At 69.7% G+C, this 55952-nt stretch carries 49 protein-coding genes, 1 tRNA gene and 2 pseudogenes (1 of these 52 running past the window's edge); 23 read left to right on the top strand and 29 right to left on the bottom strand.

Features of this window, described 5'->3' with window-relative positions; translation table 11 throughout:
- Positions 1-692, top strand: the 3' portion of a protein-coding gene (locus tag QMO56_RS20320; protein WP_283528798.1) for an ABC transporter substrate-binding protein. The gene continues 961 nt to the left of window position 1, outside the view; the window shows 692 of its 1653 coding nt (coding positions 962-1653); its start codon lies off the left edge, out of view; the stop codon is at positions 690-692.
- A gap of 79 nt (positions 693-771) precedes the next feature.
- Here QMO56_RS20320 and QMO56_RS20315 read toward each other — a convergent pair whose 3' ends face one another.
- The gene (locus QMO56_RS20315; RefSeq protein WP_283528796.1) at positions 772-1776 is read right to left on the bottom strand and encodes an asparaginase; all 1005 of its coding nucleotides are present in this window, start codon (positions 1774-1776) and stop codon (positions 772-774) included.
- A 510-nt stretch (positions 1777-2286) separates the two neighbouring features.
- Here QMO56_RS20315 and QMO56_RS20310 point away from each other — a divergent pair.
- On the top strand, positions 2287-2817 hold the full coding sequence (locus QMO56_RS20310) for a gamma carbonic anhydrase family protein (protein ID WP_283528795.1): 531 nt from the start codon (positions 2287-2289) through the stop codon (positions 2815-2817).
- A gap of 106 nt (positions 2818-2923) precedes the next feature.
- On the opposite strand, the gene QMO56_RS20305 is transcribed toward QMO56_RS20310, so the two are convergent.
- The 3 genes from QMO56_RS20305 to hmgA form a co-directional block, all read right to left on the bottom strand.
- The gene (locus tag QMO56_RS20305) at positions 2924-3910 is read right to left on the bottom strand and encodes a tripartite tricarboxylate transporter substrate binding protein (protein WP_283528793.1); all 987 of its coding nucleotides are present in this window, start codon (positions 3908-3910) and stop codon (positions 2924-2926) included.
- 71 nt (positions 3911-3981) lie between these two features.
- Positions 3982-5301: a fumarylacetoacetase gene (fahA, locus tag QMO56_RS20300; protein WP_283528791.1), complete on the bottom strand. Its 1320-nt coding sequence runs from the start codon at positions 5299-5301 to the stop codon at positions 3982-3984.
- On the bottom strand, positions 5298-6656 hold the full coding sequence (gene hmgA / locus QMO56_RS20295; RefSeq protein WP_283528789.1) for a homogentisate 1,2-dioxygenase: 1359 nt from the start codon (positions 6654-6656) through the stop codon (positions 5298-5300). Before hmgA ends, fahA begins: the two co-directional genes overlap by 4 nt.
- A 104-nt stretch (positions 6657-6760) precedes the next feature.
- On the opposite strand from hmgA, the gene QMO56_RS20290 reads away from it, so the two are divergent.
- Positions 6761-7252, top strand: coding sequence for a MarR family winged helix-turn-helix transcriptional regulator (locus QMO56_RS20290; protein WP_283528787.1), 492 nt, complete (start codon positions 6761-6763; stop codon positions 7250-7252).
- Positions 7253-7273: 21 nt separating this feature from the next.
- Here the strand turns inward: QMO56_RS20290 and hppD are convergent, their stop codons facing one another.
- Positions 7274-8413, bottom strand: a complete 1140-nt coding sequence (gene hppD / locus QMO56_RS20285) for a 4-hydroxyphenylpyruvate dioxygenase (protein ID WP_283528785.1) — start codon at positions 8411-8413, stop codon at positions 7274-7276.
- A 117-nt stretch (positions 8414-8530) separates the two neighbouring features.
- Between hppD and QMO56_RS20280 the strand changes: the two genes are divergently transcribed.
- The gene (locus QMO56_RS20280; protein WP_283528783.1) at positions 8531-9019 is read left to right on the top strand and encodes an Lrp/AsnC family transcriptional regulator; all 489 of its coding nucleotides are present in this window, start codon (positions 8531-8533) and stop codon (positions 9017-9019) included.
- A gap of 152 nt (positions 9020-9171) precedes the next feature.
- On the opposite strand, the gene QMO56_RS20275 is transcribed toward QMO56_RS20280, so the two are convergent.
- The 13 genes from QMO56_RS20275 to QMO56_RS20215 form a co-directional block, all read right to left on the bottom strand.
- A complete protein-coding gene (locus QMO56_RS20275; protein WP_283528781.1) occupies positions 9172-9501 on the bottom strand; it encodes an antibiotic biosynthesis monooxygenase in 330 nt (109 codons plus the stop codon).
- Positions 9502-9656: 155 nt separating this feature from the next.
- Positions 9657-10907: a gephyrin-like molybdotransferase Glp gene (gene glp / locus QMO56_RS20270; protein WP_283528780.1), complete on the bottom strand. Its 1251-nt coding sequence runs from the start codon at positions 10905-10907 to the stop codon at positions 9657-9659.
- Complete coding sequence (gene mobB / locus QMO56_RS20265) at positions 10895-11395, bottom strand: molybdopterin-guanine dinucleotide biosynthesis protein B (RefSeq protein ID WP_283528778.1); 501 nt, start codon at positions 11393-11395, stop codon at positions 10895-10897. The genes glp and mobB overlap by 13 nt, the downstream gene beginning before the upstream one ends.
- A gap of 123 nt (positions 11396-11518) precedes the next feature.
- The gene (locus tag QMO56_RS20260) at positions 11519-12865 is read right to left on the bottom strand and encodes a formate dehydrogenase subunit gamma (RefSeq protein WP_283528776.1); all 1347 of its coding nucleotides are present in this window, start codon (positions 12863-12865) and stop codon (positions 11519-11521) included.
- Positions 12865-13461, bottom strand: a complete 597-nt coding sequence (gene fdh3B / locus QMO56_RS20255) for a formate dehydrogenase FDH3 subunit beta (protein WP_283528775.1) — start codon at positions 13459-13461, stop codon at positions 12865-12867. The genes QMO56_RS20260 and fdh3B overlap by 1 nt, the downstream gene beginning before the upstream one ends.
- Before the next feature lie 16 nt (positions 13462-13477).
- Complete coding sequence (locus QMO56_RS20250) at positions 13478-16372, bottom strand: formate dehydrogenase subunit alpha (RefSeq protein ID WP_283528773.1); 2895 nt, start codon at positions 16370-16372, stop codon at positions 13478-13480.
- 24 nt (positions 16373-16396) lie between these two features.
- Positions 16397-16609: a twin-arginine translocation signal domain-containing protein gene (locus QMO56_RS20245; protein WP_283528771.1), complete on the bottom strand. Its 213-nt coding sequence runs from the start codon at positions 16607-16609 to the stop codon at positions 16397-16399.
- Between the two features lie 20 nt (positions 16610-16629).
- Complete coding sequence (locus QMO56_RS20240; RefSeq protein WP_283528769.1) at positions 16630-17256, bottom strand: molecular chaperone; 627 nt, start codon at positions 17254-17256, stop codon at positions 16630-16632.
- A gap of 143 nt (positions 17257-17399) precedes the next feature.
- Complete coding sequence (locus QMO56_RS20235; protein ID WP_283528768.1) at positions 17400-17996, bottom strand: DUF3306 domain-containing protein; 597 nt, start codon at positions 17994-17996, stop codon at positions 17400-17402.
- On the bottom strand, positions 17993-18508 hold the full coding sequence (locus QMO56_RS20230; RefSeq protein WP_283528766.1) for a DUF3305 domain-containing protein: 516 nt from the start codon (positions 18506-18508) through the stop codon (positions 17993-17995). Before QMO56_RS20230 ends, QMO56_RS20235 begins: the two co-directional genes overlap by 4 nt.
- A gap of 82 nt (positions 18509-18590) precedes the next feature.
- On the bottom strand, positions 18591-19649 hold the full coding sequence (locus QMO56_RS20225) for a DUF6352 family protein (protein ID WP_283528765.1): 1059 nt from the start codon (positions 19647-19649) through the stop codon (positions 18591-18593).
- A gap of 406 nt (positions 19650-20055) precedes the next feature.
- Complete coding sequence (locus QMO56_RS20220; protein WP_283528763.1) at positions 20056-20547, bottom strand: DUF6505 family protein; 492 nt, start codon at positions 20545-20547, stop codon at positions 20056-20058.
- On the bottom strand, positions 20544-21227 hold the full coding sequence (locus QMO56_RS20215) for a biotin/lipoate--protein ligase family protein (RefSeq protein ID WP_283528761.1): 684 nt from the start codon (positions 21225-21227) through the stop codon (positions 20544-20546). The genes QMO56_RS20220 and QMO56_RS20215 overlap by 4 nt, the downstream gene beginning before the upstream one ends.
- Before the next feature lie 104 nt (positions 21228-21331).
- On the opposite strand from QMO56_RS20215, the gene QMO56_RS20210 reads away from it, so the two are divergent.
- A complete protein-coding gene (locus tag QMO56_RS20210; protein ID WP_283528759.1) occupies positions 21332-23353 on the top strand; it encodes a 4Fe-4S dicluster domain-containing protein in 2022 nt (673 codons plus the stop codon).
- Positions 23354-23435: 82 nt separating this feature from the next.
- Here QMO56_RS20210 and QMO56_RS20205 read toward each other — a convergent pair whose 3' ends face one another.
- Positions 23436-24191, bottom strand: coding sequence for a DUF305 domain-containing protein (locus tag QMO56_RS20205; RefSeq protein ID WP_283528758.1), 756 nt, complete (start codon positions 24189-24191; stop codon positions 23436-23438).
- 71 nt (positions 24192-24262) lie between these two features.
- Here QMO56_RS20205 and QMO56_RS20200 point away from each other — a divergent pair, with 71 nt between their 5' ends.
- Positions 24263-25261 carry an NADP-dependent oxidoreductase gene (locus QMO56_RS20200; protein ID WP_283528756.1) on the top strand — a complete coding sequence of 333 codons (999 nt, stop codon included), beginning with the start codon at positions 24263-24265 and terminating at the stop codon, positions 25259-25261.
- A gap of 152 nt (positions 25262-25413) precedes the next feature.
- Here QMO56_RS20200 and QMO56_RS20195 read toward each other — a convergent pair whose 3' ends face one another.
- Positions 25414-25671, bottom strand: a complete 258-nt coding sequence (locus QMO56_RS20195) for a GlsB/YeaQ/YmgE family stress response membrane protein (protein ID WP_283528754.1) — start codon at positions 25669-25671, stop codon at positions 25414-25416.
- A gap of 164 nt (positions 25672-25835) precedes the next feature.
- Entirely contained in the window at positions 25836-27158 is a 1323-nt protein-coding gene (gene guaD / locus QMO56_RS20190) for a guanine deaminase (RefSeq protein ID WP_283528752.1), read from the bottom strand.
- Between the two features lie 149 nt (positions 27159-27307).
- Here guaD and QMO56_RS20185 point away from each other — a divergent pair, with 149 nt between their 5' ends.
- From QMO56_RS20185 to QMO56_RS20175, 3 genes are all read left to right on the top strand, one after another.
- The gene (locus tag QMO56_RS20185) at positions 27308-29863 is read left to right on the top strand and encodes a cation:proton antiporter (protein ID WP_283528750.1); all 2556 of its coding nucleotides are present in this window, start codon (positions 27308-27310) and stop codon (positions 29861-29863) included.
- Between the two features lie 211 nt (positions 29864-30074).
- The gene (locus QMO56_RS20180) at positions 30075-30926 is read left to right on the top strand and encodes an SDR family NAD(P)-dependent oxidoreductase (RefSeq protein ID WP_283528748.1); all 852 of its coding nucleotides are present in this window, start codon (positions 30075-30077) and stop codon (positions 30924-30926) included.
- A gap of 99 nt (positions 30927-31025) precedes the next feature.
- Positions 31026-32138, top strand: coding sequence for an alkene reductase (locus QMO56_RS20175; protein ID WP_283528746.1), 1113 nt, complete (start codon positions 31026-31028; stop codon positions 32136-32138).
- Positions 32139-32186: 48 nt separating this feature from the next.
- On the opposite strand, the gene pncA is transcribed toward QMO56_RS20175, so the two are convergent.
- The 3 genes and pseudogenes from pncA to QMO56_RS20160 all read right to left on the bottom strand — a co-directional run.
- A complete protein-coding gene (gene pncA / locus QMO56_RS20170; RefSeq protein ID WP_283528744.1) occupies positions 32187-32831 on the bottom strand; it encodes a bifunctional nicotinamidase/pyrazinamidase in 645 nt (214 codons plus the stop codon).
- Between the two features lie 122 nt (positions 32832-32953).
- On the bottom strand, positions 32954-33976 hold the full coding sequence (locus tag QMO56_RS20165; protein WP_283528742.1) for an amino acid ABC transporter substrate-binding protein: 1023 nt from the start codon (positions 33974-33976) through the stop codon (positions 32954-32956).
- Positions 33977-34191: 215 nt separating this feature from the next.
- Positions 34192-34689 (bottom strand): annotated as a pseudogene (locus QMO56_RS20160) (pirin family protein); the annotation flags it as partial.
- A 202-nt stretch (positions 34690-34891) separates the two neighbouring features.
- On the opposite strand from QMO56_RS20160, the gene QMO56_RS20155 reads away from it, so the two are divergent.
- The 7 genes from QMO56_RS20155 to hpf all read left to right on the top strand — a co-directional run bounded on the left by QMO56_RS20155 (position 34892) and on the right by hpf (position 40532).
- Positions 34892-34975 (top strand) — tRNA-Leu (locus tag QMO56_RS20155).
- Between the two features lie 68 nt (positions 34976-35043).
- Positions 35044-35697: a ribonuclease D gene (locus tag QMO56_RS20150; protein WP_283528740.1), complete on the top strand. Its 654-nt coding sequence runs from the start codon at positions 35044-35046 to the stop codon at positions 35695-35697.
- Positions 35698-35904: 207 nt separating this feature from the next.
- On the top strand, positions 35905-36609 hold the full coding sequence (gene lptC / locus QMO56_RS20145; RefSeq protein ID WP_283528738.1) for an LPS export ABC transporter periplasmic protein LptC: 705 nt from the start codon (positions 35905-35907) through the stop codon (positions 36607-36609).
- Entirely contained in the window at positions 36606-37529 is a 924-nt protein-coding gene (locus QMO56_RS20140) for an LptA/OstA family protein (protein ID WP_283528736.1), read from the top strand. Before lptC ends, QMO56_RS20140 begins: the two co-directional genes overlap by 4 nt.
- Positions 37526-38278 (top strand): LPS export ABC transporter ATP-binding protein, encoded by a 753-nt coding sequence (lptB, locus tag QMO56_RS20135; protein ID WP_283528734.1) that lies wholly within the window; start codon positions 37526-37528, stop codon positions 38276-38278. Before QMO56_RS20140 ends, lptB begins: the two co-directional genes overlap by 4 nt.
- Positions 38279-38323: 45 nt before the next feature.
- The gene (gene rpoN / locus QMO56_RS20130; protein WP_283528732.1) at positions 38324-39799 is read left to right on the top strand and encodes an RNA polymerase factor sigma-54; all 1476 of its coding nucleotides are present in this window, start codon (positions 38324-38326) and stop codon (positions 39797-39799) included.
- 79 nt (positions 39800-39878) lie between these two features.
- Entirely contained in the window at positions 39879-40532 is a 654-nt protein-coding gene (gene hpf / locus QMO56_RS20125; RefSeq protein ID WP_283528730.1) for a ribosome hibernation-promoting factor, HPF/YfiA family, read from the top strand.
- 174 nt (positions 40533-40706) lie between these two features.
- Here hpf and QMO56_RS20120 read toward each other — a convergent pair whose 3' ends face one another.
- The 3 genes from QMO56_RS20120 to QMO56_RS20110 all read right to left on the bottom strand — a co-directional run bounded on the left by QMO56_RS20120 (position 40707) and on the right by QMO56_RS20110 (position 45187).
- Complete coding sequence (locus QMO56_RS20120; RefSeq protein WP_283528727.1) at positions 40707-41912, bottom strand: DUF1501 domain-containing protein; 1206 nt, start codon at positions 41910-41912, stop codon at positions 40707-40709.
- Positions 41909-43228 (bottom strand): DUF1800 family protein, encoded by a 1320-nt coding sequence (locus tag QMO56_RS20115; protein ID WP_283528726.1) that lies wholly within the window; start codon positions 43226-43228, stop codon positions 41909-41911. The genes QMO56_RS20120 and QMO56_RS20115 overlap by 4 nt, the downstream gene beginning before the upstream one ends.
- 189 nt (positions 43229-43417) lie before the next feature.
- Positions 43418-45187 carry an ATP-binding protein gene (locus tag QMO56_RS20110; protein ID WP_283528725.1) on the bottom strand — a complete coding sequence of 590 codons (1770 nt, stop codon included), beginning with the start codon at positions 45185-45187 and terminating at the stop codon, positions 43418-43420.
- A gap of 393 nt (positions 45188-45580) precedes the next feature.
- Between QMO56_RS20110 and QMO56_RS20105 the strand changes: the two genes are divergently transcribed.
- The 6 genes from QMO56_RS20105 (at position 45581) to QMO56_RS20080 (ending at position 53641) form a co-directional block, all read left to right on the top strand.
- Positions 45581-46705 carry an SGNH/GDSL hydrolase family protein gene (locus QMO56_RS20105; protein WP_283528724.1) on the top strand — a complete coding sequence of 375 codons (1125 nt, stop codon included), beginning with the start codon at positions 45581-45583 and terminating at the stop codon, positions 46703-46705.
- A gap of 341 nt (positions 46706-47046) precedes the next feature.
- Positions 47047-47685, top strand: coding sequence for a hypothetical protein (locus QMO56_RS20100; protein ID WP_283528723.1), 639 nt, complete (start codon positions 47047-47049; stop codon positions 47683-47685).
- A gap of 34 nt (positions 47686-47719) precedes the next feature.
- Positions 47720-48661, top strand: a complete 942-nt coding sequence (locus tag QMO56_RS20095) for a glycosyltransferase family 2 protein (RefSeq protein WP_283528721.1) — start codon at positions 47720-47722, stop codon at positions 48659-48661.
- Positions 48654-50960 (top strand): glycosyltransferase, encoded by a 2307-nt coding sequence (locus tag QMO56_RS20090; RefSeq protein WP_283528719.1) that lies wholly within the window; start codon positions 48654-48656, stop codon positions 50958-50960. The genes QMO56_RS20095 and QMO56_RS20090 overlap by 8 nt, the downstream gene beginning before the upstream one ends.
- Before the next feature lie 123 nt (positions 50961-51083).
- Positions 51084-51926: a 3-deoxy-8-phosphooctulonate synthase gene (gene kdsA, locus QMO56_RS20085; protein ID WP_283528718.1), complete on the top strand. Its 843-nt coding sequence runs from the start codon at positions 51084-51086 to the stop codon at positions 51924-51926.
- A gap of 248 nt (positions 51927-52174) precedes the next feature.
- Positions 52175-53641 carry a hypothetical protein gene (locus tag QMO56_RS20080; protein WP_283528716.1) on the top strand — a complete coding sequence of 489 codons (1467 nt, stop codon included), beginning with the start codon at positions 52175-52177 and terminating at the stop codon, positions 53639-53641.
- Positions 53642-53683: 42 nt separating this feature from the next.
- On the opposite strand, the gene QMO56_RS20075 is transcribed toward QMO56_RS20080, so the two are convergent.
- The gene (locus QMO56_RS20075) at positions 53684-54757 is read right to left on the bottom strand and encodes a tetratricopeptide repeat protein (protein ID WP_283528714.1); all 1074 of its coding nucleotides are present in this window, start codon (positions 54755-54757) and stop codon (positions 53684-53686) included.
- 322 nt (positions 54758-55079) lie between these two features.
- Between QMO56_RS20075 and QMO56_RS20070 the strand changes: the two genes are divergently transcribed.
- A complete protein-coding gene (locus tag QMO56_RS20070; RefSeq protein ID WP_283528712.1) occupies positions 55080-55838 on the top strand; it encodes a CatB-related O-acetyltransferase in 759 nt (252 codons plus the stop codon).
- A gap of 15 nt (positions 55839-55853) precedes the next feature.
- Here QMO56_RS20070 and QMO56_RS20065 read toward each other — a convergent pair.
- Positions 55854-55952, bottom strand: a pseudogene (locus QMO56_RS20065) (IS5/IS1182 family transposase); the annotation flags it as partial.

Raw genomic sequence — 55952 nt, 5'->3', positions numbered from 1 at the left:
AGGCAGCGAACTACGCCATCGACCGTGAAGGCATGTGCACCATGCTGAACGAAACCGGCAAGCCGGCGGTCGGTCTCTATCCGCCGGGGCATCCGGTCTTCGGCACGCCGGAAAACCACTACCGCTACGATCCCGAGAAGGCCAAGGCGCTGCTCAAGGAGGCGGGCTACGGGCCGGGCAAGCCGCTGAAGGCGAAGATCATGATCTCCACCTCGGGCTCCGGGCAGATGATGCCGATCCCGATGAACGAGCTCATGCAGCAGAACTTCGCTGCGGTCGGCATGGAAATTGACTTCGACGTCGTCGAATGGGGCACCATGCTGGTCGCCGTCCGGAATCCGCCGGGCACGGCGCCGTCGCATGGGGTGGATGCGATCAACATCAGCCTCAGCTACACCGATCCCTCCAGCATGTTCCGCTACTACGCCTCGGAAAGCGCCTCGCCGGTCAACTACAACTGGGGCCATTTCAAGAACGACAAGCTCGACGCACTGCTGCGGAAGGCACAGTCGGTCTTCGACGCCGACGAGCAGACGGCCTTGCTGGCGCAGGCGCATGCCATCGTGGTCGACGAGGCGCCCTGGCTGTTCATCGTCCACGATCAGAATCCCCGGGCGATGTCGAAGAAGGTGAAGGACTTCCGACCGGCGCAGAGCTGGTATCAGGACTTCACACAGATCACCATCGCCTGAGGCGAGCCGGTGCCGGCGGATGACCGCCGGCACCCCCCCGCAGGGAAGGCGGACCCGGGTCGCCACCCTTGCGGCGCATTCAGTACTCGTCGAAGATCCTCTGGATCTCCTGCGGATCGCTGCTTCGCGTCAGCGCGAGGGACAGCAGCAGGGCCGCCTTCTGCGGGATGAGGTTGTCGGCGGCGATGAATCCCTCCTCGTGGCCGTTCCCCGTCCCCAGCACGCGCCCCTCGCCGACACGTGCGCTGCGCACGATCCTGATCCCCTCGGCGGAGAGTGCTACCAGTTCGTCCCGGAATGGCCCTGGCGAGCCGGCGCCCGAGCCTGCCACCACAAGGCCCTTGGCGCCCAGCTGCACTGCCGCGCGAGCCATGCCTGCGTTGGCTCCTGCGTGGACATAGAGAATTTCCACCGGGGGCATCTGCTCGACCTGCGTCAGGTCGAACTCGCTGTGCAGCGTATGGCGCCGGAGCGGCGCACGGTAAAAGACGATGCGGTCGGCGTCCACATAGCCGAGCACGCCAAGGTCGCGGCTCCTGAAAGTCTGCACCTGGTAAGTGAAGGACTTCGTCACGTCGCGCGCCGCGTTGATTTCGCTGTTGGTGACGGCCAGGACGCCCTTCCCGCGCGCCTGCGGGCTGGCGGCGACACGAATGGCGTTGATCAGGTTGAGATGCGCATCGGTGCTGATCGCGGTGAAGGGGCGCTGCGCCCCGACGGCGGTCAATGGCTTGTCCGACCGCACCACGAGGTTGAGGAAGAAGGCGGTCTCCTCAAGGCTGTTCGTGCCCTGGACCCAGGTCACGCCGTCCACGTCCGGGCGCCGCATAAGGGCGTCAACATACAGGCCTAGCCTGCGGAGATCCTCAAGCCGGTTCATCTCATGCGGATTCTGATTGTCCACCACCACCTCAGCCAGTTCTCTGACTTCCGGCAGCGCCGCCAGCATCTCCTGGCCCGTGAGCCTCGGCTTTCCGCTGAGCTTCTCCGAGTAGTGCGTCAGATCCATGCGGTCCCTACCCTGGCTGGTCAGCGTCGCGGGACCGATGAGCATGTGAATGCGCGGCAAGGCGCGGCTCTGCATAGGCAGATCCCCTTTCAAAACCATTTCTGCGGATCATGCATCCGCCGGTCTCGATGGTCGGCACGGAGAGCGTGGATCATGGCCGCACCGCTCAGCACGGGCAAGGGACCAAACGGCCGCACTGGCCGGGCGGCATGACAGACGCATGCCATCAGTGGAGCAGAGGTCATCGGACAAGGACGCGACGAAGGCGAGCAGGGCGCAGCAACAGCCAAGATCACCCTGCTTTTTCCTGAAGGGATTCGAATTGTTGAAGCACGTGCATTCTCCGCGGTACGGTTCTCCGGCGCCGAAGATCGGGTGCTCCCCACCGAACCTGCCGGTGGAGTTGCGGGCGCGATCATGCGGCCAGGATCCGGCGCAGGTACCGGCGCCCGCATGCTTCCCCCTCTCCTTTCGCCTCCGCCGCGCGAGTTGGGCAGAGATCGCGCGAAAGGGTAGTATCCTGCCGGCTGAACCGGAGGTTGGCGCCGAACGGGGCGTCCCTCCCCAAGACGAGGAAGGTCCCGCATGCCGATCTACGCCCTGGACGACATCCTGCCCACCCTGCCGGAGGAGGGCCGCTACTGGGTGGCGCCGGATGCGCATGTCATCGGCGACGTCACCCTGGCCGAGGATGTCGGCTTCTGGTTCGGTGCCGTGGCGCGCGGCGACAACACGCCGATCCGCATCGGCGCCCGCACCAATGTACAGGAAGGCGCCATGCTGCACGCCGACCCGGGCGCGCCATTGACCATCGGCGCCGACGTCACGGTCGGCCATCACGCCATCCTGCATGGCTGCACAGTGGGCGACGGCTCGCTGATCGGCATGGGCGCCACGGTGCTGAACAATGCCCGGATCGGCCGGCATTGCATCGTCGGCGCCAATGCGCTGGTGACGGAGGGCAAGGAGTTCCCGGACTTCTCGCTGATCATCGGCGCGCCGGCCAAGGTGGCGCGCACACTGGAACCGGCCACCGCCGAGAAGCTGCGTGCCTCCGCCGCGAACTATGTCAGGAACTGGCGCCGCTTCGCTGGCGGCCTGCGCCGCATCGGCTGATCCAGCCAAATGGATCGCGGAGTTCTGGGAGGCAAGGCCTCCCAGGACGGACCGGAACAGGAAAGCGGTTCGCCGGGACGGCCTTGCCGCCGGCCTTCCTGCTTCTTCAGTCCAGCTTGATACCGAGGTCGCGGATCAGCGGCACCCAGACGGCGCGATCGGCCGCCAGCATGGCCTGCACCTGCCCCGGCGAGGCCGGCAGCGGTTCCACCCCGATCTCGCGGAACTTGCGCTGCACGCTCTCCTGCCCGAGGGCGTTCCGCAGCTCGTTTGTCAGGCGCGCGGCCACCGCATCCGGCGTTGCCTTGGCCGTGACAAGGCTCTGCCAGGCATAGGCCTCGAAGGACTGCAGGCTGAGCGCCTCGGCGAGCGTCGGCAGGTCGGGAAAGCCCGGCTGGCGGCTGCCGGAGAAGACGGCGAGGGGCCGCGCCATGCCACTGCGCAGCGCCTCGCCCCCGGCCGCCGTATCGAGGACGGCGGCCTCCACCACCCCGGCCAGCAGGTCGTTCAGCGCCGGCGCAGCGCCGCGATAGGGGACATGATTGAAGCGAGTGCCGGTGCTGCGCGCCAGCCGCTCCATGGCCAGATGGTGCGGCGAGCCGATGCCGGGCGAGCCGTAATCGATGCTGCCGGGCTTTTCCTTCGCGGCGGCCATGAAGGCGCGGACATCGGCGAAGGAAGAGCCTTTCTTCACCGCCAGAACCAGATGGAAGCGGGCGATTCCCCCGAGCGGGCGGAAATCCTGCTCCGGATCATAGGGCAGATGTCTGAACAGCGCGGGGTTGAAGACCATGGTGCCGTTGTCGGCGCTCATCACCGTATAGCCGTCCGGCGCGGCGCGGGCTGCTGCCTCGGCGCCGATATTGGTGGCCGCGCCCGGGCGGTTGTCGATCACCACCGGCCTGCCCAGCGCCTCCGCCATCGGCACGGCGAGCAGCCGCGCCAGCGTGTCGGTGCCGCCGCCCGCCGCATAGGCGACGATCCACTTGATCGGCGCCTCGGGATAGGCGGCGCGGGCAGCGAAGGGGAGCAGGCCGGCGGCCAGGCTGCCCAAGGCGATCCGGCGGCGGGACAGGGTGACGCTGCGTGTCATGGACGTTGTTCTTTCTGGTGGCTGGCCTGCCCGCCTCGGGGTGCGGGCAGGCCCTTTCCTGGACGATGAACTCAGGCAGCGGGCAGGATGCGGGCGCGGCACTCCCCGAAGCCGATGCCAGCCACACCCTCACCTGCGGCGCGGGCGCGCAGGATGACCTCGTCACCGTCCTCGATGAAGCGGCGGCTCTCGCCGGAGGGCAGAATAACCGGCTCACGGCCGCCGCGGGTCAGTTCCAGCAGGCTGCCGAGGCCGCTTGGCTCGGGGGCCGAGAGCGTGCCGGAGCCCAGCAGGTCGCCCGGATGCAGGTCGCAGCCATTGCTGGTGTGATGGGCCAGCATCTGCGCCACCGTCCAGTACATGTGCCGCGCGTTGGAAAGGGCGAGGCGATGCGGCGGGATGCCCTTCTCCCGCATCGCCGGCGTCAGCAGCAGAACTTCCAGCGCGAGGTCGAAGGCGCCGTGCCGCTGGTCGGCAGCGTCGAGCAGATGGGGCAGCGGCGCCGGGTCGCCCTGCGGGCGGGGCGGCTGCGGAATGCGGAAGGGTGCCAGCGCCTCCGGCGTCACCACCCAGGGGGAGATGGTGCTGCCGAAATTCTTCGCCAGGAAGGGGCCAAGCGGCTGGTATTCCCAGGCCTGAATGTCACGCGCGGACCAGTCGTTCAGCAGGCAATAGCCGGCGACATGCGCCGCCGCCTCGCCCACCGGGATGGGTTCGCCCAGCGCATTGCCGGGGCCGACCCAGATGCCGAGCTCCAGCTCATAGTCCAGCCGCTCGCAAGGCGCGAAGCGCGGCGCCTCCGCTTCAGGCGCTTTGAGCTGCCCCTTGGGACGCCGCACGTCCGCGCCCGAGACGCGCACCGAGGAGGCGCGGCCGTGATACCCGATGGGGACGTATTTGTAGTTCGGCAGCAGCGGATTGTCGGGGCGGAACACCTTGCCGACATTGGTGGCGTGATGGATGCCGACATAGAAGTCGGTGTAGTCGCCGATGCGGGCCGGCAGATGCAGGATGCAACGGTCGGCGGGGTGCAGGCAGGCGGCCGCCCTGCGCTGCTCCGCGCTGCCGGCTGTGAGAAGGGCCGAAAGCCGCTGGCGCAGCGCCCGGCGCGGTGCGGCGCCAAGCCCCATGAAGCCGTTCAGCGTCTCCGCCGCCGCGGCCTCGGCGGCTTCACCGGCTGCGCCGGTGAAGAGCCCCGCCGCCAGCGCGGCGCGCAGGTCGAGGATGCTGTCGCCGATCGCCACGCCGCCGCGCGGGCCGTCGCCGCCGGGCGGGGTGAAGATGCCGAAGGGCAGGTTCTGGACGGGGAAGTCGGCATGGCCGTCCGCCCCGGGAACCCAGGAGCGACGCGCGGGGTCATGGGTGGCGTCCAGGGCGATGGCCTCGCTCATGGGCGCGACGGGTCGAAATGCTTGCGCAGGGCTTGGCCATAACCGGGATAGTCCCGCTGAAGCTGCGGGGCCTCGGCGGCGAAGCGGGTGACGCGCTGCGGGAAGCGGGTCTCCAGCATGAAGGCCAGCGTGCCCTCCAGCTTCTGTGGCTTCAGCTCGGCCTTGCTGGCACCCTCGAAGGAGGCCATGTCCGGCCCGTGCGGCAGCATGCAGTTGTGCAGGCTGAAGCCGCCAGGGACGAAGCCGCCGCCCGTCTTGGCATCATAGACGCCGTAGATCAGGCCCATGAACTCGCTCATGATGTTCATGTGGTACCAGGGCGGACGGAAGGTGTCCTCCGCCACCAGCCAGCGCTCGGGAAAGATGACGAAGTCGATATTCGCGGTGCCCGGCGTCTCGGAAGGCGAGGTCAGCACGGTGAAGATCGAGGGATCGGCGTGGTCGAAGAGGATCGGCCCCACCGGGGAATAGCGGCGCAGGTCGTATTTGTAGGGCGCGTAGTTGCCGTGCCAGGCCACCACGTCCAGCGGCGAATGCGCGAGCTGCGCGCGCCAGAGATTGCCGCCCCATTTCACGGTCAGGCTGGAGGGCGCCTCGCGATCCTCATAGGCGGCGACGGGCGTCAGGAAGTCGCGCGGATTGGCCAGGCAGTTGGCCCCGATCGGGCCGCGCTCCGGCAGGGTGAAGGCACCGCCGTAGTTCTCGCAGAGATAGCCGCGCGCCGGCGCCTCGCCCTGCAGCTCCACGCGCAGCTTCACGCCGCGCGGAATGACGGCGATCTCGCCCGGCGCGATGTCGATGATGCCGAACTCGGTCCAAAGGCGGAGACTGCCCTGCTGCGGCACGAAGAGCATCTCGGCATCGGCATTGTAGAAGTATTCGTCCCGCATGGAGCGGGTGGCGAGATAGATGTGCGAGCCCATGCCGGATTGCGCGGCGGCGTCGCCCGCGGTGGTGACGGTGCGGATGCCCTCGATGAAAGAGAGCGCCTGCCCTTCGGGCATCGGCAGCGGGTCCCAGCGCAGCGGCGCCAGCGGCATGTCCACCTCGGCGCAGGGCGCGGTGCGCCAGAGCCCGGCCACGACCTTCTCGAACTTCCCCCAATGCGCCACGGTGGGACGGATGCGGTAGAGCCAGCTCCGCTCGTTGCTCGCGCGCGGCGCGGTGAAGGGCGAGCCGCTGAGCTGCTCGGCATAGAGGCCATAGGCGCATTTCTGCGGCGAGTTGCGGCCGATGGGCAGCGCGCCCGGCAGTGCCTCCGTCTCGAAACCGTTGCCGAAGCCGGAGAGATAGGCGGAGTTGCCCGGCGCCGTGGCCTGCGCGGCGGCCGTGCCGGGCCTGACGGACTGGTTCATGCACCCTCCTCCCTTCTGTGCCGCAGCCGGGCCGCAGCCTGCAGCCATCGACCGGAGCGGGCATCCTCTCTATATCCTCTCATATGAGATGAAAACCCGGAAGCATGGCCGAACAGAAGCGTGATGCCGCCGCAGCGGAGCAGGACGCGCCGCTGATCCTGCAGGACTTCCTGCCCTACCGCCTCTCCATCGTCACCGAGGCGGTGAGCGGGCTTTTCGCCACGCACTACCAGGAACGCTTCGGCCTCAGCATTCCGGAATGGCGGGTGGTCGCCGTGGTCGGGCAGCACGGCACGGCCTCGACGCAGGAGGTGATCGAGCGCACCGGCATGGACCGCGTGCGGGTCAGCCGCGCCGTCATCCGCCTGGCCGACAAGGGCCTGCTGCAGCGCCAGCCGCACCCGCGTGACCAGCGGGCGCAGATCCTGCGGCTCGGCCGCAAGGGCCGCGCGGTCTATGCCGGGATCGTGCCGCTGGCGCGAGCGCTGCAGGCTTCGCTGGCCAGCGCGCTGACCGAGGCGGAACAGCAGCAGCTCCTCGCCATCCTCGACAAGATCGCCACACGCACGCGGGATCTGGCGGGCGCGGGGACATGACGCCGCCGCGCCTGCCCTTCCCTACTTCACCGGCGCCGGCTCGGCGCGCTTCGCCGCCGCGCCGAGCACGCCGCGGCGGATCTGGTCCTCCTCGATGCTCTCGAAGAGTGCGCGGAAGTTGCCCTCGCCGAAGCCGTCATCGCCCTTGCGCTCGATGAACTCGAAGAAAACCGGGCCGATGACGTTGGCGGAGAAGATCTGCAGCAGCAGCCGCGCCTTCCTGTGCTCCACCACGCCCTCGCCATCCACCAGGATGCCATTCTGCTTCAGCCGCGCGATGTCCTCGCCATGGCCGGGCAGGCGCGCGTCGACGCGCTCGTAATAGGTATCGGGCGGCGCGGGCATGAAGGCCAGGCCGGCGGCACGCAGCCCCTCGATGGTGCCGTAGATGTCGTTGCAGCCGCAGGCGATGTGCTGGATGCCCTCGCCCTTGTATTCGCGCAGGTATTCCTCGATCTGGCTTTCGTCGTCGGCGCTCTCGTTCAGCGGGATGCGGATGCGGCCATCCGGGCTGGTCAGCGCGCGGGAGAAGAGGCCGGTATACTCGCCCTTGATGTCGAAGTAGCGGATCTGCCGGAAGTTGAAGAGCTTGGCGTAGAACTCGTACCAGACGTCCATCCGGCCGCGATGGACGTTGTGCGTCAGATGGTCGATGTAGAACAGGCCGGCGCCCGTCGGCGAAGGCTCGCGCTCGCCCAGCCACGCGAAGTCGGCGTCATAGACGGAGCCGGTCTCGCCGTACTGGTCCACGAAATAGATCAGACTGCCGCCGATGCCCTTGATGGCCGGCACGCCGAGGGTGAGCTCGCCATCCGCCGGATCGGCCGGCTCGGCGCCCAGTTCGAGCGCACGGCGGTAGGCGTGCCGTGCATCCACCACGCGGAAGCCCATGGAGGGCACGCTCGGGCCATGCGCCTCGGCGAAGCGCATGGCGTGGCTGCCGGGTGCCTCGTTCAGCAGGTAGTTGATATCGCCCTGGCGATAGAGGGTGATGGCGCGGTCGCGGTGCTTCGCCACGGCGGCGAAGCCCATCTGCCGGAACAGCGCGTGCAGCCGCTCCGGCTCGGGATGAGCGAATTCGACGAAGGCGAAGCCGTCGGTCCCCATCGGGTTATGGCCGTCGATGACCGGCCGCGGCGCGTCATGCGGAAACGGGCCCATGGGATTCGCTCCTCCTGCTTGGTCCCCCAAGGATAGGAGGGGCGGGGCGCAACAGGTGTGCAAAGCGGGCAGCAACAGCTAGGATGGCGCACGGAACATGCGCGAAACCGCTCCATCATGCACAACCCAACCACGCTGGACGCGCTCGACCTCCGCCTGCTGGCGGCCCTGCAGGAGGACGGCCGCCTGACCAATCAGCAGCTCGGCGAGCGCATCGGCCTTTCCGCCTCGCAATGCTCACGGCGGCGCTCGGCGCTGGAGGCGGCCGGGCTGATCTGCGGCTATCATGCCGAGCTGGCGGCGGAGGCGCTCGGCCTGCGCGTGCTCGCCTTCATCCAGGTCACGCTCACCGCCCACAGCGGCGACAATTCCCGTCGCTTCCGCGACCTGCTGGCACGCGCCGAAGCCATCCAGGAAGCCTATGCCACGACCGGGGATACGGATTACCTGCTGAAGGCCGTCGTGCCCGACCTGAAGGGCCTCTCCCGGCTGGTGAACGAGACGCTGCTGGCACATGACAGCGTGGCCCGCGTCCGTTCCTCCATCGTGTTGGAGCGGCTGAAGGAATCCGGCCGGCTTCCCCTGGCGGCCCTGCCGCAGGGCTGAGTGCGCCCCGGGCGGGCTGCCCCTTTCGCTCTCAACATTTCGCCCTGGGATGCCCGCCCTGGCCCAGGGCTTCGCGGAGCAAAGCGGCGGCGGTCCTGCTGGCCGGCTTCGTCACCGACGCGGCCGAGCGCCTGCTGGAGGGCCGAGCGGCTTCAGCCGCCCGCCTCCGGGTGCCCCACCGTCTGGATGACCTCGAAGCCCTCGAACTGCGGGGGGCCAAGGTAGAGCGGCTTGCTCTGCCCCGCGCCGCGATGCGCCTGGCGGAAGGCGTCGGAGCGTGTCCAGGCCTCGAAATCCGCCTTGTCGCGCCAAATCGTGTGCGAGGCGTAGAGGACATGGTCCTCCCGCACCGGGCCGCGCAGCAGGTGGAACTCGACGAAGCCCGGCACCTTGTGGAGATGCGATTCGCGGCTGGTCCAGACGGCCTCGAAATCGGCTTCCGCGCCCAGGGCCACCTGGAAGCGGTTCATGGCGATGAACATCGGGCATTCCTCCTGCGGATGAAGCAAACAGCCTGGGGGAAGGACTTCCCCCAGACCCCCATCCTCTTTCTGCCAGTCCGGCGCCGCGCTGCGCGGCAGCACAGGAAGCCGCAGAAAAAAGATGGGGGTTCGGGGGAATTCATTCCCCGACCTTTTCAGAAAATGGCGGCGAAAGGCAGCACGGTCACCCTTTCGCCGGGCACGACAACGGTGCAGGCCTCCGGCAACTCGGCAAAGGCATTGCTGCCCGTCAGCGAGGAGAGCAGCCCCGCCCCTTCCCGCGGGTCCTTCCGCGCCACGGGCAGGCCGGGCCCGGGCGCCAGCGTCACGCGCACATATTCCCGCCGCCCGGGTTTTTTGCGATGGCTGAAGGCCGCTTCCGCCACGAAGCGCGGCAGCGGCTCCGGCATGGCGCCGCAGAGCCGCAGCGCCAGCGGCCGCGCCAGATGCAGGAAGGTGACAATGGCAGCCACCGGATTGCCCGGCAGCCCCAGCACCGGCGTGCCCCGGACGATGCCCATTGCCGCCGGCCGCCCGGGCTTCAGCGCCAGCCGCCAGAACACCAGCCGCCCCTGCCCCTCGATGGCGCCCCGCACATGGTCCTCCTCGCCGGCACTGACGCCGCCGGAGGTGAGCAGCATGTCATGCGTGGCGGCCGCCTGGTGCAGTGCCGCCGCGGTGGCCTCGGCACGGTCGGGCAGGATGCCGAGATCCACCGGCTCCACCGGCAGCCCTGCCAGCAGGGCGAGCAGCGAGAAGCGGTTGCTGTCGAAGGTCTGCGCCGGGCCGAGCCTGCCGCCGGGCGTTGCCAGTTCATCGCCGGTGCTGAACACCCCGATGCGCGGGCGGCGGTGCACCGCCAGCGCCGGCTGCCCGAGCGCCGCCGCCAGCCCGACATGCGCGGGGTTCAGCCGCGTGCCGGCGGCCAGGGCCAGGGCACCCTGCGGCACATCCTCGCCCGCGGGGCGGCAGTTGGCGCCGCGCTTCAGCCCGCTGGGCAGGTGCAGCACACCGCCTTCCAGCCGGACATCCTCCTGCATCATCACTGTGTCTGCGCCGGGCGGCATGGGCGCGCCGGTCAGGATGCGGCAGGCGGTGCCCGCGACGAGCGGCGCCCCCGCGGCCTGCCCCGCCGCCAGCCGGCCGGCCAGCCTGAGCCGTATCTCCCCTTCGGCCGGAAGGTCGGCATGGCGGAAGGCATAGCCGTCCACCGCGCTGTTGAAAAAAGGCGGCAGCGGGTGCGGCGCGCGCAGGTCCTCGGCCAGCACGCGGCCCCGCGCTGCGGCGAGTGGCACCAGCTCCCACCCGGCCAGCGGCGGCACGCGCTCGGCGATCAGCGCCGCCGCCGCCTCGACCGAGAGCAGCGCGCCGCCGAAGGCGAAGCAGTCGTCGCTCAGCTGTGCCATGGCACGGCATAGCGCAGCGCGAGGTCAGCCACGGCCTCGATATCGTCGAGCGCCGCCTGCGGCAGGTCGCGCGGGGGCGGCACATCGCTGGCGATGGCGCGGATGGCGGGGTCCTCCGGGTGCAGCCAGGGCTTGTCGTTGGCCGCGCGGAACACCTCGATCTTTGGATGGGTGTCGCGCTTGAAGCCTTCCACCAGCACCAGGTCCACCGGCGAGAGATGGGTCAGCAGCTCCTCCAGCGGAGGCTCGGGCGCGCTGCGCAGCTCGGTGATCAGGGCCCAGCGCAGGGAGGAGGCGACCAGCACCTGCTCCGCCCCCGCCTCGCGGTGGACGTGGCTGTCCTTGCCCGGCTGATCCACATCGAAGCGGTGATGGGCGTGCTTGATGGTGGAGACACGGATGCCGCGCCCCGTGAGGCAGGGAATCAGCTTGGCGAGGAGAGTGGTCTTGCCGGCGCCACTCCAGCCGGCCAATCCGATCAGGCGCATGCGGAGGGCTTAGGGCGGCACACGCCTCGCCGGCAAGGACAATCCTCGTGCGCGCCGGTTGTCGTTCCGCCCGCAGGGGGGGCCGCCCTGGGAGGCGGCCGCCGCCTCCCCCGGCCTCCGCGCTCAGTCCGCCCCGGCCGGGCGGGCAGTGGCCTGGGGCTGTACCGCCTCATGCGCGCGCTTCAGCTCGTCATCCACCCACATCCCGTGGTGCTCGCGCGCCCAGTTGTAGTCCACGCGGCCGCTCCCCATGGCGCTGAAGCCGCCTTCCATGCCCAAGGTGCCGATATAGATATGCGCCAGCATGACGGCGATCAGCAGCATGGAAAGGATGCCATGCACCATATGCCCCCATTGCTGCCCGGCGATGTCGAGCAGGAAGAAGGGGAACATCAGCAGGAAGCCGGAGATCGCCACCACCCCCCCGCCGAGCACGGTGATCCAGTAGATGCCCTTCTGCCCGGCATTGAACCGCCCGGCCTGCGGGTGCGCGTTGCCGATGAAGCCGCCGCCGTTCTTCAGCCAGACCCAGTCCAGCCTGTTAGGCAGGTTGTCCCCCGCCCACATCAGCAGCATCACCAGCACGCCGGCAGTGAAGGGGAAGGCCAGGAAGTTGTGCGCGATCTTGCCCCAGTCCGCGAGGGCGGTGAACGCCTCGGGACCGATCAGCGGCCGGATCAGCGTGCGCCCGAAGGTCAGGTTGAGGCCGGAGAGCGCCAGCACAATGAAGCTGCCGGCGGTCATCCAGTGATTCATGCGCTCGAAGAAGTTGAAGCGCACCATCGTGCGGCCGGACCAGCCGCTGCGAATCCGGATGCGGCCACGGATCAGGTAGAACAGCGCCAGCAGGGCCAGCATGCCCAGCACGGCGATGGCTCCCGTCCAGATCAGCGTGCCGTTGCGGAAGGCGCGCCAGTCCCGCCCCTCGGGCTGCACCAGGGTGGCCGCCTTCTCGTCCGGAATGGAGACGCGGCCGGTGATGCGGCCGCCCTTCAGCGCATTCTGCAGTTCCAGTTCAGCGGCGGGCAGCGTGCCCCGGTCTCCCATCGGCAGCGGCGCCGGGACGGGCTGCACGGGCTGCGGCGGCCGCTCGGTGATCGCCGGCGCGGGCGTGCCGGTGGGCTGGGCCGGCGCCGTGGTGGTCGGCGCCTGCTTCTGCTCGTTGGTGCCGGCAGCGGTGCCTTCGGGCACGCGGCCCTGAACCTCCGGCGCGCCGGGCGGCGGGCCGGCATTGTCGTCACGCTTCTGCTCCTGCTGCGTGACGGAGGCCGGCGGCAGCGCCTGCTTGACCTGCGGATCGGTGGTGGCGCGCTCGGCGGCGCCCGCCTGCGGCTCGGCCGAGGGGGCCTGCGCCGAGGGCGGCTGCGCCTGCCCGCCGGTCGCGGGCGCCTGGGCGGCGGCAAGGCCGGGGGCGCCGAACAGCGGCGCCGCCGCCGCCAGCGCCATGAGGCTGTTGCGAAGGGCCGACATCAGACCTCCACCGTCTCGCGATAGGCGGTGCGCCAGCCCCAGGCACCGGAGCCGTAGCCGCGCCGCTGCACCCGCTCCTTGTAGATGGAGGCGATGATCTCGCCATCGCCGGCGAGCAGCGCCTTGGTCGAGCACATCTCGGCGCAGAGCGGCAGCTTGCCCTCGGCGATCCGGTTGGCGCCGTACTGCGCGTATTCCGCCATCGTGTTGTCGGCCTGCGGGCCGCCGGCGCAGTAGGTGCACTTGTCCATCTTGCCGCGCCCGCCGAAATTGCCGACGCGCGGATATTGCGGCGCGCCGAAGGGGCAGGCGTAGAAGCAGTAGCCGCAGCCGATGCACAGGTCCTTGTCGTGCAGCACGATGGCGTCCGCCGTCGTGTAGAAGCAGGAGGTCGGGCAGACCGCGGCGCAGGGCGCGTCGGTGCAGTGCATGCAGGCCATCGAGATCGAGCGCTCGCCGGGCTTGCCGTCGTTCAGCGTGACGACGCGACGGCGATTGATGCCCCAGGGCACCTCGTGCTCGTTCTTGCAGGCGGTGACGCAGGCATTGCACTCGATGCAACGGTCGCTGTCACAGAGGAACTTCATCCGGGCCATGTACGTGTCCCTCCCCTCAGGCCGCCTGGATCTGGCAGAGCGTGACCTTGGTTTCCTGCATCGCCGTCACCGGGTCGTAGCCATAGGTCGTCACGGTGTTGGCGCTCTCGCCGAGCACGATCGGGTCGGTGCCCGGCGGGTAGTACTTCCGCCGGTCCTCGCCCATGTACCAGCCGCTGAAGTGGAAGGGCATGAAGGCGACGCCGCGGCCGACGCGGTCGGTCACCAGCGCCTTCACCCGCACGCGGGCATTGTTCTCCGGCCCGGAGACCCAGACCCACTGCGCGTCACGGATGCCGCGGTCGGCGGCGTCCTGCGTGTTGACCTCGACGAACATGTCCTGCTGCAGCTCGGCCAGCCAGGGGTTGGAGCGCGTCTCCTCGCCGCCACCCTCGTACTCGACCAGGCGGCCGGAGGTCAGGATGATCGGGAAGTCGCGCGCCACGGTATAGGAGCGCGCCTGCACGGATTTGCCGAGATGCGGCAGCCGGAAGGTGCGGCGGTCATCGAGCGTCGGGTACTCGGCGATCAGGTCGGTGCGCGGGGTGTAGATCGGCTCGCGGTGCTGCGGGATGGCGTCCGGCAGGTTCCAGGCATTGGCACGCGCCTTGCCGTTGCCGTAGGGCAGGCAGCCATGCTCCATCGCCACGCGGATGATGCCGCAGGAGAGGTCGATGGACCAGGAGACCTTGTCCACGTTCTCCCCGCCGATGCGCGCGATGGTCGCCTTCTCCGCCTCGGTCAGCTCGTCATACCAGCCGAGCCGCTTCAGCACCGCGACGGTGAATTCCGGGTAGCCGTCGGTCAGCTCGGAGCCCTGGGAATAGGAGCCCTCGGCCAGCAACGTCTGCCCGTTGCGCTCCACGCCCCAGCGGGCGCGGAAGGTGCCGCCGCCCTGCTTCACGTGCAGGTTGGTGTTGTAGAGGATGTGCGTGCCGGGGTGCTTCATCTCCGGCGTGCCCCAGCAGGGCCAGGGCAGGCCGTAGAACTCGCCGGCCACCGGCGTGCCCTCGCGGCCGCGCAGGGTGACGAGGTCGAAATCGGCCTGACGCTCCATGTGCAGCTTCAGCCGCTCCGGCGACTGGCCGGAATAGCCGGTGGCCAGGGAGCCGCGGTTGATCTCGCGCAGGATGCCCTCGGCGGTGGGCTGGGTGCCCTTCACCTCCAGCGTCTTGAACATCGGCTCGGCGAAGCCGAGCTTGCGCGCCAGCAGGTAGAGCAGCTCGAAGTCGCTCTTGCTCTCGAAGATCGGCTCGACGACCTTGGCGCCCCACTGCATCGAGCGGTTGGAGACGGTGCGGCTGCCATCCACCTCGAACTGCGTGCAGATCGGCAGCAGGTAGGTGCCATTCTTGCGGTTGGACAGCGAGGCGAAGGTGGTGGGGTGCGGATCGGCCACGACCAGCAGGTCGAGCGCCTCCATTCCCTTCACCGCCTCGGGCATGCGGGTGACGGTGTTGCCGCCATGCCCGACCACCACCATGGCCTTGATGTTGTCCTGCTGCGCCACCTGCTCCTTCGGCAGCAGCACGGCATCGAACCAGCGCGTGGTCGGGATGCCCGGCGTCTGCATCATGTCCTTGCTGGCGAAGCGCGCCTGCATGTCCTCGTAGGGCACGTCCCAGACGCGGCACCAGTGGCGCCAGGCGGTCTCGTCCAGCCCGTAATAGGAGGGCAGCGTGGTGACATCGAGGCCGAAATCGGTCGCGCCCTGCACGTTGCAGTGGCCGCGGAAGATGTTGGCGCCGGTGCCGGGCTTGCCGACATTGCCCGTGGCCAGCAGCAGGATCGAGTAGGCGCGCACATTGGCGGTGCCGACCGTCTTCTGCGTCGCGCCCATGCACCAGATCAGCGTGGAGGGCTTCTGGGTGGCGAAGATCTGCGCCACCTTCTTCAGCTGCTCGCCCGGCACGCCGGAGACCCGCTCCACCTCCTGCGGGTTCCACTTGGCGACCTCCTTGCGGATGTCCTCCATGCCATAGACGCGCTGGGCGATGAACTCCCTGTCCTCCCAGCCATTCTCGAAGATGTGCCAGAGCATCCCGTAGATCACCGGGATGTCGGTGCCCGGGCGCAGCCGCACGTATTCGGTGGCATGGGCGGCGGTGCGGGTGAAGCGCGGGTCGATGACGATCAGGTTGGCGCGGTTCAGCTCCTTGCCCGAGAGGATGTGCTGCACCGAGATCGGGTGCGCCTCCGTCGGGTTGCCGCCCATGATGATCATGGTCCGCGCGTTGCGGATGTCGTTGTAGCTGTTGGTCATCGCCCCATACCCCCAGGTATTGGCGACGCCGGCGACGGTGGTGGAGTGGCAGATGCGCGCCTGGTGGTCCACCGTGTTCGTGCCCCAGAAGGCCGCGAACTTGCGCATCAGGTAGGCGCCCTCATTGCTGAACTTGGCGCTGCCCAGCCAGAACACCGCATCGGGCCCGGACTTCTGGCGCACCTCCATCAGCTTGTCGCCGATCTCGTCGATCGCCTGCTCCCAGGAGAGGCGCTTCCATTCGCCGTCCACCAGCTTCAGCGGGTATTTCAGGCGGCGGTCGCCATGCACCAGCTCGCGCACCGAGGCGCCCTTGGCGCAATGCGTGCCGCGGTTGATCGGGCTTTCCCAGGCCGGCTCCTGCCCGACCCAGACGCCGTTCTGCACCTCGGCGATGACGGTGCAGCCGACCGAACAATGGGTGCAGACATTCTTGATGCGCTGGATCGGCTTTCCGAAATCGGTCGGGCCGGCCTCGGCCTTGCGCGCCGTGGTCAGGCCGAGCCCGCCGAGAGCCGCCAGCCCCGCGCTGCCGAGCCCGGCCTGGCGCAGGAAGCCGCGCCGGTCCAGCCCCCCGCCGGAAAGCCCCTGGTAGGCGGAGGCGAGCCGCTGCCGGGCGGCTTTCCCCTCGCTGCGCTTGATCAGCATGGGCGTCCCTTCCCTGTCGCGTGCTCAGTAGCGGTTGGTGCGGTAGTAGGCCTTGACGTGCTCGGTCTCGCGATAGCGCGCGGCGACCTTCTCCACCTCGGATTCCTTGCGCTGCTCGGGCGCGCGCTCCTGGATGGCCAGCGCCGGCTTGGCTGCCACCGCGGCGCCACCGGCCAGGCCCAGTGTCTTCAGGAAGCCGCGCCGCTCCGCCACCTTCGCATCCTTACGGTCGCTCATCGCTGCGTCCCTCTGTTCCGTCATGCCCGCCGCGGCAGGTCCGCGGCGGCGATCTCGATCTCCAGCGCGGCGCGGCCCAACGCGCCGACGGCCCGGTAGAACCGGGCGGATTCCGCCGCTTCCAGGTCGGCGAAGCAGCGCATCGCCCAGGGCTGCAGGTGCCGGGCAAAGAACTCGGCAGCCGCCTCGGGCGTTGCCGGAAAGACCCCGGCGACCAGTCCGGCCATGGTCTCGCAGAGGAAGCCGAGATGATCCTCCGGCTCGCTCACCCCCGGCGCGCGCTCAACGCCGAGGCGGCCCAGGCTCTCCCGCAGCTCGGCCAGCGGCCGCTCGTTGAGGAAGCCGGTAAGATAGTAGGAGGCGAAGGGCAGCAGTTCGCCACGCCCGATGCCGATGAACAGCGCGTGAAACTCCCGCTCCACCTGCTCGGGCGAGGTCTGCCGCGCCGCCTCGGCGAGGCGCTCATAGGCGGCGCCAAGCACAGTGCCGGCCTCGCCGCGCAGCGTGCGCAGGCTGGCCAGCAGCGCGCCATCCGGCGGTGCCACCAGCAGCCGTCCCAACAGCGCGAACAGCCGGGCGCATTCGAGCTCCAGCAGGTCGAGGGCCTGCGGGTCGTCGGATGCGGCCGGCGGGACCGGGGAGCTCATGCGCGGTTATGCCTGTCTCTGGCGTTCTCGGGATCCGGTCACTCTCGCAGGCAAGGATGACCAATACTTTATGATGCCGTACTTGCCCCCTTCCCGGCAAGTCGAGCCCCACCGACGCAAGGAATTGCGAAGTATTCTCAATTTCAGACCGGCATCGCGCCGCCATGCCGCCGGTGCGTGGGCGGCGCGGGTGGCGCTTCGGCTTCAGCCTCCGGCAAGGGCGCCGGTTCGGCCGCGCTGAGCCGTAGCGGCGAATCCGGCAGAAGCGGCGCCGCCGGCCCTTCCGGCTCCGCCTGCTCGGCCAGCAGCGGGGCGGCTTCGGGCGCCTCACCCGGCTCGCCGACCGCTTCCTCCTCGGGGGCGGGCAGACCGCCAAGTGCCTGCGCCAGCTTCCGCCCGAGTTCCTCGCTCAACTCCGCCGCAAATCCGGGCACCCCGTCCGGGGCGTTGAAGTCCCAGGCATAGTCCGCCGGCCCGGTGAAGTCGCGGATGGCGGGGTCGAGCGACCACATCCGCCGCAGCGCCGCCTGCCGCAGGAAAGCCGGCACCTGCGGGCGCAGGAAGGCGGAGAAGTCGCTCTCCAGCCCGAGGCTCTCCAGCGACGGCAGGCTGGCCGGATCGAATTCCGGCTCGGGGGGCACCGCCTGGGCCTCCGGAGCCGGCGCAGCCGCTTCCGGCCCCTCCGCCTCCAGCCCGCGCTTGCGGCGCGACCAGCGCGACAGGAATCCCTCGCCGCTCATCGCTCCTCCTCCGGCCGGCGGCGCGCCATCGCCTCCGGGTCGGCGCGGTCGCGGCGCCGCTTGTAGAAGCCGCGCTCCCGGTGGTGCCGGGCCACGAAGCTCTCCAGCGGGGCGCGCAGGAAGTCCGGCATCGGCAGGCTCTCCAGCACGTCGTTGCCGACATCGGCATAGAGATGCGCCTCCCCCGGGTCCAGCGTCACCAGATGCAGCGCCATGCCCGGCTCCCCCGGCGCGGCACGCAGCACAACCCAGAGGCGCGGCTCGGCGGCGGCCAGGTTCTGGCGATGGTTGTCGGTATCCGTCGGGTGCAGCGCGATCTCGGCATGGCCGGCCAGGTAGAGCGCGCGGCCAGCCTCCTGCCGCAGCAGCGTCCAGGGCGGCGCCTCGGGCGCCTCGGCCAGCACCTCGACCACCCGCCAGGACCACTCCGCCCAGGGGCTCGACGAAGGCCGGCGCTCGGCGATGACGGCAACCGGAATGCGCTCCGTCTGCGGCGTGTCGGCCGGCTTCATGGCGCCCGCCGCGGGGGCGCCGCCCCCGCACCCCCGCCGGGGAGGCAACCGCTTCCCCGGATTCCGGGATTCCCCGGGGCCCTCACAGGGCCGCCTCGGCGGCGATCAGCGGCAGGCCCGTCGCAAGGTTCTGCGGCTTCATCCGCACCCGCTGGGCGGCGTCCATCGCCAGGGCCAGATAGACCGGGCGCCCCGCCACGCGCGGCAGCACCCGCGTCATGTCCGCGAACTCCAGCACGCCAAGCCAGAGAATGCGCGCCAGCCGCGCCTGCTCCACCGCGGTGCCGTGCCAGAGCTCGTTGGCGATCGCCGTCGCCTCGCTGTCCAGCCCGACATGCCAGCTCCAGGCGGCATCCTCGATCACCGGCACCGGCCGGATCGTCACCGCCTCGCCCAGCACATGGCCGATGAAATGCTCCAGCGCACGGGCAAGGCCGTGCTGGCCGGGGCGCCCCTCGGCGATGTCCAGCGCGAAGTCATGCGCGTCCGAGCGCTCCGCATAGGGCGCGGGATCCGCCGCGCCCAGCACGTCCAGCTCCACCTCGCGCGCCGGCGCGCCGGCCTCGGAGAGCAGCCGGCCCAGCGGACCCAGATCGGCCGCCTCGGCGCGGGCGGCGACCACCTCCTCATCCGCCAGCAGCAGCGCGCCCTGGTGGATGGCGGCGCGCTGCGGGCGGAACAGGCATTCCGCGGCGCGCAGGGTGAAGGCGTCCTCCACCCCCTCCAGCGCGGCACGGGCGACGAGCTGGGTCAACATCTGCAGGAACAGCGGCGGCACCCCGCCGACGCCGCCGCGATAGAGCGCAAGCCAGGCGGCCTCCAGCGTCGGCTGCGCCGTCACGCGGTCGCGGAAGGCCAGGAAAACCTGCCAGTTCTCCCCCGCATCCGGGTCCGCGAGCGCCGCCAACGCCTCCGGCGCCACCGGCTGCAGAGGCTCATCCAGCAGGCGGCGGTGCAGCGCGCGCTCGGCGTCGCAGGCCTCCTCGGGCGGCACCAGCTCGGGGCGCGCGAGGAAGGCGCGCCAGAGGTCGGGCGTGGCCAGCAGGCGACCCTCGGCATTTCGTTCGCAGAGCTGGTGGCCGGAGGCCACCCAGAAGTCCTGCTGTGTCGCCGCAGGCTGCGCGTGATCTTGCCGCTCCATCCTGCCCCTGTCCGGCCGGGCCGGATCTTTCATCGGCTCGATGTTTGGGGGTTGCCTGGCGCGGATGCAAGGCCGGCGGCGCGACGCCGGCCGGCCACCGCACCCTCCGCCTCCTGAGCCAGAGTCTTGCCGTGAAGTTGACGCCCATCCGGGCCGGGCATGAACGGCTGATCCTGCAGATCGGTCAGGAGCCGAACGGACTGCCCGGGATGCCGCCCTATACCCACTACCTGACCCTGCAGGAAAGCCTCGGCACCCAGCACTTCCACGCTGGAACTCATCGGCGAGCGGATCCTGCTGGCCGACCTGGCCTCCGGTGCCGCCGCCATTGACGTCACCCTTTCGGTCGCCACCGAGAACTTCTACAGCTCGGCGCTGACCTTCGCCTGACCGCGGGAGGAGCCGGTCAGCCGTCCGGCTCCTCCTCGTCCTCCACCACCCAGCCGAAGACCGGCGCGCTCTCCCGCCGGTGCAGGGTGCGGAAGCGCTCGCGCACCGCCCCTGCCTCGACGCTGCGGGCCAGCGCCAGCACCGTGCCCGGCGGATGGTCGCAAAGCGATTCCGCGAAGCCGATCTCCTCCTCCGCGGCGGCGCGGGCGGCGGCTTCGTCGGGTGCGCCGTAGCGGGCGCGGATATGCGCCGCCAGCGCCGCCACCGCCGCCGCGCGCTCCTCGGCGCTCGCCTCCGTCACCTCCACCAGCGTGGCGAAGCCGAAGCTGCCAAGGCCGAGGAAGCCGGCGCGGAACTCCTGCCGCCGCTGGCCGGTGAGCGCCGCCGGGTCCTCGTCCCAGAAGGCAAAGCCGCCGGGCACGGCCCACTCACCCGGCTCTGCGGCGCGCACGAAGATCACGGTGTCGGAAGGATCGAGGCGCAGGGTGCGCGGCAGGCGGTGGATCATGCGCCCGCCTCCGCCAGCGCCTGCGCGAGGGAATGCCGGGTCTCCCCACCGTCCCGGCGCAGGATCAGGTCGCCGCTGGCCGGGTCGAGGCCGCGCCGGGCACCCCGCATCCAGTCCTCCACCTCCAGCCGCGCCAGCACCCGCTCGGCCATTGCGGGAAAGCCGCGCGCCTGCCACTCGGCGAAGCTCACCATCAGGTGCCGTGCCCAGCCGGCGACCAGTTCCTCCGGCGGCACCTCCAGAAAACCTTCTTCGGCCAGCGCGGTACGCCCGGGGTCGAGGCCGGGCTGATAGCCGGGCGGATGGCGCCAGCGCGCGCGGAAGCCGACCACCAGCCAGTCCGGCACCGCTTCCTCAGCGAAGCCAGGCGGCTCGCCGAGCGTGGCATCGCCCACCACGGCGCTGTTCAGCACGATGCCTGCGGGCCAGCGCAGCGTCACCGGGATCTCGGGCGGGCCGAGCACCACCAGCGCATCGGCGAAGGCGTTGGCGGCGGCCAGCACGGCGGCGCGGGCGGCGGCCAGCGGTTCCTCGGGTTCCAGCACCAGCGCGGCCTCCACGCGTTCGGGCGCGGCGAGCCAGGTGAGCGTACCGCCGCCCCGCTCCGACGCCAGCGCCATGGCGCGCGCGCGCGCATCCTCGCCCGCCCCGAGCGGCACCGGGTCGAACAGGCTGGGCAAGGGGGGCAATCCTCCGCGCATCCGGGCGGCATTCCTTTGGAAATGGAGCTGGCGTGACGATATATGCGCTTCGGCCCGCGCCAGCACAGCGGGCAGGAGAATGCATGACCGATTCCGCGAACCAGCCCGCGCGTACCGTCTTCGCCTGCAGTTGCGAGGACAGCATGGTGCTGGACGGCAAGGCGCTGGCACGCGGCTGCGGCGGCCGCCTGCGCAGCGCCGAGCAGCTTTGCCGCAGCCAGCTCGACCGCTTCCTGGCGGCGCTGGGCCAAGGCGACATCACTGTCGGCTGCACGCAGGAGGCGCCGCTGTTCCGCCAGGAAGCGGAGGCCGCCGGCCATGCCGGCGCCCTGGACTTCGTCAATATCCGCGAGCAGGCCGGCTGGTCCGAGGAGGGCGCGCAGGCGGGCCCGAAGATGGCCGCCCTGCTGGCCGCCACCGCCGTGCCGATGCCGCCTACTCCGCTGGTGCCGCTGGAAAGCCAGGGCATCGCCCTGATCCTCGGCCGGGACGCGGCGGCGCTCGACCTCGCCGAGCAGCTGAAGGAGAAACTCGACCTCACCGTGCTGCTCACCGGCGAGGCGGAGGTCGCCCCGCGCCCGCAGGCCGAGTACCCCGTGCTGCGCGGCCGGGCGCGCAACGCCACCGGCTGGCTCGGCAGCTTCGCCGTTACCATCGACGGCTTCGCCGCCGCCTCGCCCTCCTCCCGCGCCGCCTATCGCTGGGGCTCGGCGCGTGACGGTGCCACCAGCCAGTGCGACCTGATCCTCGACCTCACCGGCGGGTCGCCGCTCTTCCCCGCCCATGAGGTGCGGCAAGGCTATCTGCGCGCGGCGCCGGAGGATGCGGCGGCGATCGCCCGCCTCGCCGCCCAGGCGGCGGAGCTGGTCGGCGGCTTCGAAAAGCCGCGCTTCATCCGCTTCGAGGCCGGGCTTTGCGCCCATGCCCGCAACAAGCGCACCGGCTGCACCCGCTGCCTCGACCTCTGCCCGACCGGCGCCATCACCCCCGGCGCCGAGGGCCATTGGGAAAGCGTGGCGATCAGCGCGGAAATCTGCGCCGGCTGCGGTGCCTGCGCCGCCGTCTGCCCGACGGGTGCCGCGCAATACGCCCTTCCGCCCACCGACGCCCTGCTGCGCCGCATCCGCACCCTGCTGCTGGCCTATCGCGCGGCCGGCGGGCAAGCCCCCACCCTGCTGCTGCATGGCGGCGGCGGCGAGGCCATGCTCGACGCGCTCTCCCGCCACGGCCCCGGCCTGCCGGCGCATGTGCTGCCGGTGCGGGTGAACGAGCCGACCGCCGCCGACCTCGCCTTGCTGGTGGCGCCCTTCGCCTGGGGCGCCAGCGACCTGCGGGTGCTGCTGCCGGCGCATCGCCCGCATGGCGCCGAGGGCGTGCTGCGCAACCTGGACTACGCCGCGGCCCTGCTCGCCGGGCTCGGCCTGCCGCATGCGCCGGGCGCCATCGAGACGGACGACCCCTTCACCCTGCGCGAGGCGCTGGAGGCGGCGCCCCGCCCCGCCCCCGCCGCCGGCGCCGAGTTCCTGCCGATGGGCGCGCCGCGCGAAATCCTGAAGGCGGCGCTCGGCGCGCTGCGCGAGGCCGCCGAAAGCCCGGCCATCGCCATTCCGCTGCCCGCCGCCGCGCCCTTCGGCGAGGCCCGTGTGGCGGTGGAGGGCTGCACCCTCTGCCTGGCCTGCACCATGGTCTGCCCGACCGGCGCCTTCGCCGCCAATCCCGAGCGGCCGGAGCTCTCCTTCCTGGAGGATGCCTGCGTGCAGTGCGGCCTCTGCGCCAGCACCTGCCCGGAGAAGGTCATCACCCTGTCGCCGCGCCTCAACCTGGCGCCCGAGGCCGCGATCCGCCAGGTGGTGAAGCAGGAGGAACCGGCGATCTGCCCGGGCTGCGCCAAGGCCTTCGGCACCCGCGCCTCGATCGACCGGGTGAAGGCCCGGCTGCGCGCCAAGGGGCACTGGATGTTCCAGGACCCGGCCCGCCTGGGACTGCTCGACCTCTGCGAGGACTGCCGCGTCGGCGTCGCCACCAGCGGGCAGCTCGACCCCTATGCCGGCCCGGCCCGGCCCCGGCCGAAGACCAGCGAGGACTACCTGCGCGAGCGGGAGTGAAGAAAAAGGCCGGGGGAAGGAATTCCCCCGGACCCCCATCTTTCTTTTGCGAGTCTGTCGCCGGCCGGGAAGGTCCAGGCGCTCACTTTCCGCCCATCATGTGCTCCATGCCGGGAATGCTGGCCGGATCCACCGTGATCGCCGCGGCCCGCCTGGGATGCGCCGCCAGCACGCGGTCCATGATGGCGATCTCCTGCGTCTGGTCGGTGACGATGTTCACATTCATCAGCCGGAGAAAGTTGTTCCGCGCCTCCGCCCCGGCATTGTAGTTCCGTGCCATGCGCACTGCGGCGGCATGGTGGACGCGCATCTCCTTGGCGAAGCGCAGATCGGTCTCGGTGGTCGGCGCGCCGCCGTTCAGCAGGGCCAGCGGGCCGGGACCCGGGGTGTGCAGAATGCGCCGGCTCTGGCCCAGCCCCTCCACCGCCACCGGGCGCAGCACAAGGCCCCCGAACAGCGGCACCGGCGGCTGCCGCACCTGCTCGCCGACCGTATCCAGCAGCAGGATCTCGAAGGCCTGGTTCCGCAGGATGGAGCCGGCCAGGCGGCGCAGCACCGGGTTCCGCGCCTCGGGGTCGGCCAGATAGCCCTTCGCCAGCGTCAGGGCCCCGGCATGATGCGGGCGCATGCCCTCGATATAGTGCCGGTCAGCGGCAATGGCGGCATCCGCCTCCTCGCGCGGCAGCACGTCCCACCAGGTGGTGGTGATCGGCGCCGTGTCATCTTCCCGGCCGGCATCGTAGTAGCGGCCCACATCGCCATGCTCCGCCCGCGTCGGGGCGGCATTCAGGGCCACCGCCAGCACCGCCGCGAAGCCCATGCTTGCCATCCGCTTCATTCCGCTGCTGTCTCTCCTGTCGCCGCCTTACCGGCAGGCCAATCGATCGATTGCGGGAGGAGTTCCATCACATGGCTGAAAACAATCTGCGCGTCCTTCTGCGGGCGCGGCCAAAGGGCCGGCCGGGCCCGGAGCACTTCGAACTCTCGGAGGGTCCCCGCCCCAGCCCGGTGAAGGGCGAGGTGCTGGTGCGCCACCGCTATCTCTCGCTCGACCCTTATATGCGCGGGCGGATGGATGATGCGGCCTCCTATGCGAAGCCGGTCCCGCTGGGCGGGGTGATGGAAGGCGAGTGCGTCGGCGAGGTGGTGGAGAGCCAGCACCCCGCCTTCGCGCCCGGCGACTGGGTCGGCGGCGCGCGCGGCTGGCAGCGCTACTCGGTGGCTTCTGGCGGATCGCTGCTGAAGCTGCCGAAGGAGGGGGGCGTGCCGCCCACCGCCTGGCTGGGCGTGCTGGGCATGCCGGGCGTCACCGCCTGGGTCGGCGTCACCGAGATCGGCCAGCCGCGGCCAGGGGAGACCTTCGTCGTCTCCGCCGCCTCGGGGGCGGTGGGGAGCGTCGCCGGGCAGGTGGCGAAGCAGATGGGGGCGCGCGTCATCGGCATCGCCGGCGGCCCCGAGAAGTGCCGCTACGTCACGGAGACGTTGGGCTTCGACGCCTGCCTGGACCATCGCGACGACCTGGAGGCGGCGCTGGACGCGGCCTGCCCCGAAGGCATCGACGTCTATTTCGAGAATGTCGGCGGCGCGGTGCAGGCGGCGGTCTTCCCGCGCATGCGCGAGTTCGGCCGCATGGCCTTCTGCGGCACGGTGGCCACCTACAACGTCCGCCCGCTGCCGCCCGGCCCGAACCTCTCCAGCATCAACCGCAAGCGGCTGCGGCTGGAAGGCTTCATCATCTCCGACCACCCGCGCGCCTGGCCGGTCTGGCGCCAGCGCGGCGCCGCCTGGATCCGCGAGGGCAGGCTGAAGTGGAAGGAAGACGTGGTGCAGGGGCTGGAGAAGGCGCCGGAGGCCTTCATCGGACTGCTGGAGGGGCGCAACTTCGGCAAGCTGGTGGTGGCGCTCTAAGAAGTGGAGAAGAGAAGATCGGGGAAAGGAATTCCCCCGAACCCCCATCTTCTTTTTGTCGGTTAAGAGCTGCGCTTGCCACCCCTGCGGGAAACATGCGGAAAACAGAAGGGGGCCTGGGGGAATTCCTTCCCCCAGCCTTGCTGCCGGCGTCAGCTGTGCGCCGAGCGTCCGCGGACCAGGCGGTAGATCGCCAGCAGGATGACGGCTCCGACGATTGCCCCGATGAATCCTGCTCCTTCATCGGCGCGGTACCAGCCAATGGCCTGGCCCAGATAGGTCGCCACGATCGCGCCCACGATGCCGAGCAGGATGGTGATGATGAAGCCCCCCGGGTCACGGCCCGGCATCAGCATCTTGGCGATGAGACCGGCGACGAGGCCGATAATGATGGTCCAGATGATCGACATGCGAGAGTCTCCGCCAGGAGCGACCGCAGGATGGCGGCTGCCTGGTTCCGGTTAGAGGGACGCGGGACGGGCGAGCGCCCGCCGCCGCAGCCAAGGCCGCCCTTCCGGCCGGCTTCGGAGCAACGTGCATTCCTCAGGCAGGTTTCGGCGTGTAACGGCGGAAATCAGCCCCCACGCCCGGCGACCGGCACGCCGGCCACATATGTGGCGCGAATGACACGCTCGTCGCCCAGCGTCATCAGCACGAAGAGCCGCTCGGCGAGGTCGCGGCAAAAGCCCAGGCGGAAGTCGAGCAGCGGGGTGGCCTTGAGGTCCAGCACCACGAGGTCGGCCTCGTAGCCCGGCGCGATGCGGCCGATGCGGTCGTCGAGGTAGAGCGCCTCGGCGCCGCCCAGCGTTGCCAGGTAGAAGGCGTGCAGGGCGGAGAGGCGCGTGTCGTTGAGTTGCGCCACCTTGTAGGCCTCGCCCATGGTCCGCAGGGGCGAGAAGCTGGTGCCGGCGCCGAGATCGCTTCCCAGCCCGAGGCGGACGGGACGGTCCGCCCGCTTGGCCTCGAAGGCGCGGAACAGGCCACTGCCGAGAAACAGGTTGGAGGTCGGGCAATGCGCCAGCGCCGAGCCGGTGCGGTGGCACTGGCAGAATTCCCCCTCCGAGAGGTGGATGCCGTGGCCGAACACGGCGCGCGGCCCGGTCAGCCCGGCGCGGCGATAGACGTCCAGGTAATTCTCGGCCGCAGGGAAGAGCGCGCGCACCCAGGCGATCTCGGCCGGGCTCTCCGAGAGGTGGGTCTGCAGATAGGTGCCGGGATGCTCGCGCCAGAGCTGCCCGGCGGCCTCCAGCTGCGCCGGGCTGGAAGTGGGGGCGAAGCGCGGCGTGATGGCGTAGAGCTGCCGCCCCTTCCCGTGCCAGCGCTCGATCAGGGCGCGGGATTCGGCGATGCCGCCGCCCGGCGGGTCGAGCAGGCCCTCAGGCGCGTGGCGGTCCATCAGCACCTTGCCGGCGATCATGCGGGTGTTCAGCCGGGCCGATTCGGTGAAGAAGGCCTCCACCGAGGCGGCATGGCTGGTGCAGTAGACCGCCGCCGTGGTGGTGCCCGCCGCCAGCAGCTCGCGCAGGAAGACCCGCGCCACCCGGGCGGCGTGCTCCGGGTCGGCGAAGGCCAGTTCGGCAGGGAAGGTGTAGCGCTCCAGCCATTCCAGCAGGTGCTCGCCATAGGCGCCGATCATCGGCGTCTGCGGGTAATGCACATGGGTGTCGATGAAGCCGGGGCAGAGCAGCGCGTCGGGGTAGTGCGTCACCGGCAGGCCGGCCGCCGCCTCGGCGGACCAGGGGCCGATTGCGGCGATGCGCCCCGCCTCGATTACCACCAGCGCATCCGGCCAGTGCTCCAGGGCCGCTTCAGGCGCGGTGAGGAAAGGGTCCGCCCGGAAGCTGATCGCCGCGCCGCGCAGCGCATGCCGGGGGGAGACGTGCCTGTTCTGTTCCATCCCGGCGATCATGCCCCGGCGGCGGCGCCGACGCGATATGTCACAATGCGATCGGAGCCCTCCGCCCTATATCCGCCGCAGAGCCGGGCCAGAACGGCCTCATTGCCCAGCCGCCGCCAGCTTCGGCACGGCGCGAGACGAGTGGACCGATGCTGACGACCCTGCCCAACACCCTCCTCGTCATTGCCCTCCTGCTGATCGTCGTCAGCACCATTCAACCTCTCGCGCGACGGTTGATGCTTTCCAGCACGGTGCTGCTCGCGGTGGTGGGCGTGCTGCTCGGCGGCGGCGCCACGCTGCTGCTGAGCACACCACGGCCCACCCCGCTCGACGAGGCCGCCAGCACCCTGTTGCGCTTCCCGGTGAACGCCGAGGCCTTCCTGTTCATCTTCCTGCCGCTGCTGGTGTTCCACGGCTCGCTCTCGATCGACGTGCGCCGCCTGGCGCGGGACTGGGCGCCCGTGCTGGTGATGGCCGTGGTGGCTGTCGTGGTGACCACGGCGGCGATCGGCTTCGCGCTCGCCCCCCTGGCCGGGGTCTCGCTCACCGCCTGCCTGATGCTGGGGGCCATCGTGGCCACCACCGATCCCTCGGCGGTGGTCAGCATCTTCCGCGAGATCGGCGCCAACAGCCGCCTGACCCGGCTCGTCGAGGGCGAGAGCCTGTTGAACGACGCCGCCGCCATTTCGATCTTCACCATCTTCCTCGGCCAGCTCACCGGGCAGCACACCGCCTCGCTGCCGACCATCGTGCTGACCTTCGTCACCGCCTTCGTCGGCGGGCTGGCGGTGGGCTTCGTCCTGGCGCGGCTGATGGTGCTGGTGCTGCCCTGGCTCGGCGGCAACCGCACCGCCGAGGTCACGCTGACCCTCGCCCTGCCCTATCTCAGCTACATCCTCTGTGACGAGGTGCTGGGCTTCTCCGGCGTGGTGGCCGCGGCGGCGGCCGGGCTGACGGTCAGCGCCGTCGGCCCCTCCACCTTCCGCCCCCGCTCCTGGCAGTTCCTGCAGGACATCTGGGATCAGCTCTCCTTCTGGGCCAGCTCGATGGTCTTCGTGATGGCCTCGATGCTGGTGCCGCGGCTGCTGCTCGGCATGGAGCAGCAGGACCTCATCCTGATCGGCGTGGTGATCGCGGCGGCCATGGCGGCGCGCGCCGCGGTGCTGTTCGGCGTGATGCCGCTGCTGCGGGTGGCGCGGCTGTCGCAGCGGGTGCCGATCCCCTTCAAGGTGACGATGCTCTGGGGTGGCATGCGCGGCGCCATCACCCTGGCGCTGGCGCTGGCCGTCACCGAGAACCACGCGGTGCCGCAGCAGGTGCAGCAGTTCGTCGCCATCGTCGCCACCGGCTACGTGCTCTCCACCCTGCTGGTGAACGGCACCACGCTGCGCTTCCTGGTCCGCGCCCTGAAGCTCGACCACCTCTCCCCCGCCGACCAGGCGCTGCGCACCCAGATCGTGGCCATCGGCCTCGGCGAGGTGCGGGACAAGCTGCGCCGCACCGCCGCCGAGTTCGGCTTCTCCGCCCCCGCCGCCGCCCATGTGGTGGACATGTATGAGCGCCGGGTGAAGGTGGAGACCGCCGCCAACACCTTCGACACCGCGATCAGCGACCGCGAGCGCGTCACCCTCGGCCTGATCACCTTCGCCTCGCAGGAGCGCTCCCTGCTGCTGGAGATGTTCCAGGACCAGGGCCTCTCGCGGCGGGTGATGGAGAACCTGCTCTGGACGGCCGAGAGCATGATCGACGGTGCCCGCAGCGAGGGGCGGCTCGGCTACATCCGGGCGGCGCGGCGGCGGCTGCAGCCAGGGCTGCGCTTCCATCTCGCCCAGTGGCTGCACCGCAAGTTCCGCATCGACAAGCCGCTGATGCACTGCATGGCCGAGCGCTTCGAGATGCTGCTGCTGGCGCATCTCGTCGCCCTCTCCATGCAGCGCTTCATGCGCCGCCGCATGGAGCCGGTGCTCGGCACCCGCGTCACGGAAGTGGTTTCCGACATCGTCGGGCGCCGCGAGGACCTGCTGTCGGACGCGATGGAGACATTGCGGCTGCAGTATCCCGGCTATGCCGAGGCACTGGAGACGCGGATGCTGCGCCAGATCGGCCTCCGGCTGGAGCTGGAGGAATATGCTCTGCTGAAGCAGGAGTCGCTGGTCGGCGAGGAACTCTACGAGGAGCTGATGCGCGGGCTGGAGGCGCTGCGCCGGCAGGTGGCGCGGCCGCTGCAGTTCAACATCCAGTCCGGGCTGGACAAGCGGATCGAGGAGTTCCCCATCTTCTCCGGGCTGCAGGACGCGCTGCTGCACGACCTGGCGATGAGCGTCACCATCCGCTTCGCCGTGCCGGGCGAGTGGATCTACCGCCGCCGCCAGCGCGCCCGCTCGGTGTTCTTCATCAGCCGCGGCGACGTCTCGCTGCAGGCCGCCACTGGCGAGGTGCTGCTGACGCATGGCGATTTCTTCGGCGAGGCGGAGCTGATGACCCCCTCCCGCCGCCTCAGCCGGGCACGGGCCACCAGCTTCTGCCACCTGCTGGAACTGGATGCGGCGGATTTCCGCCGCCTGCTGACCGAGGCGCCGGCGCTGGCGCGGCGGATGGAGCGCATCGCCGAGGAGCGCACGCCCCCGCCCGAGCAGAAGCCGATGCCCAAGCCCGAGCCGGTGACCCTCCTCCACGAGCTGGAGAAGGCCGGGACGCCCTCCTAGAGCAGATCCCGTTCCGATGGCATCATCGGGACGGGTGAAGATGCTCGTCAAAACAAGCGGCTAGAGCATTTTCCGTGAGCCAGAGCGAACGGAAAATGCTCTAGGGCGCCGGGGCGGCCACCGGCGGGGCGCCGTCTCGGCCCCGCCGGTGCAACGCTGGACGCGAGGGGGCATTCTTGCAGGGCCGCCGCCCTCTGCTGGAGAAGTCGCCATGCCCCACCCTGCCCTGATCCCTGGCTCCGTGGCCGTCGTTACTGGCGGCGCCGCCGGCATTGGCCTTGCCGCGGCGACGCGCTTCGCGCAGCGCGGCCTGCGGGTCTGCATCGCCGATATCGCGGAGGAAAGCCTTGCCCGGGCGGCGGAGACGCTCGCCGCGGCAGCGCGCGGCGGAGCCTCGGACGTCATGACGATGCGGGTCGATGTCAGCCGCGCCGGCGAGGTCGCGCAACTCGAGGCCGCAGTGCGCGAGCGCTTCGGCGGCACCGACGTGTTGATGAACAATGCCGGCGTGCAGCCGGGCAGCACCATCTTCGGCCCGCCTGGCCAATGGGAGCGCATCCTGGGCGTCAATCTCTGGGGCATCATCCATGGCGCCCAGGCCTTCGTGCCCGGCATGATCGCGCGCGGGCGACCGGGGCTGGTGATCAACACCGGCTCCAAGCAGGGCATCACCACCCCGCCCGGAGACCCCGCCTACAACCTCTCCAAGGCGGGGGTGAAGGCCTTCACCGAGGCACTGCAGCACGAGCTGCGCAACACGCCGGGCTGCCGGCTGAGCGCGCATCTGCTGATCCCCGGCTTCGTCTTCACCGGCCTCACCGCCAATGGCCGCACCGAGAAGCCGGCCGGTGCCTGGACGCCGGAGCAGACCGCCGACTTCATGCTGGAGCGGCTGGAGGCTGGCGACTTCTACATCCTCTGCCCCGACAACGATGTGCCGCGCGCGCTCGACGAGCGGCGCATCCTCTGGGCGGCGGGCGACATCGTCGAGAACCGCCCGCCCCTTTCGCGCTGGCATCCCGATTACGCCGACGCCTTCGCCGATTTCGTCAGGCGCGGCTGAGGGCGCCGGGCGGCGGGCTGCAACCCCGCGCGCCCTTCCGCCCTTTATCCGGGCGAGCGGAGGGCCCTGGCGCCTTCCTGACTTTTCCTGGAAAATATCATGCCCGACACGCCGAAGCTCCTGTTCCAGCCCTTCACGCTGGGCGCCCTCCCGCTGCGCAACCGCATCGTGATGGCGCCGCTCACCCGCAGCCGCTCCAGCGAGGACGGCGTCGTGCCCGACTACGCCGCCGACTACTACGCGCAGCGCGCGGGCGCCGGGCTCGTCATCTCCGAGGCCACCAACATCTCCGCCCAGGCGCGCGGCTACGCGATGACGCCGGGCATATGGACGCCGGCGCAGGTCGAGGCCTGGCAGCGCGTCACGCGCGCGGTGCACGCGCAGGGCGGCAGGATGGTGCTGCAGCTCTGGCACACCGGCCGCATCTCCCACCCCGACCTGCATGGCGGCGCCCTGCCGGTGGCGCCCTCGGCCATCAAGCCGGCCGGTCAGGCCTTCACCCAGGCGGGCCTGCAGGACCATGTCACCCCGCGCGCGCTGGAGACGGACGAGATCCCGGCCATCGTCGAGGACTACCGCCACGCCGCGCGCTGCGCGAAGGAGGCGGGCTTCGACGGTGTCGAGATCCACTCGGCCAACAACTACCTGCTGGAGCAGTTCATCCGCGACAGCACCAATCGGCGCACCGACCGCTATGGCGGCTCGCTGGAGAACCGGCTGCGCTTCCCGCTGGAGGTGGTGCGCGCGGTGACGGAGGTCTGGGGCGGCGGCGAACGCGTCGGCATCCGCATCTCGCCCGGCACGACGCAGCCCGGCGAAACGCCGCTCGACAGCGACCCGATGGCGACCTACGGCACCTATCTCGACGCCCTCTCCGGCTTCGGGCTGATGTACGTGCACGACATCGAGGGCGTCACGCAGATGAGCCGCGACGCCAACGGCATCGACTACCCGGCGCTGCGCCGGCGCTTCTCCGGCGCCTATATCGCCAACAACAACTACACGGCCGAACTGGCGGAGAAGACGCTGCAGGAGGGCAATGCCGACCTGATCAGCTTCGGCCGGCCCTTCATCGCCAATCCCGACCTCGTCGAGCGGCTGCGGACGGGCGCACCCCTGGCCGAGGCGCCTAAGCAGTACTGGTACGGCGGTGACAGCACCGGCTATTCCGACTGGCCGGGCATGCAGGGACCGATTCGGCTGGCGAGCTGAAGCGCTTCACCGGGGCGCAGGCGGGGCGGCCGCGAAAGCGCCGCCCGCTCACCCGGCCAGCAAAGCCTCGCTCGGCAGGAACCGCACCCCACGCTCAAGCAGGCGGCGCGTGCCGGCCTCCGTGGCCTCCGGCGTGATGCCGCGGCAGGCATCCTCGACCAGCACCACCTCGTAGCCCAGCTCGGCGGCGTCCTCGGCGGTGTAGTCGGTGCAGTAGCCGCGCGCGAGGCCGGCGATGAAGAGCCGCCGGAAACCGCGCGCGCGCAGGTAGCCATGCAGGCCGGTGGACGTCCGGCGGTCGTTCTCGCGGAAGGCGGAGTAGCTGTCGATGGCTGCCCGGAAACCCTTGCGCAGCACCAGTTCGAATTGCCGCGCGTCCAGGTCGGGGTGCAGCTCGGCACCCCGCGTGCCCTGGACACAGTGGTCCGGCCAAAGGATCTGCTCGCCATAGGCCAGGGTGACGCTCCCGAAGGGCTGCTGGCCGGGATGCTGGCTGGCGAAGGAGGCGTGGTCCGCCGGGTGCCAGTCCTGCGTCGCCACGGCATGGGCGAAGCGGCCGAGCAGGCGGTTGATCACCGGCACCACCGCATCCCCCTCCGGCACCGGCAGGGCGCCGCCGGGCATGAAGTCGGGCTGGACATCGACCGCCAGCAGCAGGTCGGTTTCGGGCCGGATCGGCATCGCCTCGGACATGGTGGGCTCCTGTCGCGGCGCCTCCCCGCCGGCCGGGCGAGAAAGGCAAAGGGCTGCGGGGGTCCCTCCCCCGCAGCCCTCCATACCGCGCGCGCGAGGCGCCGTGAACCGCCGCGCTGCGCTCAGCGGAAGGGCGGCGACCACATCAGGCCGCCATCGCGCACCAGCGCGTTGCGGCCGCGATCGACGCCGACCGGGATCATGTTGCGTTCCCACATTTCGCCGTAATTGCCGGCGGCGGTGATGGCGCGCAGCGCCCAGGCGTTGTCGAGCCCGAGGCGCTGGCCGAAGTCGCCCGTGGTGCCGAGCAGGCGCTGTACCTCGGGGTTGGCATCCTGCCGGCGGCTTTCCGCATTGGCGGCGGTGACGCCATACTCCTCCGCGGCAATCAGCGCGTTTCGCACCCATTTCACGATGTCCGCCCAGCGGGCGTCGTCCTTGCGGACGAAGGGGCCAAGCGGCTCGCTGCTGATCGTCTCGGGCAGGATGACGAACTGGTCGGCATTGCCCCCCTGCGTCGCGCGGATGGCGGCGAGGCCGGTGCGGTCGGTGGTGTAGACGTCGCAGCGGCCGGCGAGGAAGGCGCTGGTGGCCTCCTGGAAGCTCTCGATCAGCACGGGCTGGAAGCTCACCGCGTTGGTGCGCGCCCAGTCCGTGAGGTTCAGCTCGGTGGTGGTGCCTGGCTGAAGGCAGACGCTGGCCCCATCCAGTTCCTTGCCCGACTTCACCCCGAGATCGCGTTTTACCAGGAAGCCCTGGCCGTCATGCACCAGCACGTCGGTGAAGCTGAGGCCGATGCCGGTGTCGCGGGTGAAGCTGTAGGTGGTGCCGCGCGAGAGCAGGTCGATCTCGCCCGACTGCAGGGCGGTGAAGCGGTTCTGCGGCGTGGTGGGCACGAAGCGCAGCTTGCTGGCATCGCCGAACACGGCGGCGGCGACGGCGCGGCAGAAATCCGCATCGATGCCGCGCCACTCGCCACGCGAATCCGCCTGCGAAAGGCCGGCGACACCGGTGGAGACGCCGCAGGCCAGGGTGCCGCGGCCCTTCACGGCCGCCAGCGTATCCGCCGCCGGCTGCTGCGCCAGGGCGGGGGCGGCGAGCAGGCCGGCCAGGACCAGTCCGGCCAGGTTGAAGCTGAGGCGCATGCGGCGGAACTCCCAAGTCAGGTCATTGCGGGCGGAACCGGCGGCCTCGCCCCGGGTTGCCCCGCCGGGAAGAAGATCGGGGGAATGAATTCCTCCGAACCCCCTTCTTTCTTCTGTCAGTTGGCGTGGCGCTTCCGTCCGCGCAGGAAACTCGAAGAAAGAAGATGGGGGTCTGGGGGAATTCCTTCCCCCAGACCTTTTCCTTACTCCGCTGCCGTCTTCACCAGCACCGCGGCATCGGCATTAAGCGGCAGGGCGCCGCTGCCCTCATCCGCGGGCCAGTACGGTGAAGTCCTCACCACCTGCCCGCAGGAAGCGCCGGGTGCCCCAGGCGGGGGTGGCGCCGGGGCGGTCCGGGTGGATGCAGATCTGGAACAGCGCCGTGGTGGCGGGCTCCAGATTGGCCTCGGCAGGGGTGATGCCGGTGCCTGCCGACATCACCTGCACGTCGCCCGCCTCGGTGCGGCCCTCGTTGCCCAGATCATCCCGATGCGTGATGGCGTCCTGCCGTACGAAGGCGATGATCTCCATCTCCCGGCGCGGGTTCGGGCCGAAGCCGGTGCCGGGGGCGATCTCGTCGTCGTTCCAGACGCGCAGGCGGCCCCAGCCTCTCCAGGCCGGTCGCGGTAATGGCCGAAAGCGAAGTGATGCCTGGCCTTCAGCCAGCCGAACGCGGCACCGCCGAGACTCTCGAAAGGGCGGATCTCGGTCATGGCAAAGCCCTCCTGCTGCTTGCCCGGCCTCCCAGGCGGGGCACCGGACGGGCCGGCGCGATGCGGCCAGGAGCATCGCCGTTATTGGCAGCGGTGATGAAGAACGGCCGGCGCGAGCGCTGCAAATTCTGCAAAACCCCTGTTGACGGGGCTTTGCGGACCCCATAAAAGCCGCCCACGCCGTTCGGCGGTTCGCCCCCTTGCCCAGGTGGTGGAATTGGTAGACGCGCTGGCTTCAGGTGCCAGTGACCGCAAGGTCGTGAAGGTTCGAGTCCTTTCCTGGGCATTTCCCCTCTCCCTCGCCGGTGACACCGGCCAGCGGAAGCGGTGACGAGAAGGCAGGGGTTGGCGAAGATGGGAAGCACCCTGTTCGCGCCGAACGTGATGATCAAGCTCCACAAGCATGACTTGCCCGCAGGGCTGGACCTCGGCCCGGTTGTCGCCATCGATACCGAGACCATGGGCCTCGACCCGCGGCGCGACCGGCTTTGCCTGGTGCAGCTCTCCGCCGGCGACGGCAATGCCCATTGCGTGCAGATCATCCCGCCCCATCTCGGCGGGCGTGGCGCCGACTGCCCCAACCTCAAAGCCCTGCTGACCGACCCCGACGTGGTCAAGCTGTTCCACTTCGCGCGCTTCGATGTCGCCATCCTGCGCGCGGCGCTGGGTGTGGAATGCGCTCCCGTGCGCTGCACCAAGGTGGCCTCCAAGCTGGTCCGCACCTTCACCGACCGGCATGGGCTGAAGGAGCTCTGCCGCGAGGTGCTCGGGGTGGACATCTCCAAGCAGCAGCAGTCCTCCGACTGGGGCGCGGCCGAGCTGACGCCGGAGCAACTCGCCTATGCCGCGTCCGACGTGCTGCACCTGCACGCCCTCTGGGCCAGGCTGGAAGCCATGCTGCGGCGCGAAGGGCGGCTTGAGCTGGCCGAGGCCTGCTTCCGCTTTCTTCCCACCCGTGGCGCGCTCGACCTGCTGGGCTATGACGATCCCGATATTTTCGCGCATTGACGTCCCGCGCAGAGAGAATTCGGCAAAACTTTGGCACGATTTTTGGTAGGCAAGCGCGCGCTCCCGCGTTGACCCCGCCGGGCGCCAGCCCCATACAAGCCGGGTGAGGCCATTCCTGTTCCAGCCCTGCTCCGCTTCCTCTCCGCCGCTTCCGCCCCTGCCTGGGGGAGGCCGCGGGGGAATGGCGCGGGCCAACAAAGCCACCGCATGACCTTGCCCCTGCCGCCGCGCGACATCCCGGCCGCCCCGCGTGCCGACCGTTCCTCCGCCCCTGGCCGCAGCCGCGTTCTGCTGCCCTCGCGTGCGCGGATGACGGTCAGCGCCGGCGCGCTGGCCCGGCGGCGCCTGCTGGTGCAAGTGGCCAAGTGGCTGCTGCCGGTGGGAGCGCTCGCCCTGCTGGCTTTGATCGCGCTCTGGCCGGAATTCGACCGCGCCGAGGACCGTGGCCGCCTTGCCTTCCGCCGCATCACCCAGGCCAGCACCGAGGCGATGCGGATCTCCAGCGCCCGCTACCAGGGCGTGGACGAGCAGAACCGTCCCTTCACCATCACCGCCAACTCAGCCGTGCAGCAGGAGCAGCGCAACCTCGTGGACCTCGACCATCCGCGCGCCGACATGGTGATGAGCAACGGCGCCTGGGTGCTGCTGGAGGCCGACCAGGGACAGTATGCGCGCGACCAGAGCATGCTCGACCTCAGCGGCGACGTGACCCTCTGGCACGACAACGGCAGCACGCTGCGCACCGAGGCGGCGAAGATCGACCTTGTCGCCGGCGGCGCCACGGGTGACCGGCCGGTGGCGGCGCAGGGTCCTTTCGGCACCATCGTCAGCGAGGGTTTCAAGCTGGAGAATCGCGGCCAGGTGGTGGTGTTCACCGGCCATGCCAAGGCCGTGCTGGAGGGCGGCCGGTGAGCGCCCGCCACGCCACCCTGGTGCTGCTGGCCGTGCTCGCCCTGCCGGCCACAGCCGCCGCCCAGGCCCTGGACCTGACCGAGGGCGGCCCGATCGAGGTGACCGCCAGCAACGGCATCGAGTGGCGCCAGCAGGAGCAGGTGGTGATCGCCCGCGGCAATGCCCGCGCCGTGCGCGAGGGCGTGACCCTGACCGCCGACCGGCTGATCGCCCGCTACCGTCCGCGCGCCGGCCAGCCCGCCGCCACCCCCGCCCCCGCCGAGGCGCCCATGTCCGGCGGCGAGATCTGGCGGCTGGAGGCCGAGGGCAACGTGAAGATCGACAGCGCCACCGAGCATGCCGAGGGCGACCGCGCCATCTATGACATGGACCAGGCGGTGCTGGTGATGACCGGCCGGGCGCTGAAGCTGACCACGCCGCAGGATGTGCTGACGGCACGCGACAGCCTGGAATACTGGCCGCAGAAGCACATGGCCGTGGCGCGCGGCGCCGCCCATGTGGTGACCGAGGACCAGCGCCAGATCTTCGCCGACACGCTGGTCGGCTACTTCCAGGACCGCGACGCGGCACCGCAGGCCGCCCGCGCCGACAGCAAGGAGGGCAGCCAGCTCGAGCGGGTGGAAGCTTTCGGCAATGTCGAGATCCGCACGCCCACCGAAGTGGTCCGCGGCGACCGTGGCGTCTATTCGGAACTGACCGGCATGGCCCGGCTGCTCGGTGGCGTCCGCATCACCCGGGGCGACAACCAGTTGAACGGCCAGGAGGCCATCGTGAACATGCGCAGCGGCGTGGCCCGGCTGGTCTCGACGCCGGGCCAGCGGGTGCAGGGCCTGATCATCCCGCAGCAGGGGCAGCAGGCGCTGCAGCCCCAGTCCGAACAGAAGCCCGAACAGAAGTCCGGGCAGGGTCGCCCGCGGTGAGTGCGCCGCTGAAGGTTATCGCCGGCGAGGGCGGGCTGATCGCGCAGGGGCTCGGCAAGCGCTACAAGAAGCGCCCCGTGGTGCGCAACGTCTCGCTCCGGGTGCAGCGCGGCGAGGCGGTCGGGCTGTTCGGGCCGAACGGTGCCGGCAAGACCACCACCTTCTACATGATGACCGGCCTGGTCCGCCCGGACCAGGGGCGGGTCTTCATGGACGGGCAGGATGTCACCACCCTGCCGATGTACCGCCGCGCCCGCATGGGCCTGGGCTACCTGCCACAGGAGGCTTCGATCTTCCGTGGCCTCAGCCTGGAGGACAACATCCGCGCCGCGCTGGAGGTGGTCGAGCCGGACCGCAGCCGGCGGGAGCAGATGCTGGACGGGCTGCTGGCCGAGTTCGGCCTGACGCATCTGCGCCGCTCCCCCTCCCTCGCGCTCTCCGGCGGCGAGCGGCGACGCTGCGAGATCGCCCGGGCGCTCGCCACCCACCCCGCCTATATCCTGCTCGACGAGCCGCTGGCCGGCATCGACCCCATTGCGGTGGGCGAGATCCGCGAGCTGGTGCGGCACCTGAAGAACCGCGGCATCGGCGTGCTGATCACCGACCACAATGTCCGCGAGACGCTGGAGATCATCGACCGCGCCTATATCCTGCATGACGGCCAGGTCCTGATGGAGGGCACGCCGGCCGACATCGTGGCGCATGAGGGCGTGCGGCGGGTCTATCTCGGTGAGAGCTTCAGCCTGTAGCATGCGCGCGCCAGGGCGGCAGCAGTTGGCGGGAGCAGGCTAGCCATGGCCATCGGCCCCCGGCTCGACCTGCGTTTCACCCAGTCCCTGGTGATGACGCCGCAGCTGCGACAGGCCATCAAGCTCCTGCAGTCCTCCAACCTGGAGGTCAGCGCCTTCGTCGAGGAGGAGCTGGAGCGCAATCCGCTGCTGGAACGCGACGAGCGGCCGGAGGGGATGGAGGCCGAGCCGCAGGCCACCAGCGAGCCGCCGCCCGCCGCCATGCCCGACAGCTTCGAGGGCGCCAATGCCGCCAGCCTGCCGGCCGAGGCCGATGCGCCGCTCGACATCGGCGACTGGTCGAACGTCTATGACGGCGACACCGCCGGACGCGGCGGCCGGGCCGATTTCGACGAGCTGCGCGGCATCGAGGAGACGGTGGCCGGGCGGCCGCGCAGCCTGCGCGAGGAGCTGGCCGAGCAGGTCCGCCTCACCTTTCCCGACCCTTCCGACCGGCTGATCGCGGCGCAGCTCATCGCCTTGCTCGATCCTTCCGGGCGGCTGCTGGTGGAGGATGCGGCGATCGCTGCCGCGCTGGGCTGCGCCGAGGCCCGGGTCCTGGCCATTCGCCTCCGCATGCAGCGCTTCGAACCGGCCGGCATGTTCTGCCGCTCGCTGCGCGAATGCCTGGCCGTGCAGCTTGCCGAGCGCAACCGGCTGGACCCGGCCATGGCGGCGCTGCTGGACCATCTCGATCTGCTGGCGCGGCGCGACCTGCGCGGGCTGATGCGGATCTGCGGGGTGGATGCGGAGGATCTCGCGGACATGGCCGCCGAGCTGCGGCGGCTCGACCCCAAGCCGGGCGCCGGCCAGGACAGCGGCCCCGCCCCCTGGCTGGTGCCGGACGTGCTGATGCGCCGCGCCCCCGCCGGGGCGCCGGAGGGCGAGTGGCTCCTGGAGCTGAACCCGGACACCCTGCCGCGCGTGCTGGTGAACCGCGGCTTCCATGCCCGTGTCCAGCGCCGCGCCACGCGGGAGGAGCGCGCCTTCCTTTCCGAGAAGTACCAGGCGGCCAACTGGCTGGTGAAGAGCCTGGAGCAGCGGGCCAACACCATCCTGCGGGTGGCCGGGGAGATCGTGCGGCGGCAGGAAGGCTTCTTCCGCCACGGCGTCACCCATCTGCGACCGCTGATTCTGCGCGACGTGGCCGAGGCGGTGGAGATGCACGAATCGACGGTCAGCCGCGTCACCGCCAACAAGTCGATCGCCACGCCCCGCGGTAACTTCGAATTGAAGTACTTCTTCACCACCGCCATTGGGGGTACCTCCGGCGAGACGTTCAGCGCCGAGGCCATCCGCCACCGGATCCGCAGCATGGTGGCCGCCGAGACCCCCGAGAACATCCTGAGCGACGACGCGATTGTTGCAGCCTTGAGGCACGAAGGGGTGGACATCGCCCGGCGGACGGTGGCCAAATACAGGGAAGCGCTGCGCATTCCATCATCCGTGCAGCGCAAACGGGAGAAGGCCGTCCCGGCCTGACCCGGAGCGGGCACGACCCGCCCGCCCCGCCGTCCCCCCGGGACGGCCCCTCCCAGCACAAAGGAGGGGTTAGCCCGCCATGCACATCGTCGTCTCAGGGAAGCAGGTCGAAACCGGCGAGGCCCTCAAGGTCCATGTGGCCGAGGGGCTGAACGCCGTCACCAAGAAGTACTTCGACCACGCCCTGGAAGCGTATGTCACGTTCTTCCGGAACCGCGCTTTCTTTGCCTGCACGATCGACATTCATGCGGGGCGCGGACTCAGCCTGCGGGGCGAGGGTGAAGGCCCGGAGGCGCAGCGCGCCTTCGACGAGGCCGCCTCCCACATCGCCAAGCGGCTGCGCCGCTACCGCCGGCGGATGAACGAGCATTCCCGCAACCAGGCCGAGACGCGGCTGCCGAGCACCGCCGAGACGGCGCGCGAGGTGGTGCTGGCGCGGCCGGTCGAGGAGCCGGACGAGCCGATCGACCGCGAGATCCTGCTGGACGGGCTGACCGACGAGGCCCTGGGGGCGGAGGAGGTCATGCCCGACGGGCATGACGGGGAGCATCACGGCGCCATCGTCGCCGAGACGCCGACCGAGATCGCCCGGCTGACGGTGAGCGAGGCGGTGATGCGGCTGGATCTCAGCCAGGCGCCGGTGATGATGTTCCGCAACCAGGCGAGCGGCCAGCTCAACGTCGTCTATCGCCGCCCGGACGGGCATGTCGGCTGGATCGACCCGACCGCCTGAGACCTCGCGGGCGGGATGCCCGGTTCCGCCCTGAGTCGCCGGGGGGCTGGCCCAGGCTGGCGCCCCGGATTTTTATCCGCGGCAGCCCCGCGCCTCGTTGCACGCAAGGGAAGCCCAGAACCTCGGCTCCCTGGCGGGGACCCTGGAGGCAGCGCCTCGCGGAAGCCCGGCACGTCAGGCGCGGAACAGCCCCGCCTCGGGCGCGACTGCGCCGCTGCCCGGGAAGGCGGCCGCGACGGCGCCGGCAGGCAGCCGCAGATGGTCGCGCAGCAATGCCTTGGCGACGGCGCGCAGGTCGCGCGTTGGCTGCAGGTCGCGCTTCTCGAAGAGCTGACCCTCGGCCAGGCCGGGCCAGTCGGCCAGCACCCGCCCCCCCGCGACGGCACCCCCGAGCAGGAAGGCAACCCCACCGGTACCGTGATCCGTCCCGCCCGCGCCATTCACCCGCACGGTGCGGCCGAACTCGGTCATCACCAGCACGGCGGTCTTGCTCCAGGCACCGCGGAGCTGGGCCTGCAGGGCACTCATGCCGGCATCGAGCTGCCCGAGCACCGGACCAAGGCGGCGGGACTGGTCGGCATGGGTGTCCCAGCCGCCGAGTTCCATTGCCGCCACGCGGGGGCCCTCAGGCGTTGCGAGCAGCTTGCCGGCTATCCCTGCCAGCGCCACGAAGCCGCCGCGCAGATCACGCTTCTGGCCCAGTACCGCAGTGGCGTAGCCGCGCGCCCGCATGCCGTCGGCCACGGCGGGGCCCAGCGCCGGGTCGGCGTGCAGCAGCTCGGCCATCCGGGCGTAGAGATCGGGCGGGGGACGAACCGGGCGTGGCGGCGCCCACATGCCCACACGCTGCGGGCCACGCATCAGCAGCGGCAGGTCGAGCCCCAGCGCGAGGCCGGTCTCCGGCTTGCCGGGCGGCGCCTCCGGCAGGCCGACGAGCGCCCGATTCAGCCAGCCGGAGCTGAGGCGCTCCGAAGCACCGCTCTCCAGCAGGTCCTGCGCCTCGAAATGGCTGCGGTTCCGGTAGGGGCCGGCGACGGCATGCACCGGCAGCAGCGTTCCCTCGCGGAAGAAGCGGTGCAGGGTGGCCAGCTGCGGGTTCAGCCCGAAGAAGCCGCCACAGTCCAGCAATCCCTGCTCCTGCCCCGGCTCGGGCAGGGCGATGCCTCCCCGCAGCTCGCGGTAGGCAGGATCGCCATAGGGAGCCAGAGCGGCCATCCCGTCCATGGCACCGCGCAGGATGATCACGACCAGCCGGCTTTCCCCGGCGGTGGCGGTGGCGGGGGTCGTCTCGGCGAAGGCGAGCCGCGCCCGCGCGGTGGCGGCCATCGCGGTAAGGCCGAGCAGCAGGCCGCGCCGGCCGATCTTTGGGAGATGGCTCATCGGCGCTGGAACTCCGGGCTGGCGAAAAGCAGGGCGAGCGCCTCGCGCGTGGAGCCCGCGCCGCGCACGGCCTGCAAGGTGTCGCGCGGCGCCAGCGGCCCCAGGCTGGTTTCCAGCACCTGCATGGGGTCCAGCCGGCCGAAGCGGCCGGCCGCGTCATAGAGCCAGTCGAGCCGCTGCATCGCGGCCTCCGGGCCGAGCCAGTCGGCGGCCTGGTCGGGCCAGCCGTTCGGCTGCGGCGCGGACCAGAAGGGCTGGTTCAGCAAGGCGCAGGCACTGAGGGCGGCCTGCCCGGTGCTGGCACCCGCGGCACCGCCGGCACGGAACACGGCGGTGATCAGGTCGGCCGGGCTGCGCAGCTTGCTGAAGGGCGGGTCCCAGGCGGCCGGGAGGCGCGGCAATGCCGCCGCCACCGCGCGCAGGTCGCCCCCAGTATCGCGCAGCAGGCCGGCGATGCGGGACACTGCCTGAGGTGGCGGATCATCGGCCACGAAGTGACGCACCAGCTTGGCCGCCAGGTGCCGCTGAGTGGCCGGGTGATCGGCCAGGAAGCGGAGCAGGGCCTCGGTGGCCTCGGGCCCTTCCTCGAAGCGCCGGCCCAGTACGGTCTTCGGGCCGGGCTCATGGCTGGAGGCGCGGAAGACAGTGCCGACCGGCTCATTGCGGAGCTCTGTGCCCCAGCCGGTCAGCAGTCGCGCACATTGCACCACATCTTCCTGGGTGTAGCCGGCGGCCGGGGAAAGCGTGTGCAGCTCCAACAGCTCGCGCGCCAGGTTCTCGTTCAGGCCACGACCGCGCTTGCGGCCATAGGGGCTGCCAGGCCCGACCGAGCTGGCCTGATCGAGATAACCCAGCATCGCCGGATGCTTGATCACCGCCACCAGCATGTCGGCGAAGCGGCCGGTCACATGCGGGCGGATGGCCTCGCGGATATAGGCGCCCAGGACGCAGGACACCGCGTCGCCTCCGCGGCGGCTGACCGTGAAGTGGTTGGTCCAGAAGTCCACGAGGCGCTCCCGGTAGGGCGCCGGCGTGTCGATGCACCAGCCGAACATGGCAGCGGCCTCGTCGCGGACCAGAAACCAGACCGTATCGCGCGTGTCCCTCATGGCGCGCTGGGCGTCGATCTTCTCGCGCCAGATGCGATAGCCCTCGACGGTGCCGGGGGGAATCTCGAAGTCTTGGGGCGGCGGCGGCGGCGTGTCCTCCGCCTCGATCTGCGCGTCGAGCCAGGCCAGAGGGTCGGCGGGAAGCGGCTGATCCGGCCGCGGCCCCAGTCCGAAGCGAATGGCTGCCTGCAGGGGGCGTGTGTCCATGGCCGATGGGATAGCCTCTTGTTCAGAGCATGCCCGGCAGGCCGCCAGCTCCGGCCATGGGGCGTGCCCGGCGAATGCGAGACAGCCCCCTTCCCGCCGTCCGCGAGGCAGGAAGCCGCCGGCGCAGTCCCGGCCGGGCGCAAGGCCCGGCCCGGCATTCCGCCCCGCAGGGGGCGCGGGGGGCGAGCGTCAGTCCACCGCCGGCACAGCCGCCTGGGGCACCCCTTTGAGGGCCTCCGCAAAGCTGAGCTCGGTGTCATGCCAGCCGGTCTGAAGGTCGTCCGCCGCCAGGGTCAGGGCCTCCGACGAGAAGGCATGGCGCAGATGGCCGTCATTCCATTCGCGCGGACGGCCGCGCTTGGAGAGGGAATGGGTCAGCGCGCGGGCCACGCGGCTGACCATCGCCCGCTCGGCGGTGAGCTGGGCCGCCGCCTGCACCCCCTCGATGTCCAACTCCGGCGGTGCCGTGGCCGCCAGGGTCTGCGCGACCTCGGGAACTGCCGCGTATTGCAGGTTCACATGGAGCTGGTGCGTCTCGGGGTAGTAGGCCGCGGCCCGGTGCGTCAGGCCACGATCGGCGATGTCCAGCGGGTCACGCAGCAGGATGATGGCCGGCGGCTTCTCGGCATGGAAGGGCGGCGGCTCGCCGGGCTGCTTCTCGCCGGGAGGCACCGGCGCATTGCGGGCCAGCGCCTTCGGCCGGAAGTTCGGCGCCTGGTTGGGGCGGCGCAGCGCGACGCCGAGCCTCTCCAGCATCTCCCGCATCTCGGCGAGGATGTCGTCGACATAGTCGGCGCGCGGCACCGCCTCGGCCAGCAGGCGCGTCAGCCAGAGCGGCTGGTGGCGCACCGCGAGGGCGGCGTAGTCGTGCACCCGCACCTGCTCCTGCCGCTCGCTGCGGTAGCGGAGGAACTCGCGGTAGGCCTCCGGCAGCACGGGATAGTCGCCCGGCAGCTCCACCAGCACGGTGATGGCCCGCGCCAGGAAGGGAATGCCGAAGCTCGGCGCCTCCTTCAGCCAGGCCGGGCCGCGCAGGATGCTGTAGATCTCGTCCTGGTAGATCAGCGCACCCATGCTCTCGCCGGTGTCCCAGGCGTCGGCGCCCCCCGCGCCCGGCTGCAGCAGGGCCGGGTTGTAGGCATAGTGGATGGTGATGCCTTCCGGCGTGCGCACCGCCTCGTGCTGCGGCAGGGCCTCCAGCCGGCTGGCGAGGCTGACCAGCGCCCGGTCCTCCTTCAGGTTCGCGACACCCTTGCGGAAGACAATCTCGACATCCTCAGGGAAGCGGAAGAAACGGCTGCGCACCGCATCCACCAGCCAGTGCCGGGGGCTGCGCGGGTTGCCGCCATACGGATCGGCGACGGTGTTCTGCTCCGGCTGGTTGCCGAACAGCACCAGTTCGGTCCAGTCGGAGGCCGGATCGCGGCCTTCCGCCCTCGCGGCCTCCGTCACCTCGACGACCTCGGTGGGGATCCCGCCCGGGCCAGGGCGCAGCAGTCGGCCATAGACGCCGCCGGACTTGCCGATCACCACCTCCTGCACCACGCCCTCATGCGCCGAGCGGTAGCGCATGCCATTCTGGTTGGAGGGCAGCGAGGCCACCTTGGCGCCCATGCCGAAATTGCGGTCGAGCGCGTTCTCCTTGCGGATGGAGGCGGCGATGTCGCACATCCGGTAGAGTTCCGGGCCGGTCAGCCCCTGGCCGGAGTTCCAGAGCGCCAGCTTCGGCACCCCATCCACCGGCAGGGCGGAGAACTCGACCCGCCGCTGCCCCGCAGGGGCCGTCGACGCCGCTTCCAGCGCGTTCTTGAACAATTCCCGGATCATCATCGTCTTCGGGCAGCGTTCGATCATCGCTGTGACGAGAAAATCCTCGTCCTGGACGCGCAGGCGGGTGACGGTGGAGCTCAAGCTGTAGATCTCCCAGGCATTGCGGCGCAGCAGAGCATAGCGGCGCATCCGTCGAAAAACACCTGAAAGTTGTGCGCGAGACCGGGTTGGCGCCTCCTCAGCGAGGGGTTTCGAGCGCGGATCTCGCAAGGCGTCCGTGCCGCCTCGGCTCCGCGACAAGCCTTTCCCGCGAAGCTCCCGCTCGCGGCGCGGGCAGGCCGGCGGGCAGGCCGGCGGGATCTCCCGCGCTCCACCCGGGACGCCGGAAAGGCAGCCATTCCCGACCTTCGCCTCAAAAGCTACGAAGCGAAGTGGGGTGCAACTCTGCATTTACTGGCCCATGCCCTGCTTGGTACATTGCTTCCGGCAAGCCTCCCGGCAGGTGTCCTCGCGAGGAAAGCTTCCATCGGCACAATCGGCCTATTTTCTACCCTCGGATTTTTTCGGTAGGAGAGTTACTCCATGGATGTTTTGGTCCTCGGGACATCGAACTGCATCATTTCAGACTCGTTCATTAAATACTTTGAAAAATTCGCCGGTTACAGGATCGAGAATCGCTCGATCGGAGCCTCGTCCAACTCTGTTGGACTCTATATCCTGGAAACCCTGAAGGACCGGAAGTTCGACTTCGCGATCCTGGACTACGAGATCAACGACACTGGCGTCCTTGGGCGCGGCCTGAAGACCGCTGACGACATCCGCGAGAACATCCGCTCCATCGTCGCGATCACGCGCTCCATGGGCTGCACGCCCATCCTGACCATCATCCCGAGCTACGGGACGCTGCAGAACGTCTCCGAGGTGGAGCGTGCCCATCTCGATGTCTGCCGCCAGGAGGGCGTCCATTTCCTCAATGTCGCGGATCTCTTCCGCGAGGCGCTGAAGCAAGGCCTCACCACGCGCGACGCGCTGATGCGCGACTCTGCGCATATGTCCGCACGTGTCACCCCTCTGATTGGCGAAGTCTTGGCAAAAGGCCTGCAGAACATCCTGGCCACCGCAGCGGAGCCGAAGAACCACCGCACCGCCGTGCGAAAGATGCGCAGCATTCCTGCGGCGGCCGTCTTCGCCCCCCAGGCCCTCATCGAACGCCGCTCCTCGATCTACAGTTCGCATTACGGCCGCCTCCGCCAGGGCGAGACGATTCGCCTGCCGGTCCGCGAGGACGAATGCCTGCTCGCCCTCGTCATGAACACCGGCGCGCTCGGCGCCAATGTGGCGTTCCGGAACGGGCGGGAGGAGGTCGTCAAGCCACTCATCGTCTACTGGGACGAGAACAAGCCCGATTGGTTCACGGCCATCTGCGTGGACTTCAAGCGGCAGCTGCCGGGCGGCCACAACGGCATCGAGATCACCGCGCTCGGACCGGATGCGCAGCCGACGGAAGCCACCCTGCACCAGAAGCCTTTCCTGCCTGGCCGCTATGGCGAGGTGGAGATCGAGGGCTTCCTGATCGGCACACAGGCCAAGCTCGAAGTGACGAGCGAAGTCCAGAGCCGCCCCGGCCTGCCCTTGAGCCTCCTGGAAATGACCGGGCAACAGAGGACCCTGGAACGCCTGTCCGCCCTGACGCCCCTGCCGAGCTGAGCGGGAGGGGCGCGTGCCGGTGCTCCTGCCCTGCCCGACGCGTTTCGCGGTCCGGGGAAGCCGCTTGCGGCCGCCCGTGGCGCCTGGAGAGCGGTGGGCTGCCCGTGGGGCAGAGGCGGACCTTCACCCCGCAGGCTTCTTTTTCTCACACACTCTTGAGTGATGGGCCTCGCGGCGCCTACCTTGCAGCGCAGCAAGGCCCGACCGCTCCGGCCTGTCCATCGGTCGTCCTGCCCGCCGCGTTGGCATCTGGTTTGCGCCGGCCCCCCTCCGGCCGCGATGCGAGGTCCGGGGCGTGGAGTGTCTGAAGATGGATAATGCAGTGGAAGCAGGATGTTAGAATGGCGAACCTGATCAATCTGTCCTACAGCGACATCCTGAAGGGTGTCCAGGAAGAGCTGGCGCACAAGCCCGAAGAAGAAGCCCGCGGCAAGCTCTGCGAGCAGATCGCCATGCTCAACTTCGAACTGGCCAAGCTGAAGCAGAAGCAGAAGGTCTATGCCGCCGCGCTGCGTCGCCAGGGTTCGGTGACACGTGGTGGTGCCTCCCCCGCGGCCAGCGACCTGCCCCAGTTCGCCGAAGTTGACATGCGCGACGCCCTGGATGCGCTGGATGGCTTCTATGCCCTGGAATACGGCAATGACGGTCCCTACCGCTGGACCGGCCCCGGCTCCACCGTCCGCTTCCGCGTCTGGGTGGATCGCTCCGTGCCGATGCAACTGGACGCCGTGATGTACTCCTTCGGCGATGAGCGGAACCGCTCCGATATCACTCTCAAGGTCGATGGCGTCGAGGTGCCCGTCCGCTTCGGCGACAAGGTGATCCGCTCCGAGGCCTTTCCGGTGAATGATGAGACGGGCGCGACCGAGATCATGTTCAACATCCCGCACATCTTCCGGCCTGCGGATCGGGGACAGGAGGATCAGCGCCTCCTGGGTGTGGCCTTCGCCGGATTGAAGATTTCGCCTGCGGGCAAGTGATCCAGGTCCAGGTGATTTCGGAAAGGGCGGCCAGATGAAGCTGACTGTTGCATTATGCACCTATAAGCGGTACGACCTGCTTCGACTCGCGATCGAATCCCTCACGCGGCAGACCCTTCCCCAGGATCAGTTCGAGGTTCTGGTGGTTGACAATTCGCCGGACCGTGACGCTTCGTGGCGGGAACAGCAGCCGTATGAGCACATCGGCAATCTGCGATGGGTGCATGAGGCCATTCCGGGCCTTTCGAATGCCCGCAATGTGGCCATGCGCCTCGCCAACGCTCCCCTGGTCGCCTATCTCGACGACGACGCCATTGCGGACCCGGTCTGGGCAGAGAGCCTCTGCCGCACCTTCGACGAGTTCGGCGAGACCTGCCATGTCGTCGGCGGTAGGGTGCGCCCCATCTGGAGCGAACCGCGCCCCGCCTGGCTCGCGGACGAGATGCTCGGCTATGTCTCGGTGGTGGACCACGGGGACGAGGCGCGCTTCCTGACGGACCAGGAATGGGTGGCAGGCGCCAACATCACCTACCGAACCGAGGTGCTCCGCCGCTTCGGCGGGTTCGACGTCTCGCTTGGCCGCGTCGGCTCCGGCAGCAGCCTGATGTCCAACGAGGAAGTCGCGCTCACCGACCAGATCAAGGCGCATGGCGGGCGGGTGGTCTACGACCCGGTCGCCGCGGTGGATCACCTGGTGGAGGCCGGCCGCCTGCGGCAGTCCTGGTTCCGGCGGCGTGTCGCCTGGCAGGCGGTCTCCGACCGGGTCCGCGGGGCGGTCTCCAGCGAGGCGGTCGATGTCGAGCGGGCGTGGAACGACATCAAGGACTTCTTCCTGCACTGCCCGCCTTCGGAGCGCACCGTCCGCGCCCTGGCCCTGCAGCAGAACGACCCCGGCAAGTTCCGCTGGCAGCTCGCCACCATCTACAACTTCACCTCCGTGATGCTGAGCGGCATGCACGAGGTGGACGATGAGTAAGCTCAGCCTGGCAGCCAAGAGCACATGGGCGGGGAAAAGCGTTCTGGTGGTGGCGCCGACGCCCACCTATCCGATCGATTTCGGCAACCGCCGGCGCATCTTCCAGGTCTGCCAGCGCCTGAAGAATCTCGGCGCCTCAATTACCTACCTGCACTATCCCGGCGAATCGGACTGGCGTGAGAGCGTCTCCCTCGAGGCACAGCGCGCCATGATGGCGCAGTGGGACAACTACTACATCGCGCCGGTGACGCAGCCGCTGCATATGCCGCCGCAGCAGGGCGACTACCACACCATCGACGAGTGGTGGGACCCCGGCATCGGCGACATGCTGCGATGGATCTTCAGCACGCACAGCTTCGACGTCGTCATCGTCAACTACACCTGGCTTTCCAAGGCGCTCGACTTCGTGCCGGAAGGGCCGGTGAAGATCCTCGATACGCATGACCGCTTCTCCGGCCGGAGGGAAGTGCTGGAGAGCAACGGCATCGCGCCGGAGTTCTTCTACACCACGCCCGAGCAGGAGAAGATCGCGCTCGACCGCGCCGACGTGGTCTGGGCGATCAAGAAGGAAGAAGAGGACTTCTTCAAGACCATCACCAGCCGGAAGGTCCTGACCCTTCTGCATGCCGAGCCGGTCGTGCCGCGCCACACGCGCAAGCCCGGCCAGGTCATTGCCTTCGGCATGGTGGGCGCGCGCAACAACATCAACGTGCGGAACTTCACCGCCTTCCTCGAGGAAGCGCACAAGTTCCTGCGCAAGACACTCCTGCCCTGCGAGATCGTCATCGCGGGGACCTGCTGCGACCTCCTCCAGATCGACCACCTGCCCTTCGTGCGCCTGCTCGGCCGGGTGGAGACGATGGACGAGTTCTATGACTCGGTGGACGTCATCCTCGGGCCGATGTCCTTCTCGACAGGGCTGAAGATCAAGATCGGCGAGGCACTGAGCTACGGCAAGGGCGTCATCGCACACGCCCATTGCTTCGAGGGCTATGTCCCGACCCACCCGTTCCAGACGCTGCCCTCCTTCTGGGACATGATGCGGGCCTGCGCCGCGGTGGTGCGCGACCCGTCGCTGATCCAGGTGCTGGAGGAGGCCTCGCGGCAATCCATGCACCGGGCTGGCCAGCAGGTCTCCGAGACGCTGGAGGAAAGCCTCGGGCAGAAGGTGCAGGTGGACCCGGCGATGATCGTCGCCATCCATGCGCGGGACGTGAACCTGCGCTCGCCACTCCTCTACCACGCGCTGGAAGCCGCCGAGTACATCGCCCACCAGTCAAAGGTCGCCTTCTACATCGAGGGCCAGCCCGAGAAGATGGACGCCAAGGCGGTCCGGCTGCTGCGGCGATGGGGCCCGGCCATCTGCTCGCCAGCCACCGCGCAGGGGCTGGGCGCCAGGCTCGGCGCCACGATGGGCTCGCAGGGCGTGCCCGTCATGAGCTTCCGCAAGCTTCTGGATGCGGGACACTACGGCGTCTGGTTCGCCTGCATCCCCGAGGGGCTTCCCACACGCCGCAAGCGCCTTCCGATGCACGCCATCGCGCCGCTTGGCGTCCTGGCGCAGCGCGCCTCGGAAGCCGAGGTCGTCCAGTTCGCGAAGCGTCTGAGCGAGACCTTCGACCAGGTCGCGGTGTCGGACACCGAGGCGTCCGCCCTGCTCGCCGCGACGGGGAACCTGCCGCTGGCCCGCTACGTCATTCCCTTCCTCTGGCGCGGCCATACCAGCGAGGCGATGCGCATCGTCTCGGGGCAGGACCGGCGCATGGTCACGCTGCTTTCTCCCACGCCCGGAAGCGATGCGCTGGAACTCGTTCTGGAGATCTGCGGCCTGACGACGGACCGGCAGGTCGAGGTCGTGTACGACCAGCGGGCTTGCACCCCCGCCCAGTTGCTGGCGGCGCAGGAGGCTCATCGCAGCGTCATCTTCACCCCCCTGCAGGACTATGTCCGCACGGTGGAGAAGCGGCGCAGCGGAGCCTATCTGGTGGCGGAGCTGGGCGAGAGCAGCGCCTTCACCTGCCTGCGCGAGATGATGCATCGCGGCTGCGTCCCCCTTATCCAGCTTTTCGTCTCCGGCCACGCGGCGATGTCGGAGGAGGAGGACGAGGTGCGCCGGCGCGAAGCCGGCACCCTCGCCTCCGCCGACCTGCTCGCCGACCTGCTGCTGGACTGGCAGAAGGTCGATGCGCTCAAGCAACTCCGCATCGACCGTTACAGCTACCTCAACGATGCCGGCTGGGCGTATATCTGGGATGTCGTCCGCCGGATGATGGAGGAGCGGAGGGCAGCGGCTGCCTGAGGCACCAGGCAGCCATCCACGGTTTCGGCAAGCAGGCGTGCAACTGTCTTCAATGATTGTACTGCCTGCATCTTCTACGTTAGCATCATGGCGTTCCGAACGCCTCAAGGTAGCGCGACAGCAATGATGAAGCCTGACTCGATCGTTGAAGCCGGCACCGTCCGCTTCGGAAACGCTCTGCCCCTCGCGCTGATCGCTGGCCCCTGCCAGCTGGAGAGCCGCCAGCATGCGCTGGAGATGGCCTCGGCGCTGAAGGAGATGGCGGCGCGTCTCGGGGTCGGCCTCGTCTACAAGACCAGCTTCGACAAGGCCAACCGCACCAGCGGCAAGGCGGCGCGCGGGCTCGGCCTGGAGGCCTCGCTGCCGATCTTCGCCGAGATCCGCGAGCGCCTCGGGCTGCCGGTGCTGACCGACGTGCATCTGCCAGAGCAGTGCGCGCTGGTGGCCGAGGCGGTGGACATCCTGCAGATCCCGGCCTTCCTCTGCCGCCAGACCGACCTGCTGCTGGCCGCCGCCGCCACCGGCCGGGTGGTCAATGTCAAGAAGGGCCAGTTCCTGGCGCCCTGGGACATGGCGAACGTCGCGGACAAGCTCACCGGCGCCGGCAATCCGCATGTGCTGCTGACCGAGCGCGGCACCAGTTTCGGCTACAACACCCTGGTCTCCGACTTCCGGGGCCTGCCGATCATGGCCCGCACCGGCGCGCCCGTGGTGTTCGACGCCACCCATTCGGTGCAGCAGCCGGGCGGCCTGGGCGGCAGCTCGGGCGGGCAGCGCGAGTTCGTTCCCGTGCTGGCGCGCGCGGCAGTCGCGGTCGGCGTCGCTGGCCTGTTCATCGAGACCCACGAGGACCCGGACCAGGCGCCCTCCGACGGTCCCAACATGGTGCCGCTCCGGCAGTTCGAGCCGCTGGTGCGCGACCTGCTGGCGCTCGACAAGCTGGCCAAGGCCCAGCTGGCGGCGTGAAGCCGATCCCGCTGTAGGAATGTTCCGCCGGGCGTTCGGCAGCCCTGGCGCCGGAAGCGGCACCGCCGAACGCCACGCGCCGAAGCACGCGCGAGGGCGCGTTGCGCAGGAATGAGCCGGGCTGCGGGCGGCCGCATCCGGCGGGCCTGCGGCCGCACCGGGCGGAGAGCTTCAGCTCCGCGCCCGATCCCACCCCCGCCGAGAAGGCGCGCGACATCCTCGTCCGCCACCTGGACCCGCTGGAGCGCGTGCAGCATGGCGGCCGATTCCAGGATGCACCTCCTGCCCGAAGCCCCGCAGCCCCACAGGACGAAGCCGACGCGCAGCCGGTTCGTCAGGCGTCCATGCCTCCCTCTGCACTTCACGCCGCGCTCGGCCCGGCTCCCGAGCCTAGCCGGCGCAGCTCGCCTGCGCTTAACTTCCGCGCCGTCTCGGAGAGGCGTGCGGCGGCATGGAGCGAGACCTTGGAAGTGCGAGATCTGCGGCGGCGTACCGACATGGAGAGCGCGGTGACGGTGCCCGCCAGCACCCACCCGCTGGACTACTGGGTGTTCTACGGCCAGAGCAATGCCGGCATGTCAGGCAGCGCCGGCACCAATGTGATCACCGGCGCCTGGTGGCCGCATCATGCCCTGCAGTTCGCCGGCTGCAGCGCAGCGGACGGCAAGACCTTGCTGGATGGCGCGAGGCTCGTCGATTTCGCCCCGATTTCCCCCAGCAGCGCCCTCGGGCAGCCCGCCTGGACAGCGCCCTTTGCCGCTGAGGCGTTCTTCCGTGAGCGGACCGGAACCGCATCGCCGGGGCGGGTGACCTTCACGACCAACTATGCCGGCCACCCGATCACCAGCATGATGCCAGGCTCCGTCGTCTACACGAACATGCTGACCGCGGCATCCCGCGCAAAGGCGATCGCGGAGCAGTACGGGCGCGCCCTGGAAATCTCCCGCTTCGTCTTCATTCAGGGCGAAACCTTCTCGTCGGGGTACGGCACCGACCTCGCCATCCTTGCGGATGCTGCACGGGCGGATCTGCAGGCCATCACCGGCCAGGCGGCGCCGCAGATGCTGCTGGTGCAGACGAACGGGCCTGATGTCTTCCTGTCGCCCAGCTACATTCAGCTCGAACAGTACAGGTTCTGCCGGGAACGGTACGGGCGGGGCGTGACGATGGTGGGGCCGATGTATGCGGCACCCTTCGCTGCGAATGACATCATCCACCAGGACGGCATCGGCAAGGCCATGCTCGGCCAGGCCATCGCCTATGCGGATGACGCGCTGCGGGCGGGCGAGGAATATCAGCCGCTCTGGCCCCTCCTCGACCGCCCGGTCAGCCGCAGCGGCAATCAGGTAACGGTGCGCTTCTCGCGGCCCGTGGCCTTCGACCCGGGCCTTGGCAACGGCGGATGGGTCAAGCCTGTCGAGAACTACGGCTTCGCCTATTTCGGTGCCGACAGCAGCAGGATCTCGATCACCTCGGTCGCCATCACCGCCGAATGCGAGGTCACGATCATGCTTTCGGGCACGCCAATGGCAACGGACCGGCGCATCGGCTATGCGCGTTGCGAGCCAGCCTCGACCGAGAAGGATGGCTGGACCGGTACGCGGGGGCAGCTGATCAGCCCGACAGGGCGGAAGTCTCCCTTCCATGCGGCCGGCGCCCCGATCCCTGCGCAGATCGATCTCTACTGCGTGCAGTTCGAAGAGCCCATTCCCTGAGCACCGATGCTTGCGCCCCCTTGGAACGGGAGGCGCTGAAGGTCAGGCCCCATGCGGCGGCGGCAGTCCGGCTGCGAGCCGCTTCATGATCCTTTCCCGCGCCACGAGGCTGGCACGGTCCGCCGGATTTGCCGCCAGCACGGCATCAAGGGACTGCAATGCCTCCCGCATCCGTCCCTGCTGCTCCAGCACCCCTGCCAGGTGGTAGTGCAGCCAGATCGCCTTCGGATCCAGCGCCATGTTCTGCCGGATCATATCCTCCGCCTCGCCCAGCCTGCCCTGCCCCGCGAGGATCTTTCCGAGCACCCATTTTCCGCCGGAGGCCGGGCTCGGGCAATCAAGGGCCCTGCGGGCGGCCCGCTCGGCCTCCTGGAAGCGCCGCTTCCCCAGGCAGTGCCTCGCCCGCGCCAGCCAGACAGTGCTCTCGAAGCGGGCGACCGAGCGGCGCCGGCGGCGTATGAAGTGCCGCACGGCCGCCACATCGCCGTCGATGACATGCTGAATGAGCCGGCCCATCGCTGCCGAGGACAGCATCGCATCCCAGGTCGCATGGCCGAGATGCCGCGCGACGATCCTGTTGACCGGCGCCACTTCCGCGATCTTGTTCGCGTTCTTCGTATCGGCATGGAGATCGTCGTAGACGATGTAGATGCTGCCGGAGACATCGCCCGGACCGATTTCCATTCCCTTGTGGAACGGCCGCAGATACCGGACATAGGACGTCTCCCAGGGGGCGATGGCCGGATCGATGGACCATTGCGGGGAGAAGGCGATGACGTAATCGGCCGCAAATGCCCTGCTGTACTTGAGTGCCGCGTAACCGCCCATGCTGAACCCATAGGCGACCACCCTGCGGAAGTTTTGCGACGTCCGGAGGATGGCGGGAGTCAGGAGGGCCATCTCGTGCTGCGGGAACCAGTTCGGCTCCTTGGCGACCACGCCGATCGCCGGGAGGCCGAGCTTCTCGGCGACGGACCGGGCTGCGAACTGCCGCCTTTGCAACTGGGTGGTGTCGAAGCCCAAGCCGGTGAATGTCAGCAGCAGGGTGTCGCCCCGCCCCTGGAGAAAGTAAGCCCTGAGCATTGGAGATTCGGCAATGATCTCGGGCTCCGGCACTGACGCTTGTGACATTCCCATCTCGCCTGCTATGCGAACCCCGTCCGAGACAATCCTTAGTTGAAGTGGGCCGCTCGTGGGAAGGGGCGTGCTGACGACGGATCCTGTGCGCTGCCCGATCCGGCAGGCCCTGTCGCGCCGCACGCCCACGGGCACCGGAAGCTCTCACAGCCTGCTGCCTGCTCCCTTGGACACACCTGGGCGGCCGCGCGCCATCCCCGAATTGTCACCTCAACAGGCGGCGCGGCATTGTGCAACCACAGATAGCAATCTAAGAAGTCACCCTGGTGCGTTCACAGGATGATGGCGGCGGGTTGGCAGGATGGCGCAGGCAAGTTTTATTCTCACCGCCGAGAAAGAGGCGTGGCTTGCTGACAATCGTGTCTATGTCAACAATGCGCACACGCCACGCGCCGTTCCCCTGGGTGCGCGGATCCTCATCCCCGATAGCGCGAGGATCGAGCGGTATGTCTCGATTCTGCATCCGAGTTTCCCCCAGGAAATAGGGTCTTTCTCCTACACCCACTCTGCCGGCGGCGAGATGCGGATCGGCCGCTACTGCTCGCTGGCGTGGAATGTCTCGGTGATGGGCGGGCGCCACCCGGTTGAATGGGCCACCACATCGCCCTACCGCCTTCCAAGCGCGGCGAATATCCGCGCCTTCCGCTCTCTTCTGGAAGACACGGGAAAGCCGCTGGACGGCTTCGAGAGCTACAACATGTGGGGCCCTGGCCCGGTCATCGGGAATGACGTCTGGATCGGGCAGGACGTTCGCTTGGCGCGCGGGATCAGGATCGGCGATGGAGCTGTCATCGCGGCAGGTTCCATCGTCAGCAAGGATGTTGAGCCCTACACCATCGTCGGGGGTGTCCCGGCCAGGGCGATCAAGCAGCGCTTCAGGGACGGCCTGATCGCCGAGCTTCTTGATCTTCAGTGGTGGCGATACGCCTTCACCGACCTTGAAGGCCTCGACGTGAAGAACCCGGCAACCTTTGTCGCGGCCCTGCGGGACCGCATCGGCTCCGGGGCCGTGCAGCCCTTCAACCCGCCCCTGTTCGACCCGAGCGCCGGGGCGGGCTAGGCGGTGGTGACGATTTCAGCGGAGTAGGATGGCGATTGAGGCGAGCAGAACGAAGCCGCGGAAGTTGGCGAGGAGCTTGTCGTAGCGGGTTGCGACGCGACGGAACTGCTTGAG

It is taken from the genome of Roseomonas sp. E05 (genome assembly GCF_030063475.1).
Taxonomy (GTDB): Bacteria; Pseudomonadota; Alphaproteobacteria; order Acetobacterales; family Acetobacteraceae; genus Pseudoroseomonas.
Note: the sequence above shows the minus strand (reverse complement) of the source record. Positions and strands in the feature narration are given on the sequence as shown.

Excerpts from the sequence above, each read along its gene's own strand:
- QMO56_RS20315 (WP_283528796.1), bottom strand. The coding sequence starts at position 1,776 with ATGCAGAGCCGCGCCTTGCCGCGCATTCACATGCTCATCGGTCCCGCG.
- QMO56_RS20305 (WP_283528793.1), bottom strand. The coding sequence starts at position 3,910 with ATGACACGCAGCGTCACCCTGTCCCGCCGCCGGATCGCCTTGGGCAGC.
- QMO56_RS20115 (WP_283528726.1), bottom strand. The coding sequence starts at position 43,228 with ATGGACACACGCCCCCTGCAGGCAGCCATTCGCTTCGGACTGGGGCCG.
- QMO56_RS20150 (WP_283528740.1), top strand. The coding sequence starts at position 35,044 with ATGGGAAGCACCCTGTTCGCGCCGAACGTGATGATCAAGCTCCACAAG.
- pncA (WP_283528744.1), bottom strand. The coding sequence starts at position 32,831 with ATGTCCGAGGCGATGCCGATCCGGCCCGAAACCGACCTGCTGCTGGCG.
- QMO56_RS20110 (WP_283528725.1), bottom strand. The coding sequence starts at position 45,187 with ATGCGCCGCTATGCTCTGCTGCGCCGCAATGCCTGGGAGATCTACAGC.
- rpoN (WP_283528732.1), top strand. The coding sequence starts at position 38,324 with ATGGCCATCGGCCCCCGGCTCGACCTGCGTTTCACCCAGTCCCTGGTG.
- QMO56_RS20195 (WP_283528754.1), bottom strand. The coding sequence starts at position 25,671 with ATGTCGATCATCTGGACCATCATTATCGGCCTCGTCGCCGGTCTCATC.
- QMO56_RS20260 (WP_283528776.1), bottom strand. The coding sequence starts at position 12,865 with ATGTCGGCCCTTCGCAACAGCCTCATGGCGCTGGCGGCGGCGGCGCCG.
- QMO56_RS20100 (WP_283528723.1), top strand. The coding sequence starts at position 47,047 with ATGGCGAACCTGATCAATCTGTCCTACAGCGACATCCTGAAGGGTGTC.
- QMO56_RS20280 (WP_283528783.1), top strand. The coding sequence starts at position 8,531 with ATGCACAACCCAACCACGCTGGACGCGCTCGACCTCCGCCTGCTGGCG.
- QMO56_RS20220 (WP_283528763.1), bottom strand. The coding sequence starts at position 20,547 with ATGATCCACCGCCTGCCGCGCACCCTGCGCCTCGATCCTTCCGACACC.
- guaD (WP_283528752.1), bottom strand. The coding sequence starts at position 27,158 with ATGGAACAGAACAGGCACGTCTCCCCCCGGCATGCGCTGCGCGGCGCG.
- glp (WP_283528780.1), bottom strand. The coding sequence starts at position 10,907 with ATGGCACAGCTGAGCGACGACTGCTTCGCCTTCGGCGGCGCGCTGCTC.
- QMO56_RS20095 (WP_283528721.1), top strand. The coding sequence starts at position 47,720 with ATGAAGCTGACTGTTGCATTATGCACCTATAAGCGGTACGACCTGCTT.
- QMO56_RS20245 (WP_283528771.1), bottom strand. The coding sequence starts at position 16,609 with ATGAGCGACCGTAAGGATGCGAAGGTGGCGGAGCGGCGCGGCTTCCTG.
- hppD (WP_283528785.1), bottom strand. The coding sequence starts at position 8,413 with ATGGGCCCGTTTCCGCATGACGCGCCGCGGCCGGTCATCGACGGCCAT.
- QMO56_RS20235 (WP_283528768.1), bottom strand. The coding sequence starts at position 17,996 with ATGAGCGGCGAGGGATTCCTGTCGCGCTGGTCGCGCCGCAAGCGCGGG.
- QMO56_RS20070 (WP_283528712.1), top strand. The coding sequence starts at position 55,080 with ATGGCGCAGGCAAGTTTTATTCTCACCGCCGAGAAAGAGGCGTGGCTT.
- QMO56_RS20200 (WP_283528756.1), top strand. The coding sequence starts at position 24,263 with ATGGCTGAAAACAATCTGCGCGTCCTTCTGCGGGCGCGGCCAAAGGGC.
- QMO56_RS20175 (WP_283528746.1), top strand. The coding sequence starts at position 31,026 with ATGCCCGACACGCCGAAGCTCCTGTTCCAGCCCTTCACGCTGGGCGCC.
- QMO56_RS20275 (WP_283528781.1), bottom strand. The coding sequence starts at position 9,501 with ATGTTCATCGCCATGAACCGCTTCCAGGTGGCCCTGGGCGCGGAAGCC.
- QMO56_RS20165 (WP_283528742.1), bottom strand. The coding sequence starts at position 33,976 with ATGCGCCTCAGCTTCAACCTGGCCGGACTGGTCCTGGCCGGCCTGCTC.
- hmgA (WP_283528789.1), bottom strand. The coding sequence starts at position 6,656 with ATGAACCAGTCCGTCAGGCCCGGCACGGCCGCCGCGCAGGCCACGGCG.
- fahA (WP_283528791.1), bottom strand. The coding sequence starts at position 5,301 with ATGAGCGAGGCCATCGCCCTGGACGCCACCCATGACCCCGCGCGTCGC.
- QMO56_RS20185 (WP_283528750.1), top strand. The coding sequence starts at position 27,308 with ATGCTGACGACCCTGCCCAACACCCTCCTCGTCATTGCCCTCCTGCTG.
- QMO56_RS20090 (WP_283528719.1), top strand. The coding sequence starts at position 48,654 with ATGAGTAAGCTCAGCCTGGCAGCCAAGAGCACATGGGCGGGGAAAAGC.
- QMO56_RS20310 (WP_283528795.1), top strand. The coding sequence starts at position 2,287 with ATGCCGATCTACGCCCTGGACGACATCCTGCCCACCCTGCCGGAGGAG.
- QMO56_RS20210 (WP_283528759.1), top strand. The coding sequence starts at position 21,332 with ATGACCGATTCCGCGAACCAGCCCGCGCGTACCGTCTTCGCCTGCAGT.
- QMO56_RS20120 (WP_283528727.1), bottom strand. The coding sequence starts at position 41,912 with ATGAGCCATCTCCCAAAGATCGGCCGGCGCGGCCTGCTGCTCGGCCTT.
- QMO56_RS20250 (WP_283528773.1), bottom strand. The coding sequence starts at position 16,372 with ATGCTGATCAAGCGCAGCGAGGGGAAAGCCGCCCGGCAGCGGCTCGCC.
- QMO56_RS20205 (WP_283528758.1), bottom strand. The coding sequence starts at position 24,191 with ATGAAGCGGATGGCAAGCATGGGCTTCGCGGCGGTGCTGGCGGTGGCC.
- QMO56_RS20225 (WP_283528765.1), bottom strand. The coding sequence starts at position 19,649 with ATGGAGCGGCAAGATCACGCGCAGCCTGCGGCGACACAGCAGGACTTC.
- fdh3B (WP_283528775.1), bottom strand. The coding sequence starts at position 13,461 with ATGGCCCGGATGAAGTTCCTCTGTGACAGCGACCGTTGCATCGAGTGC.
- QMO56_RS20240 (WP_283528769.1), bottom strand. The coding sequence starts at position 17,256 with ATGAGCTCCCCGGTCCCGCCGGCCGCATCCGACGACCCGCAGGCCCTC.
- QMO56_RS20105 (WP_283528724.1), top strand. The coding sequence starts at position 45,581 with ATGGATGTTTTGGTCCTCGGGACATCGAACTGCATCATTTCAGACTCG.
- QMO56_RS20290 (WP_283528787.1), top strand. The coding sequence starts at position 6,761 with ATGGCCGAACAGAAGCGTGATGCCGCCGCAGCGGAGCAGGACGCGCCG.
- mobB (WP_283528778.1), bottom strand. The coding sequence starts at position 11,395 with ATGCGCCTGATCGGATTGGCCGGCTGGAGTGGCGCCGGCAAGACCACT.
- QMO56_RS20180 (WP_283528748.1), top strand. The coding sequence starts at position 30,075 with ATGCCCCACCCTGCCCTGATCCCTGGCTCCGTGGCCGTCGTTACTGGC.
- kdsA (WP_283528718.1), top strand. The coding sequence starts at position 51,084 with ATGATGAAGCCTGACTCGATCGTTGAAGCCGGCACCGTCCGCTTCGGA.
- lptC (WP_283528738.1), top strand. The coding sequence starts at position 35,905 with ATGACCTTGCCCCTGCCGCCGCGCGACATCCCGGCCGCCCCGCGTGCC.
- QMO56_RS20230 (WP_283528766.1), bottom strand. The coding sequence starts at position 18,508 with ATGAAGCCGGCCGACACGCCGCAGACGGAGCGCATTCCGGTTGCCGTC.
- hpf (WP_283528730.1), top strand. The coding sequence starts at position 39,879 with ATGCACATCGTCGTCTCAGGGAAGCAGGTCGAAACCGGCGAGGCCCTC.